General features: G+C 45.6%; 66 protein-coding genes (2 of these 66 cut by a window edge). 20 read left to right on the top strand and 46 right to left on the bottom strand.

Features of this window, described 5'->3' with window-relative positions; genetic code table 11:
• The 7 genes in view from I2H87_RS06000 to I2H87_RS05970 are tightly spaced (at most 23 nt apart) and all read left to right on the top strand, a layout consistent with a single transcriptional unit that may run on beyond the window.
• Positions 1–1,801, top strand: the 3' portion of a protein-coding gene (locus tag I2H87_RS06000; RefSeq protein WP_207746045.1) for a penicillin-binding transpeptidase domain-containing protein. The gene continues 1,064 nt to the left of window position 1, outside the view; 1,801 of the gene's 2,865 nt are visible here — the last part of the coding sequence; the start codon falls outside the window, past its left edge; it ends in the stop codon at positions 1,799–1,801.
• A gap of 15 nt (positions 1,802–1,816) precedes the next feature.
• Positions 1,817–2,473, top strand: a complete 657-nt coding sequence (locus tag I2H87_RS05995; RefSeq protein ID WP_009266244.1) for a septum site-determining protein MinC — start codon at positions 1,817–1,819, stop codon at positions 2,471–2,473.
• A 23-nt stretch (positions 2,474–2,496) separates the two neighbouring features.
• Positions 2,497–3,288: a septum site-determining protein MinD gene (minD, locus tag I2H87_RS05990; RefSeq protein WP_009266245.1), complete on the top strand. Its 792-nt coding sequence runs from the start codon at positions 2,497–2,499 to the stop codon at positions 3,286–3,288.
• 17 nt (positions 3,289–3,305) lie between these two features.
• The gene (locus I2H87_RS05985; RefSeq protein WP_009266246.1) at positions 3,306–3,515 is read left to right on the top strand and encodes a cell division topological specificity factor MinE; all 210 of its coding nucleotides are present in this window, start codon (positions 3,306–3,308) and stop codon (positions 3,513–3,515) included.
• Positions 3,512–4,657, top strand: a complete 1,146-nt coding sequence (locus I2H87_RS05980) for an FtsW/RodA/SpoVE family cell cycle protein (RefSeq protein WP_009266247.1) — start codon at positions 3,512–3,514, stop codon at positions 4,655–4,657. Before I2H87_RS05985 ends, I2H87_RS05980 begins: the two co-directional genes overlap by 4 nt.
• 13 nt (positions 4,658–4,670) lie before the next feature.
• Positions 4,671–5,066: a methylglyoxal synthase gene (locus I2H87_RS05975; protein WP_009266248.1), complete on the top strand. Its 396-nt coding sequence runs from the start codon at positions 4,671–4,673 to the stop codon at positions 5,064–5,066.
• Complete coding sequence (locus I2H87_RS05970; RefSeq protein ID WP_117550133.1) at positions 5,050–6,030, top strand: D-alanyl-D-alanine carboxypeptidase family protein; 981 nt, start codon at positions 5,050–5,052, stop codon at positions 6,028–6,030. Before I2H87_RS05975 ends, I2H87_RS05970 begins: the two co-directional genes overlap by 17 nt.
• 94 nt (positions 6,031–6,124) lie before the next feature.
• Here I2H87_RS05970 and I2H87_RS05965 read toward each other — a convergent pair whose 3' ends face one another.
• Complete coding sequence (locus I2H87_RS05965) at positions 6,125–6,328, bottom strand: DUF378 domain-containing protein (protein WP_009266250.1); 204 nt, start codon at positions 6,326–6,328, stop codon at positions 6,125–6,127.
• A gap of 143 nt (positions 6,329–6,471) precedes the next feature.
• Between I2H87_RS05965 and I2H87_RS05960 the strand changes: the two genes are divergently transcribed.
• The 7 genes from I2H87_RS05960 to I2H87_RS05930 all read left to right on the top strand — a co-directional run bounded on the left by I2H87_RS05960 (position 6,472) and on the right by I2H87_RS05930 (position 12,248).
• Positions 6,472–7,866 (top strand): HlyD family efflux transporter periplasmic adaptor subunit, encoded by a 1,395-nt coding sequence (locus I2H87_RS05960; RefSeq protein ID WP_330611494.1) that lies wholly within the window; start codon positions 6,472–6,474, stop codon positions 7,864–7,866.
• A gap of 44 nt (positions 7,867–7,910) precedes the next feature.
• A complete protein-coding gene (locus tag I2H87_RS05955) occupies positions 7,911–8,603 on the top strand; it encodes a YggS family pyridoxal phosphate-dependent enzyme (RefSeq protein ID WP_044954540.1) in 693 nt (230 codons plus the stop codon).
• Between the two features lie 84 nt (positions 8,604–8,687).
• Entirely contained in the window at positions 8,688–9,236 is a 549-nt protein-coding gene (locus I2H87_RS05950; RefSeq protein WP_009266253.1) for a cell division protein SepF, read from the top strand.
• A gap of 12 nt (positions 9,237–9,248) precedes the next feature.
• Complete coding sequence (locus I2H87_RS05945) at positions 9,249–10,028, top strand: YlmH family RNA-binding protein (RefSeq protein WP_009266254.1); 780 nt, start codon at positions 9,249–9,251, stop codon at positions 10,026–10,028.
• Positions 10,029–10,042: 14 nt separating this feature from the next.
• Positions 10,043–10,579 (top strand): signal peptidase II, encoded by a 537-nt coding sequence (lspA, locus tag I2H87_RS05940; protein WP_195609517.1) that lies wholly within the window; start codon positions 10,043–10,045, stop codon positions 10,577–10,579.
• A gap of 16 nt (positions 10,580–10,595) precedes the next feature.
• Entirely contained in the window at positions 10,596–11,522 is a 927-nt protein-coding gene (locus I2H87_RS05935; RefSeq protein WP_009266256.1) for an RluA family pseudouridine synthase, read from the top strand.
• An 84-nt stretch (positions 11,523–11,606) separates the two neighbouring features.
• Positions 11,607–12,248, top strand: coding sequence for a cytidylate kinase-like family protein (locus I2H87_RS05930; RefSeq protein ID WP_009266257.1), 642 nt, complete (start codon positions 11,607–11,609; stop codon positions 12,246–12,248).
• Between the two features lie 133 nt (positions 12,249–12,381).
• On the opposite strand, the gene I2H87_RS05925 is transcribed toward I2H87_RS05930, so the two are convergent.
• Positions 12,382–13,077 carry a S1 RNA-binding domain-containing protein gene (locus I2H87_RS05925; protein ID WP_054704741.1) on the bottom strand — a complete coding sequence of 232 codons (696 nt, stop codon included), beginning with the start codon at positions 13,075–13,077 and terminating at the stop codon, positions 12,382–12,384.
• A gap of 211 nt (positions 13,078–13,288) precedes the next feature.
• Here I2H87_RS05925 and I2H87_RS05920 point away from each other — a divergent pair, with 211 nt between their 5' ends.
• Together I2H87_RS05920 and I2H87_RS05915 are read left to right on the top strand one after the other, a co-directional pair.
• The gene (locus tag I2H87_RS05920; RefSeq protein ID WP_009266259.1) at positions 13,289–14,944 is read left to right on the top strand and encodes a putative manganese-dependent inorganic diphosphatase; all 1,656 of its coding nucleotides are present in this window, start codon (positions 13,289–13,291) and stop codon (positions 14,942–14,944) included.
• Between the two features lie 66 nt (positions 14,945–15,010).
• On the top strand, positions 15,011–15,658 hold the full coding sequence (locus I2H87_RS05915; protein ID WP_195609516.1) for a flavin reductase family protein: 648 nt from the start codon (positions 15,011–15,013) through the stop codon (positions 15,656–15,658).
• Positions 15,659–15,750: 92 nt separating this feature from the next.
• Here the strand turns inward: I2H87_RS05915 and I2H87_RS05910 are convergent, their stop codons facing one another.
• From I2H87_RS05910 to yneA, 3 genes are all read right to left on the bottom strand, one after another.
• On the bottom strand, positions 15,751–16,485 hold the full coding sequence (locus I2H87_RS05910; protein ID WP_009266261.1) for a tRNA 2-thiocytidine(32) synthetase TtcA: 735 nt from the start codon (positions 16,483–16,485) through the stop codon (positions 15,751–15,753).
• Positions 16,486–16,645: 160 nt separating this feature from the next.
• Positions 16,646–17,713 carry a tyrosine-type recombinase/integrase gene (locus tag I2H87_RS05905; RefSeq protein ID WP_009266262.1) on the bottom strand — a complete coding sequence of 356 codons (1,068 nt, stop codon included), beginning with the start codon at positions 17,711–17,713 and terminating at the stop codon, positions 16,646–16,648.
• Between the two features lie 255 nt (positions 17,714–17,968).
• Complete coding sequence (gene yneA / locus I2H87_RS05900; RefSeq protein WP_009266263.1) at positions 17,969–18,382, bottom strand: cell division suppressor protein YneA; 414 nt, start codon at positions 18,380–18,382, stop codon at positions 17,969–17,971.
• A 303-nt stretch (positions 18,383–18,685) separates the two neighbouring features.
• Here yneA and lexA point away from each other — a divergent pair, with 303 nt between their 5' ends.
• On the top strand, positions 18,686–19,303 hold the full coding sequence (gene lexA, locus I2H87_RS05895) for a transcriptional repressor LexA (protein ID WP_009266264.1): 618 nt from the start codon (positions 18,686–18,688) through the stop codon (positions 19,301–19,303).
• A gap of 47 nt (positions 19,304–19,350) precedes the next feature.
• Here lexA and I2H87_RS05890 read toward each other — a convergent pair whose 3' ends face one another.
• The 6 genes from I2H87_RS05890 to I2H87_RS05865 form a co-directional block, all read right to left on the bottom strand.
• Positions 19,351–20,286, bottom strand: coding sequence for an ROK family protein (locus tag I2H87_RS05890; protein ID WP_009266265.1), 936 nt, complete (start codon positions 20,284–20,286; stop codon positions 19,351–19,353).
• Complete coding sequence (locus I2H87_RS05885; protein ID WP_044954543.1) at positions 20,283–20,972, bottom strand: N-acetylmannosamine-6-phosphate 2-epimerase; 690 nt, start codon at positions 20,970–20,972, stop codon at positions 20,283–20,285. The genes I2H87_RS05890 and I2H87_RS05885 overlap by 4 nt, the downstream gene beginning before the upstream one ends.
• A 2-nt stretch (positions 20,973–20,974) precedes the next feature.
• The gene (locus tag I2H87_RS05880; protein ID WP_009266267.1) at positions 20,975–21,604 is read right to left on the bottom strand and encodes an SGNH/GDSL hydrolase family protein; all 630 of its coding nucleotides are present in this window, start codon (positions 21,602–21,604) and stop codon (positions 20,975–20,977) included.
• Between the two features lie 9 nt (positions 21,605–21,613).
• Positions 21,614–22,486 carry a carbohydrate ABC transporter permease gene (locus I2H87_RS05875; RefSeq protein WP_117550146.1) on the bottom strand — a complete coding sequence of 291 codons (873 nt, stop codon included), beginning with the start codon at positions 22,484–22,486 and terminating at the stop codon, positions 21,614–21,616.
• Positions 22,483–23,397 carry a carbohydrate ABC transporter permease gene (locus I2H87_RS05870; RefSeq protein WP_009266269.1) on the bottom strand — a complete coding sequence of 305 codons (915 nt, stop codon included), beginning with the start codon at positions 23,395–23,397 and terminating at the stop codon, positions 22,483–22,485. Before I2H87_RS05870 ends, I2H87_RS05875 begins: the two co-directional genes overlap by 4 nt.
• Before the next feature lie 81 nt (positions 23,398–23,478).
• A complete protein-coding gene (locus I2H87_RS05865) occupies positions 23,479–24,783 on the bottom strand; it encodes an ABC transporter substrate-binding protein (protein WP_009266270.1) in 1,305 nt (434 codons plus the stop codon).
• Between the two features lie 351 nt (positions 24,784–25,134).
• On the opposite strand from I2H87_RS05865, the gene I2H87_RS05860 reads away from it, so the two are divergent.
• Positions 25,135–25,992: a MurR/RpiR family transcriptional regulator gene (locus I2H87_RS05860; protein ID WP_195609515.1), complete on the top strand. Its 858-nt coding sequence runs from the start codon at positions 25,135–25,137 to the stop codon at positions 25,990–25,992.
• A gap of 117 nt (positions 25,993–26,109) precedes the next feature.
• On the opposite strand, the gene I2H87_RS05855 is transcribed toward I2H87_RS05860, so the two are convergent.
• The 33 genes from I2H87_RS05855 to I2H87_RS05700 form a co-directional block, all read right to left on the bottom strand.
• Entirely contained in the window at positions 26,110–26,556 is a 447-nt protein-coding gene (locus tag I2H87_RS05855; RefSeq protein ID WP_022151594.1) for a MarR family winged helix-turn-helix transcriptional regulator, read from the bottom strand.
• Positions 26,557–26,648: 92 nt separating this feature from the next.
• Positions 26,649–28,403 (bottom strand): acetyl-CoA carboxylase carboxyltransferase subunit alpha, encoded by a 1,755-nt coding sequence (locus I2H87_RS05850; protein ID WP_195609514.1) that lies wholly within the window; start codon positions 28,401–28,403, stop codon positions 26,649–26,651.
• A 4-nt stretch (positions 28,404–28,407) separates the two neighbouring features.
• Positions 28,408–29,742, bottom strand: coding sequence for an acetyl-CoA carboxylase biotin carboxylase subunit (locus tag I2H87_RS05845; protein WP_044954545.1), 1,335 nt, complete (start codon positions 29,740–29,742; stop codon positions 28,408–28,410).
• 8 nt (positions 29,743–29,750) lie between these two features.
• Complete coding sequence (gene fabZ / locus I2H87_RS05840) at positions 29,751–30,209, bottom strand: 3-hydroxyacyl-ACP dehydratase FabZ (RefSeq protein ID WP_009266275.1); 459 nt, start codon at positions 30,207–30,209, stop codon at positions 29,751–29,753.
• Positions 30,210–30,221: 12 nt separating this feature from the next.
• The gene (gene accB / locus I2H87_RS05835; protein ID WP_009266276.1) at positions 30,222–30,650 is read right to left on the bottom strand and encodes an acetyl-CoA carboxylase biotin carboxyl carrier protein; all 429 of its coding nucleotides are present in this window, start codon (positions 30,648–30,650) and stop codon (positions 30,222–30,224) included.
• 12 nt (positions 30,651–30,662) lie between these two features.
• Positions 30,663–31,901, bottom strand: coding sequence for a beta-ketoacyl-ACP synthase II (gene fabF / locus I2H87_RS05830; RefSeq protein WP_195609513.1), 1,239 nt, complete (start codon positions 31,899–31,901; stop codon positions 30,663–30,665).
• 13 nt (positions 31,902–31,914) lie between these two features.
• The gene (gene fabG / locus I2H87_RS05825; RefSeq protein ID WP_195609512.1) at positions 31,915–32,658 is read right to left on the bottom strand and encodes a 3-oxoacyl-[acyl-carrier-protein] reductase; all 744 of its coding nucleotides are present in this window, start codon (positions 32,656–32,658) and stop codon (positions 31,915–31,917) included.
• Positions 32,655–33,575, bottom strand: a complete 921-nt coding sequence (gene fabD, locus I2H87_RS05820) for an ACP S-malonyltransferase (protein ID WP_009266279.1) — start codon at positions 33,573–33,575, stop codon at positions 32,655–32,657. Before fabD ends, fabG begins: the two co-directional genes overlap by 4 nt.
• Positions 33,568–34,518: an enoyl-[acyl-carrier-protein] reductase FabK gene (gene fabK / locus I2H87_RS05815; RefSeq protein ID WP_009266280.1), complete on the bottom strand. Its 951-nt coding sequence runs from the start codon at positions 34,516–34,518 to the stop codon at positions 33,568–33,570. Before fabK ends, fabD begins: the two co-directional genes overlap by 8 nt.
• On the bottom strand, positions 34,515–34,739 hold the full coding sequence (acpP, locus tag I2H87_RS05810; RefSeq protein WP_009266281.1) for an acyl carrier protein: 225 nt from the start codon (positions 34,737–34,739) through the stop codon (positions 34,515–34,517). Before acpP ends, fabK begins: the two co-directional genes overlap by 4 nt.
• A 58-nt stretch (positions 34,740–34,797) precedes the next feature.
• The gene (locus I2H87_RS05805; protein WP_009266282.1) at positions 34,798–35,721 is read right to left on the bottom strand and encodes a beta-ketoacyl-ACP synthase III; all 924 of its coding nucleotides are present in this window, start codon (positions 35,719–35,721) and stop codon (positions 34,798–34,800) included.
• A gap of 213 nt (positions 35,722–35,934) precedes the next feature.
• Complete coding sequence (gene rsfS, locus I2H87_RS05800; RefSeq protein WP_009266283.1) at positions 35,935–36,327, bottom strand: ribosome silencing factor; 393 nt, start codon at positions 36,325–36,327, stop codon at positions 35,935–35,937.
• 1 nt (position 36,328) lies between these two features.
• Entirely contained in the window at positions 36,329–36,901 is a 573-nt protein-coding gene (gene yqeK, locus I2H87_RS05795; protein ID WP_009266284.1) for a bis(5'-nucleosyl)-tetraphosphatase (symmetrical) YqeK, read from the bottom strand.
• 2 nt (positions 36,902–36,903) lie between these two features.
• Positions 36,904–37,515 carry a nicotinate-nucleotide adenylyltransferase gene (gene nadD, locus I2H87_RS05790; protein ID WP_009266285.1) on the bottom strand — a complete coding sequence of 204 codons (612 nt, stop codon included), beginning with the start codon at positions 37,513–37,515 and terminating at the stop codon, positions 36,904–36,906.
• 8 nt (positions 37,516–37,523) lie between these two features.
• On the bottom strand, positions 37,524–37,814 hold the full coding sequence (yhbY, locus tag I2H87_RS05785) for a ribosome assembly RNA-binding protein YhbY (RefSeq protein ID WP_054704715.1): 291 nt from the start codon (positions 37,812–37,814) through the stop codon (positions 37,524–37,526).
• Between the two features lie 15 nt (positions 37,815–37,829).
• A complete protein-coding gene (gene obgE / locus I2H87_RS05780; protein ID WP_009266287.1) occupies positions 37,830–39,113 on the bottom strand; it encodes a GTPase ObgE in 1,284 nt (427 codons plus the stop codon).
• Positions 39,114–39,185: 72 nt separating this feature from the next.
• A complete protein-coding gene (gene rpmA, locus I2H87_RS05775; protein ID WP_009266288.1) occupies positions 39,186–39,470 on the bottom strand; it encodes a 50S ribosomal protein L27 in 285 nt (94 codons plus the stop codon).
• A gap of 5 nt (positions 39,471–39,475) precedes the next feature.
• Complete coding sequence (locus I2H87_RS05770) at positions 39,476–39,808, bottom strand: ribosomal-processing cysteine protease Prp (protein WP_009266289.1); 333 nt, start codon at positions 39,806–39,808, stop codon at positions 39,476–39,478.
• 6 nt (positions 39,809–39,814) lie between these two features.
• Positions 39,815–40,123, bottom strand: a complete 309-nt coding sequence (rplU, locus tag I2H87_RS05765; RefSeq protein ID WP_009266290.1) for a 50S ribosomal protein L21 — start codon at positions 40,121–40,123, stop codon at positions 39,815–39,817.
• A 173-nt stretch (positions 40,124–40,296) separates the two neighbouring features.
• Positions 40,297–40,713: a CBS domain-containing protein gene (locus I2H87_RS05760; protein ID WP_009266291.1), complete on the bottom strand. Its 417-nt coding sequence runs from the start codon at positions 40,711–40,713 to the stop codon at positions 40,297–40,299.
• An 18-nt stretch (positions 40,714–40,731) separates the two neighbouring features.
• A complete protein-coding gene (locus tag I2H87_RS05755; RefSeq protein ID WP_195609511.1) occupies positions 40,732–42,051 on the bottom strand; it encodes an aspartate kinase in 1,320 nt (439 codons plus the stop codon).
• Positions 42,052–42,124: 73 nt separating this feature from the next.
• Complete coding sequence (gene ybaK, locus I2H87_RS05750; RefSeq protein WP_009266293.1) at positions 42,125–42,604, bottom strand: Cys-tRNA(Pro) deacylase; 480 nt, start codon at positions 42,602–42,604, stop codon at positions 42,125–42,127.
• A complete protein-coding gene (locus I2H87_RS05745; RefSeq protein WP_195609510.1) occupies positions 42,597–43,793 on the bottom strand; it encodes a ribonuclease E/G in 1,197 nt (398 codons plus the stop codon). Before I2H87_RS05745 ends, ybaK begins: the two co-directional genes overlap by 8 nt.
• Positions 43,775–44,500 (bottom strand): TIGR03936 family radical SAM-associated protein, encoded by a 726-nt coding sequence (locus tag I2H87_RS05740; RefSeq protein WP_022151727.1) that lies wholly within the window; start codon positions 44,498–44,500, stop codon positions 43,775–43,777. The genes I2H87_RS05745 and I2H87_RS05740 overlap by 19 nt, the downstream gene beginning before the upstream one ends.
• Positions 44,484–46,349: a TIGR03960 family B12-binding radical SAM protein gene (locus I2H87_RS05735; protein ID WP_195609509.1), complete on the bottom strand. Its 1,866-nt coding sequence runs from the start codon at positions 46,347–46,349 to the stop codon at positions 44,484–44,486. Before I2H87_RS05735 ends, I2H87_RS05740 begins: the two co-directional genes overlap by 17 nt.
• Positions 46,350–46,651: 302 nt before the next feature.
• Positions 46,652–47,944 (bottom strand): hypothetical protein, encoded by a 1,293-nt coding sequence (locus I2H87_RS05730; protein ID WP_243273885.1) that lies wholly within the window; start codon positions 47,942–47,944, stop codon positions 46,652–46,654.
• Positions 47,945–47,984: 40 nt separating this feature from the next.
• Positions 47,985–48,656, bottom strand: a complete 672-nt coding sequence (locus I2H87_RS05725; protein WP_330611492.1) for a pirin family protein — start codon at positions 48,654–48,656, stop codon at positions 47,985–47,987.
• Between the two features lie 29 nt (positions 48,657–48,685).
• A complete protein-coding gene (locus tag I2H87_RS13990) occupies positions 48,686–48,826 on the bottom strand; it encodes a hypothetical protein (RefSeq protein WP_009266300.1) in 141 nt (46 codons plus the stop codon).
• A gap of 66 nt (positions 48,827–48,892) precedes the next feature.
• The gene (locus tag I2H87_RS05720) at positions 48,893–49,393 is read right to left on the bottom strand and encodes an immunoglobulin-like domain-containing protein (RefSeq protein WP_207746044.1); all 501 of its coding nucleotides are present in this window, start codon (positions 49,391–49,393) and stop codon (positions 48,893–48,895) included.
• A gap of 243 nt (positions 49,394–49,636) precedes the next feature.
• Positions 49,637–49,966 (bottom strand): hypothetical protein, encoded by a 330-nt coding sequence (locus tag I2H87_RS05715; protein ID WP_009266302.1) that lies wholly within the window; start codon positions 49,964–49,966, stop codon positions 49,637–49,639.
• Entirely contained in the window at positions 49,963–50,355 is a 393-nt protein-coding gene (locus I2H87_RS05710) for a YbaN family protein (RefSeq protein WP_009266303.1), read from the bottom strand. The genes I2H87_RS05715 and I2H87_RS05710 overlap by 4 nt, the downstream gene beginning before the upstream one ends.
• A 66-nt stretch (positions 50,356–50,421) precedes the next feature.
• Entirely contained in the window at positions 50,422–52,062 is a 1,641-nt protein-coding gene (locus I2H87_RS05705; protein ID WP_243273883.1) for an amino acid ABC transporter ATP-binding/permease protein, read from the bottom strand.
• Complete coding sequence (locus I2H87_RS05700) at positions 52,043–53,797, bottom strand: ABC transporter ATP-binding protein/permease (RefSeq protein ID WP_195609508.1); 1,755 nt, start codon at positions 53,795–53,797, stop codon at positions 52,043–52,045. Before I2H87_RS05700 ends, I2H87_RS05705 begins: the two co-directional genes overlap by 20 nt.
• A 306-nt stretch (positions 53,798–54,103) precedes the next feature.
• On the opposite strand from I2H87_RS05700, the gene I2H87_RS05695 reads away from it, so the two are divergent.
• Complete coding sequence (locus I2H87_RS05695; RefSeq protein WP_022150939.1) at positions 54,104–54,304, top strand: CsbD family protein; 201 nt, start codon at positions 54,104–54,106, stop codon at positions 54,302–54,304.
• Between the two features lie 47 nt (positions 54,305–54,351).
• Here the strand turns inward: I2H87_RS05695 and I2H87_RS05690 are convergent, their stop codons facing one another.
• The gene (locus I2H87_RS05690) at positions 54,352–55,263 is read right to left on the bottom strand and encodes an AraC family transcriptional regulator (protein WP_009266307.1); all 912 of its coding nucleotides are present in this window, start codon (positions 55,261–55,263) and stop codon (positions 54,352–54,354) included.
• Positions 55,264–55,402: 139 nt separating this feature from the next.
• On the opposite strand from I2H87_RS05690, the gene I2H87_RS05685 reads away from it, so the two are divergent.
• Entirely contained in the window at positions 55,403–55,570 is a 168-nt protein-coding gene (locus tag I2H87_RS05685) for a hypothetical protein (protein ID WP_156796351.1), read from the top strand.
• Between the two features lie 65 nt (positions 55,571–55,635).
• Here I2H87_RS05685 and I2H87_RS05680 read toward each other — a convergent pair whose 3' ends face one another.
• On the bottom strand, positions 55,636–55,916 hold the 3' portion of the coding sequence (locus I2H87_RS05680) for an NADP-dependent isocitrate dehydrogenase (RefSeq protein ID WP_009266308.1). The gene runs 916 nt beyond the window's last position; 281 of the gene's 1,197 nt are visible here — the last part of the coding sequence; its start codon lies off the right edge, out of view — the gene reads right to left on this strand; the stop codon is at positions 55,636–55,638.

Genomic DNA, 55,916 nt, shown 5'->3' with positions numbered 1-55,916 from the left:
AATTGCAGGTATCGTACTGTCCAAATTACGGAATGTTATGAATTATGACCCAAGTGAAACGTCCGATGCCAGTCAGATCATTATTCCGGCAGATGATGCTTACCATGCCTTTATCGCCAACGAGATCATTGACGAGGCACATTTCAATGCGGAAGGTGCGGGTGTGACCGAACAGGAGGTCTATGCGATCTTTTCCGCAAGAAAAGAGGCTGCGCTTGCAGAGATCATGGCGGAACTGAACGGGACAACGCCTTATAACAGTCTCGGAGCGGAGATGCAGGCTTATCAGGACTACATTTCTATTAATGTACTGCAGGAAGCCACGAATATTCTTATGAGCGATAAGATCGATACTTCCGATGCGACTTATCAGGCTTGGACTACCGATGAATCCATCAGCCTGAATCAGTTTCTGACATATGCGATCTCCAAAAACTGGATCGATACTTCCCAGTTGTCCGAATACATTTCTTCCGAACGATATTCGGATTCCGCGGAAGTTTATCAGGCGATTTTATCATTTTTGCAAGATTATTTGATTTCGGATATGAATTTCGACAAACTTCTCTACAAATATCTTATAAAATCAGGAGGAGTCACCGGTGCACAGATCTGCGCGATCACATATGAGCAGGGTGTTCTTCCGATGGATGAGGGACAATACAATGGTCTGCGTGACGGCAGTGTGGATCCGTTCACATGGCTGACTCAGAAGATTGCGAATCTGGAGATCACTCCGGGACAACTGGCATTGGAGCCTTGTACCGGTTCCGCTGTTGTCAGTGATCCGAATACGGGAGAAGTGCTTGCATGCGTATCCTACCCGGGATACGACAACAACCGGCTTGCAAATACGATGGATTCCACATATTATAATCAGCTTGTGACCGGGTTATCCCGTCCGTTTTATAACAACGCGACGCAGGAAAAAACAGCGCCCGGATCTACCTACAAGATGATCTCCGCTGTGGCAGCCCTGACAGAGGGGATCGTAACAGGAGACACGGCGCTCGTCTGCTCCGGAGAGTTTGACAAAGTAACGCCGAGTCCACGCTGCTGGATCTATCCGGGCGCACATGGCGCGTTGAACGTTGTATCCGCTCTGGACGTGTCCTGCAACAACTACTTCTACGAAGTGGGATATCAGTTGGGACTGGACGAAGAGGGCAATTACGACAGTGATAAGGGTGTCGAAACACTGGCAAAGTATACGGAGATGTTCGGACTCGGTGAGACTACCGGTCTGGAGATCCCGGAATCCGAACCTCAGATTTCGGATGAATATTCCGTACAGAGTGCCATCGGACAGGGAACCAACAACTTTACAGTCAGTCAGCTCAACCGTTATGTTGCCGCTGTCGCCAACAAGGGAACGGTTTACAAGCTTTCGCTTTTGTCGAAGACAACGGATCCGGACGGAAAGATCATCAAGAATTATGAACCGACTGTGGTCAGCACGATCGATGAAGTATCGGATGAAACGTGGAATCTGGTCCATCAGGGTATGATCTCGATGATCAACAGCACCGCAAGTTTTTCCGGACTCGGTATTCAGATGGCAGGTAAGACCGGTACTGCACAGCAAAGTGAGATTCATCCGGATCATGGACTGTTTGTCGGTTTTGCCCCGGCAGATGCACCGGAAATCGCAATCGCAGTCAGGATCGCAAATGGTTATAGTTCGTCGTATGCGGCGGAGATCGGTCGCGATATCGTAAAAGCAAAATATCAGCTTGGCGATATCAATGAGATCATCACCGGAACCGCTTCCGAACTTGGCGCTGCGGTCGCAGGAGATTAAAAAGGATGTGAGAGGATGGACAGGCTGGTTACAGTAAAAGGCAATCGCTATGGTATGGAAATTTATATGGATTCCGAAGTTTCTTTTGATATACTTATGAAAAGTATGGAAGAAAAATTCCGTAATTCCGCAAAATTCTTTCAGGGGGCGCAGATGGCCGTCCGTTTTTTGGGACGCCGTCTGACCTATCTGGAAGAACAGGCGGTACTGGATCTGATCAGTAACACAACCGGAATTGATGTAGTTTGTATCATAGATGGCGACCCAGCCAATGAAACTGCATACAAAAGTGTTGTAGAACGCACGCTTTCCAATGTTCGAAAACGGGATGGGCAGTTCTATAAAGGTACGCTTGGCAAAAAGCAGGTGGTAGAATCCGACACCAGTATTGTGATCCTTGGGGACGTAGAATCCGGAGCCAAGGTCATTTCCAAAGGAAGTGTCGTGATCCTCGGCGCGCTGCACGGCTTTGTACATGCCGGTGCCGCCGGAGACCGCGCGGCATTCATCGCAGCCCTTTCCATGCAGCCCAAACAGCTGCGGATCGCGGATGTAGAAGCGAGAAGACAGCTCATTTATCAGGAAAGTCTTCTGATCAAAGGGGCAAAAGTCGCGACACTGGATGGCAATCGGATCTATCTGGATCCACTTGCGGATTGGTCGAATGAATAAGAAGTTGCAGGAGGAAAGACAACATGGGAGAAGTAATAGTCATCACATCAGGAAAAGGCGGGGTCGGTAAGACGACAACGACAGCAAATATCGGAATCGGACTGGCACAGTCCGGAAAGAAAGTCGTCGTGATTGATACCGATCTCGGGCTTCGGAATCTGGACGTCGTAATGGGATTGGAAAATCGGATCGTATACAATCTGGTTGATGTCATTGAGGGCAGCTGTCGTATGAAACAGGCACTGATCCGTGATAAACGTTTTCCGGATCTATATCTGCTTCCGTCCGCACAGACAAAAGACAAGACGTCCGTATCACCGGAACAGATGCAGAAACTGGTTTCAGAACTCCGGTCGGACTTTGATTACATTTTTCTCGACTGCCCGGCCGGCATCGAACAGGGATTCCAAAATGCGATCGCCGGAGCAGACCGTGCGATCGTCGTAACGACGCCGGAAGTTTCCGCAATCCGGGACGCCGACCGCATCATCGGACTTTTAGAAACCAGAGGGATCAAAAAAAATGAGCTTCTGATCAACCGTCTTCGGATCGATATGGTACGCCGAGGCGATATGATGTCGGTGGAAGATGTATCGGAGATTCTCGCCATTGACCTGCTCGGAGTCATTCCGGATGATGAACAGGTTGTCATCGCAACGAATCAGGGGGAACCGATCGTCGGCAGCGACAGTCTTTCCGGACGCGCATATTCCAACGTCTGCCGAAGAATCTTAGGTGAAGAGATCCCGATCCCGGACTTTACAAAATCCGATGGATTCTTTCATCGGTTCACACAGTTATTCCATAAGAATTAAGGAGGCTGTGAGAGAGTATGAGTACGGCATCGGTTCAGATTGCAAAAGACAGACTGAAGGCTCTGCTGGGCGCAGACCGGATGCAGTGTACCCCCGATATTACTGAAAAACTATCCGCCGATCTCTATCATATCCTTTCCAAATATATGGAGATCAGCCGGGAACATTTTAACATACAGATAACAAGATCAGATATACATATCAAATATACAGGAGAAAACAATTGAAAGAACAATTGAAAGGTTATATTCAAAATCTGAAACAGCGGTATCATCTGAAAGATTACCGGTTCAGCCTGGTCATCCTTGTGACCGCACTTTCCATCATCGGAGTTTTCATTGTGGGAAGCGCGCAGGCTGATCTGCAGTGGCGTCAACTTCAGGGAGTGATCCTTGGACTGATCGCCATGTTTATTATTTCGCTGATCGATTATAATTGGATCTTAAAATTTTATTGGGTGATGTATGCGGTCAATCTTGTGCTGCTCGCGGCTGTTCTTCTGTTTGGTGAAACCGTAAACGGCGCGACCAGATGGCTGAACCTCGGCTTTATCCAGTTTCAGCCGTCCGACTTGACCAAACTGCTCATGATTTTATTTTTTGCAAAATTCCTGATGGACAGGGAACAAAAAATCAACGATAAAAAAACGATCATACAGGGGATCGCTCTGATCCTGCCGTCCCTGATCCTGATCTACAAACAGCCGAATCTTTCCAATACGATCTGTCTGGCGCTTTTGTTCTGTGTCCTGATGTTTATGGGTGGATTAAGCTATAAATTCATTGGGACAGTCTTAGCCATCACGATCCCGACAGCAGTGATCCTGTTTGTAATCGTTATACAGCCGAACCAGCCTCTGATCCATCAATATCAGCAGAATCGTATCCTGGCATGGCTAGAACCGGAAGAGTACGAATCCGAAGAAGCATATCAGCAGCTCAACTCGATCAAAGCGATCGGCTCCGGAAAGCTGACCGGAAAAGGCTATAACAGTGATGCGACGACGTCCGTAAAAAACGGAAATTTCATTTCTGAGCCGCAGACAGACTTTATTTTTGCAATTATCGGGGAAGAATTGGGATTTGTGGGTTGTTGTGTCGTCATAATTTTGATATTATTAATTGTGATAGACTGTATTTTAATTGGCATGAAGGCAAAAGACACCGGAGGCAGGATCATCTGCGCCGGCATAGCCGCACTGATCGGAATCCAGAGTTTTATCAACATCAGTGTGGCGACCATGTTATTCCCGAATACCGGAATTTCTCTTCCGTTTGTCAGTTATGGACTGACTTCCCTTGTCTGTCTGTACATGGGCATCGGATTTGTATTGAATGTCGGTCTTCAGCCAAAGAAATATGAATCATAGAGGAGAGCAGAATATGAATATTGGATTAGTCGCACATGATGCCAAAAAAAAGCTGATGCAGAATTTCTGCATCGCCTATCGCGGGATCCTGAGCAAACATCATTTGTTTGCCACGGAAACTACCGGTCTTCTGATCGAAAGTGTCACCAATTTAAGTATCCACAAATATCTTCCGGGGCATCTCGGCGGAAAGCAGATGCTCGGAGCGCAGATCGAACACAACGATATGGATCTTCTTATTTTCTTCCGGGATCCGCTCGCTCCGAAATCACATGAACCGGACGTCAACGATATTGTGAAGCTTTGTGATATGTACAATATCCCGATGGCGACGAACATTGCAACAGCAGAAGCACTGATACTTGCACTGGACAGAGGAGATTTAGACTGGCGTGAAATGTACAAATAAACTCAAAAAAACAGCAGGGGTCAGCACTCTGATCCTTGCTTCTTTCCTGTTATTCGGCGGATGTGCATCATCACCGACCGCTTATACGGAGGCTTATGAAGCTGGTCAGTATACAAAGGATCTGTATCGTGGAACTCTGTTTGCAGAAGATCTCTGCGTTGCAGCCGAAGACGTTGCTCTGGATGGTTACACCGAAGATCCAACCTTTCATGCAGCGGGATTGTTTGATCTGAAAGAAGAAAAAGTCCTTTATGCAGACCGGATCCATGACCGACTTTATCCGGCGAGTACAACCAAGCTTATGACGGCATATCTTGCGTTAAAATACGGAAATCCGGATGATGTCGTCACGGTTGGAGAGAACGCAACATCATTTGCACCGGACGAACAGGTATGCGGACTTCAGACCGGAGACCAGCTTACACTCGGGGATCTGCTCGCCGGTCTGATGCTTTATTCCGGCAATGACTGTGCCACCGCGATCGCCGAACACATTTCCGGATCCGTGGAGAAATTTGCGGAGCTGATGAATCAGGAAGCATGGAATCTGGGTGCTGTCAATTCCCACTTTGTCAATCCTCACGGACTGCACAGCGAAGATCACTATACAACCGCATATGATCTGTATTTGATTTTTAATGCCTGCGCAAAAGACGAGCGTTTTATCGACTTGATCTCACAGAAAGAGTATACGGTTCACATTACAGGCGCAGACAAAACAGTGAGAACCGACGTCTGGGCAGCAACGAACTACTATTCGTCGGGAGAGGCTGCGATGCCGGCAGGTGTCACTGTATTAGGCGGGAAAACAGGAACAACCAATGAGGCGGGGAACTGTGTTATTTTATATGAGGAAGACGCAGAAAATAATCCTTATATTTCGGTGATCATGGGTGCCGGTGACAAGCCGACACTTTATACTTATATGTCCCAGCTTCTGACTGCCGGAATCCGGGATAAATAAATACAAATGAGGGGAAAAACTTCCCTGACAGAAAAACGCCCAGACTGTGAAGTCTGAGCGTTTTTCTTAATCAGAGACATTTACTTCCTCCTCATCATTCCTCCGGATGGCTGATCCGCCCGTAGAGACTGAGAAGATACAAACCGCACAGCCCTACGATCGTATAAATGATTCTGGAGAGCCAGCTTAAATTTCCAAACAGGTATGCTACAAGATCAAAGCGGAATATTCCGACCAAAAGCCAGTTGACGGCTCCTATGATCACAATTGTCAGTGCAGTATTGTCGAACCATTTCATATGAATTCCTCCTTTTTGCCGCAGAAAAACTCTGTGGCGTTTTTCCGTTCGCTGCTTATATTGTTACCATAAAAACTGGAAATATACCCATAAAAATGTTATACTTAATAAGTTATTGAAAACTTGTCGGAGGAATTACTATTTTGACAAAGCAAAGAAAGAAAACAAAAAATAAAAAACTGGTCAGTATGCGTCGCTTCAAAACAAGGCGCGAGATGAACATCGGAATCTTGATCTTCGCTCTTGTATTCGTCTATCTGATCGTTACGATATGGATGTATGCGACATCCAAAAAGATTTCCGTTTATGAAGTACGGGAGGGAAGTATTGTAAAAGATAATTCCTATACCGGTCTGGTTTTGAGGGAAGAGATGGTCGTCCCTGCGGAAACATCCGGATACGTCAGCTATTTTCAAAACGAGGGAAGCAAAGTAAAAGCCGGAAGCAGCGTGTATGCGCTCTCTCCGGATAAATTGACGCTGGAAAATGAAGAAGAAACTCCGGAAACTGCGTTAAACAATGAAGAACTTCGTTCACTGACACTAAGCATCCAGAATTTTAACGAGAATTTTAATTCACAGAAATTCTCCTCCGTCTACTCATTAAAAAATGAATATAACACCTTGCTGCAGACTGCTTCGAACCGCAGCAAGACTGCCCAGATCAACGAACAGATCACGGCGAGCGGGGGAGGAGCCGCCGCTTATCCGGCACTGAGAGACGGGATCATCGTCCGTACATTTGACGGATACGAAGAAGTTACGGAGGATACGCTGAAAAGTGCCGATTTTGACCGAAGCCACTACGAATCCCACAGTCTCGAAGACCAGATGGAAGTAGCAGCCGGGGAACCGGTCTATAAGCTGGTGACAGACGAGACATGGAATGTCTATGTGGAATTAAGTGATACAACGGCAAAAGAGCTTGCAGATACCGAACAGATCAAGACGCGGATCGATAAAGACAGCGAAACGATCTGGGCTGACTTTTCAATCCTGCAGAAAGACGGAACGTATTTCGGGAAACTGACTTACACAGACTCGATGATCCGATATTGTGAGGACCGATATCTTCACATCGAACTGATCATGGAAGACGAAAGCGGTCTGAAAATCCCCAAAAGCGCCGTCGTGGAAAAGCCTTTTTATATGATTCCAAAAGAATACCTTACATCCAGCGGTTCCGGCTCTTCCACAGGGATCATGATCCAAAAAGACGGAGAGATCACCTATCAGGATATTACGGTTTATGCAGAAAGTGAGGATGGATACGTCTATGTGAATCCAAACGAATTGGATAAGCATACGGTTCTTGTGAAACCGGAATCAACAGAAACATTCCGCCCCAATGAAAAACGGACGCTTCAGGGCGTATACAATATCAATAAAGGATATGCTGTGTTTGAACAGGTTCATATACTTTGTGAAAATGACGATTACTATATCGTAGAAGAAAATACGGCGTATGGTCTGAAAAATTATGATCATATCGTGCAGGATGGCACAACCGTAGAAGAAGATGAAGTTGTATTTCAATAAAATAACACCATTATATGTTACACGGAGAGGAGAGACGAAAAGCAGTGATAAAAGAAAATTTAGAAGAAGTCGAACAGCGGATACAGGCGGCTTGCAGACGTGCCGGAAGAAAACGGGAAGAGGTGACGCTGATTGCAGTCAGCAAGACGAAACCGGTGGAAGATCTCAAGGAGGCATATCAGCTTGGCATCCGGACATTCGGAGAAAACAAAGTACAGGAACTGACCGAAAAATACGAAGTGCTTCCGAAAGATATCCACTGGCATATGATCGGACATCTGCAGACAAACAAAGTCAAATATATCGTTGACAAAGCAGAATTGATCCATTCGGTCGATTCACTCAAACTTGCCGAGACGATCGAGAAAGAAGCTGCAAAAAAGAATTGTATTGTCAGCATTTTGATTGAAGTGAATGTGGCTCAGGAAGAAAGTAAATTCGGTGTACATACTGACGAGGTGCTCCCGCTCATCGAAAAAATCTCCCGGTTTCCGCATGTCCGGATCCAGGGATTGATGACAATTGCACCTTTTGTTCAAAATTCAGAAGAAAATCGAACAATTTTCAGGACTTTACAAAAATTATCTGTTGACATTATGCAGAAAAACATTGATAATGTTAATGTGAGTATACTTTCGATGGGTATGACTAATGATTATGAAGTAGCCATTGAGGAGGGCGCTACGATGGTCCGGGTAGGGACGGGCATTTTCGGCGCGCGGGATTATTCGATCTAACATCGATGAGATTCCATCCGAAAGAGAAAGTGATTCCACTAAAAAAATGTGTATCTCTGAGAGACACGAGATAGGAGTATAATTATGGGTGTGTTTGATAAGTTTCTTGATATTATGAAATTGAATGATGATGATTATGATGATGACGAATTCTACGATGATGACGATGAATTTTATGAAGACGATTATGACGAGAAACCACGTCGTTCTCTTTTTGGAAAGAAAAGCCACACCAAGGACGAATATGATGATTTTGACGTAGAGGAAAATAATCAGTTTGCACCGGCGAACAGCAGCAAAGTGACACCGATGCGGCAGCCTGCATCCAGACGCGGCAACGCCAATATGGAAGTGTGCGTCGTAAAACCGACGTCTGTGGATGATTCCAGAGAGATCACGGAGACACTTCTTGCCGGACGTACTGTGATCCTGAATCTGGAGGGGATGGATTTAGAGATCGCCCAGCGGATCATTGATTTTATTTCCGGTGCGACATTTGCCATAAGCGGAAATCTGCAGAAGATTTCAAATTACATTTTCCTTGTAACTCCGACCAATGTTGATATTTCCGGAGATCTTCAGGATCTGCTCAGCGGTTCCATGGAACAGCCGACTGTACGCGGAAGATTCTAGGCTCAGGTTACAATGCAAAAAGAAGAACAATTACTGGAAAAGCGGCTGTTGGAATTATCACGGCTTGCCTATCACAGAGACATCATCACGTATTCAGATTTTCTGAATCCAAATGAATTACATATTTTACATTCACTGCCCAAAGACTCTCTCTATTCGCAGTACAGAGTCTTTGGCGGATATGAACTCGCAGAGCGTCAGATGGTCGCATTTCTTCCTGATGCTCTTTCTTTGCGTACAGAAAATTTACAGGAACTATTTTTCCCGGATGAAATGTGTGTTTTGCGTATAGAACCGCTGCACAAAAAATACGCGGAAGAACTGACGCATCGGGATTATCTCGGCGCCATGTTAAACCTCGGAATTGACCGCAGCAAGACAGGAGATATTCTCGTAAACGAATCCGGAGCGCTTGTATTTGTCCGTCCGCAGATGAAAGAGTTTTTGAGAGAAGAATTGACCCGGATCCGGCATACAACAGTGCTGGTGACCGAAGAGCAACCGGAGACGTTCCACTATACGCCGCGCTTTGAAGAAATCCGTGGGACCGTAGCTTCCATCCGTCTGGACAGCCTGCTTTCTCTCGCATTTGGCTCATCACGCAATAAATTAAGCGGTCTGATCGAGGGTGCAAAAGTCTTTGTCAACGGAAAACTCGTCACAAGTAACGGATATCAAGTCCACGAAAATGACATCATTTCTGTGCGGGGTATGGGAAAGTTTCGTTTTATCTCGGAACTGGCAGTCACCAAGAAAAAGCGGATTTCTGTTTTGATCCACAAATATATTTAGGAGGACATCCTGTTATGAAGCAAGAAACAACATCTTCAGCAAAACAATACCTGCCGGCACTGATCTGGTGTGCACTTGCAGTTCTTGCCGATCAGTTCACAAAATGGCTGGCAGTTACATTTCTAAAAGATCAAGAACCGTTTGTTCTGATACCGGGCGTTTTTGAATTCCGCTATCTCGAAAATCGCGGCGCAGCATTTGGCATTTTTCAGGGAAAACAATACTTATTTCTGATCGGTGGTGTCCTGGTTCTTTTACTGATCGGTTATATTTACGGGAAAATCCCTGTAAAAAAGCGTTTCGGACTTCTTCGTCTCTGCGCTGTGCTTGTCGCTTCCGGAGCAGTAGGAAATATGATCGACCGGATGGTTCAAAATTATGTTGTCGATTTTTTCTATTTCAGCTTGATCGACTTTCCGATTTTCAATGTCGCGGATTGTTATGTTGTGATCGGCTGCTTTTTGTTTGCTCTCCTGATCTTCTTTTATTACAAAGATGAGGAGCTGGATTTTATCTTCCCGGTAAAAGAAAACAAACAGAAGAAAAACTGATCAACAGGAGGATTTCATGGAAGAATTTGAATTTCAAAACACCGGATCCCCGGAGCGGATCGACAAATTTCTGACTTCATTCCTGCCGGATCTTTCCCGCTCCCATATTCAGAAACTTGTCAAAGACGGTTATGTCACCGTCAATGGAAATACCGTCAAACCGAATTATAAAGTGGGAACCGACGAATCCGTACAGACAAAGATCCCGGAGCCGGAGACACTGCCTGAGATCGTTCCGGAAGCCCTTCCCCTTGACATTCTCTATGAGGATGCGGATATCCTTGTCGTAAACAAACCGAAAGGAATGGTCGTACATCCGGCACCGGGACATTACAGCGGCACGCTGGTCAACGCGGTCATGTTTCACTGCCGGGAAAATCTTTCCGGAATCAACGGTGTACTCCGACCGGGGATCGTTCACAGAATCGATATGGATACGACCGGCTCTCTTTTGATCTGCAAAAATGACCGGGCACATAATTTCCTTGCCGGGCAATTAAAAGAACACTCGATCACCCGAAAGTATCATGCGATCGTCCACGGAAATCTCAAAGAGGATACCGGAACGATCAATGCTCCGATCGGACGCCACCCGGCAGACCGAAAAAAAATGAGCGTCCATGCTCCAAACGGCAGAAGAGCAGTGACACACTATCGTGTATTGGAACGATTTGGAAATTATACCTATGTTGAATGTACATTGGAAACCGGACGTACCCATCAAATCCGTGTACATATGGCAAGTATCGGGCATCCGATCCTCGGAGACAGTGTTTACGGTCCCGCAAAATGTCCGTTTCGTCTGCAGGGGCAGACTCTGCATGCCAAGATCCTCGGTATTGTACATCCGACAACCGGGGAGTATATGGAATTTGATGCGCCTCTTCCGGATTATTTTCAAAAATTACTTCAAAAATTGTATGAAATCCGTTATAATATGTAGTATACTATTTCGCATCACATATGCAGTTTATACCAAATCTGGTATATTGCAATATGAAAGTGCAGAGTAAAGGAGAGGATCGATATGAAAACAAACACGATTATCACGATAGGAAGACAGTACGGAAGTGCAGGACGGGAAATCGGTTATAAAATTGCAGAAGATTTCGGGATCAAGCTATATGATAAAGAGATGCTTGCCCGCGCCGCGAAAGAAAGCGGTATCTGTGAGGAGATTTTTGAATCGCACGATGAGAAACCAACGAACAGTTTTCTCTACTCTTTAGTAATGGATACCTACTCCATGGGATATGCCGGCAATACATATACGGATATGCCGATCAATCATAAAGTATTCCTTGCACAGTTTGACGCGATCAAAAAGATCGCGGATGAAGGTCCGTGTATCCTTGTCGGTCGATGTGCAGACTATGCGCTGGAAGAATATGATAACGTCGTAAGTGTTTTCATCCATGCAGATCTGAATGCGAGAATCCGCCGGATCGCCCGTCTTTATGATCTTCCGGACAATAAAGCAAAAGAAACGATCATCAAGACCGATAAAAAGCGAGCAAGTTACTACAATTATTATACGAACAAACGCTGGGCAGATGCAGAATCTTATGAACTGTGCCTGAGCAGTTCGGAACTTGGAATTAACGGAACAGCGAAAGCGATCGAACAATATGTGCTTTTAAAAGAAAGTATCGAGAACAGTAAGATTTGATAATGTTACAATAAAAATCCCCTCCAAACCGGTAAGTCTGACTTATAGCCGGCTGGAGGGGATTTTTATTTGGCAGAATCCGTGTCGGCATACAAAGAACAGCCATTCCTTGTGTACCGACGCTAAGACCAATTTAGAGTTTTAAGTTCTTAAATAAATCACCGAGATTTGTTCCGATGTCTTCCGCTTTCGGAATCTCTACTTTTTCTTCCGGCTCTTCCTGCACTTCTTCCAGAGCTTTCATACTCAGGCTGATCTTGCCGTCCTTGATCCCGATCACTTTCACCTGAACTTCATCTCCGACATTCAGCACATCTGACGGGAATTTGACACGCTGTCTGGAAATCTGAGAGACATGTACCAATCCGGAAAGACCGTTCTCTAATTTGACAAATGCACCGTAATTCTGCAATGTCTCAACAGTTCCGCTCATCACGGTCCCTACTTTTACACTTGCAATCTGTCTTTCCCGTTCTTCTTTTTCCCGTTCTTTTAAAATCTCACGGGCGGAGAGTACGAGTCGGTTATTCGCCTGATCCACATCGATCACTCTTACCTCGATCTCTTTCAGAAGATAGGTTTCTAAATCTTCGATATAGGATAAAGATAATTTTGATGCCGGAACAAATCCTCTGAGTCCCTCCACCATAACGATCACACCGCCGTTCACAACGCCCTCTACTTTAACCGGGAGAATCGTGTTCTTTTCCATATATTCTGTCACACGGTTCCATGGATTCACATCGTCAAAATGATCTTCATAATCTGCCATTGTCTCTTCTTTTACATTTCCCTGTGTCATGTCGTCAATCTTCATTTCTTCACTCATTGCTGCACCTCGTTCTTATTCTTCTCGTCGTTATCGCAGACGCTAAGACAAAAACATTATAGCGCTGCAATCACATATTCTAAGTATAGCATACATGATACGAAAAATACAGGCAAAATCACCGGAATCTTTAAAATTTGGGTTGACGAATTTCGTAAAAAATGGCAAGCTAATAGAAGAAAAATTACGATCGACAAGAAGGGAAACAGCTATGGAACAGCGTGTAATCAACGATAAAATCTATGTGATCGGACATAAAAATCCGGACACCGACTCGATATGTTCTGCCATCGCATATGCCGACCTCCGCACCAAACTGACCGGAAAGATCCATAATGCAAGAAGAGCGGGACATTTAAATGAAGAAACACAGTACGTTCTGGATTTTTTTGACGTAAAACCGCCGGCATTACTTACCGATCTCCGCGTACAGGTCAAAGACGTTATGATGCGGGAGATCGAGGGCGTAAAAGGATCCGTCTCGATCAAGACAGCCTGGTCGAAAATGAAAGAAGAAAATATTAAGACGCTTCCGGTCACGCGGGACAACAAATTGGAGGGACTGATCACGATCGGAGATATCGCGACCTCTTATATGGATGTATATGACAGCGCGATCTTATCGACAGCCCGTACACAATACCGCAATATTGCCACAACGATCGACGGTACCGTCGTGATCGGAAATGAACACAGTTATCTGTTAAAGGGAAAAGTCGGGATCGCCGCATCCAGCAGAAAATTGATGGCTGACTTTATCGACAAGGATGATCTTGTTATTTTAAGCAATCGGAAAGAGGCACAGCAGCTTGCCGTTGATCTCAATGTCGGATGTATGGTCATCTGCGGAGAGACCGAGATTGCAGACGATATCTTAACACAGGCACAGGAGAAACAGATTGTGATCATTACTTCGCCGCATGATTCTTTTACCGTTGCCCGTCTGATCAACCAAAGCATTCCGGTCCGTCATTTTATGACAAAAAGAGAAAAGCTGATCACATTCCGTATGCGCGATTATGTGGATGATGTAAAAGAAGTAATGATGCGGAAGCGTTTTCGCGATTTCCCGGTGGTTGACAACCGCGGACATTTTCTTGGGTTTATTTCCAGACGCCGATTACTGAACTGCCGAAAAAAACAGGTGATCCTTGTCGACCATAATGAGAAAAATCAGGCAGTAGACGGTATCGAGCAGGCTGATGTTTTGGAGATCATCGATCACCACCGTCTCAGCAGCATTGAAACGCTCGGTCCCGTTTTTTTCAGAAATCAGCCGGTCGGATGTACTGCTACGATCATTTTTCAGATGTATCAGGAAAACAACGTCAAAGTTCCGAAGACCATCGCAGGTCTTCTCTGTTCGGCGATCATCTCCGATACACTGATGTTCCGTTCGCCAACCTGCACACCTTTGGATGAGACGTCGGCGCGCCAGCTTGCGGAAATCGCCGAAGTTGATATTGAAATGCTGGCGCAGGCGATGTTCCGTGCCGGAAGCAACTTGAGCGGAAAAACAGCAGAAGAGATCTGTTTCCTGGATTTCAAACAGTTTACGGTCAATGACACGGTATTCGGCGTCGGTCAGGTCAATTCGATGAGCGCAGAAGAGTTAAAAGAGATCAAAGAAAAAGTGCTGCCGCATCTGGAAAAGGCACGCAAAAATCACAGCCTGAACATGATCTTCTTTATGCTGACCAATATCATCACCGAATCTTCCGAATTGCTCTGTACCGGTCCGGAAGCAAGAGAGAAAGCAATCAGCGCCTTTGACCTGCGCACCGAAATGGACGATCTACATTTAAAAGGTGTTGTTTCAAGGAAGAAGCAGCTGGTTCCTGCATTGGTGGAAGCGCTTCAGCAATAAAAAACAGCTGTACATCAGCCGATGCCAATCGGCAATACCGAGAACAGAACAGGAGTTTTAATCGAAATGGCAAAACAACTATGGAAACCCGGCAACATGCTGTATCCGCTTCCGGCGGTTATGGTCAGTGTCGGAGACAAAAACGGGAATAAGAATATATTGACTGTCGCATGGACCGGAACGATCTGCACCAATCCGGCGATGGTTTATATTTCCGTAAGACCGGAGCGTTACTCCTATGAGATGATCCGGCAGACGAATGAATTTGTGATCAACCTGACTACCGAAAAACTGATCCGCGCAACCGATTACTGCGGCGTGCGTTCCGGAAGAGACGTGGATAAATGGAAAGAAATGCATTTGACTCCGGAAATTGCGACCACGCTTTCTTACGCACCAATGATCGCGGAATCTCCGGTCAATATTGAATGTCAGATTACAGAGATCAAAGAGCTTGGAAGCCATCATATGTTCCTCGCAAAAGTAACTGCGGTTCACGCTGACGAGGCATATCTCAATGAAAAGAACCGATTTGAGCTGAATAAGACAGGGCTGATCGCATATTCCCATGGAGAATATCTGTCGCTCGGAAAACAGCTTGGTACATTTGGATACAGCGTCAGAAAGAAGAGTAAGAGCCCTGCCGGCTCATCCAAAAAGAAAGCGGCTCATCCGTCAAAAAACGCAAAGAAGAAGCCAAAAGTAAAAAAATGATCTGCTTCGAATGAAAACAGAAGAAAGAAAAAGCAGCGGTCACCCCTATCAAAATAGGAACTTATCGCTGCTTTTTCTAAATGCCGAACCATTTATCTCGTCTGTAAAATCCGCTCCGGCCATCCTTTTATATCTCCGTTCAGGATCGCACGGAACATACGTTCTTTTGCTCCGGGATGCTCGGTATTAAGCTGCCGCACCAGTTCTTTTGCATATTGACGTTTGGTATATCCATCTACCGGACATTTACTCTTTACAACCGGAAGATCATATTTATTCTTAAAACCGATCACATCCATCTCATCTACAAACATCATTGGACGGATCACGGTCAGATCCATACGATCCAGATAAGTCCGCGGGGAAAAAGAATGGAAACGACCCTCAAAGAGGAGCGAGAGCAGCATCGTCTCTACTATGTCGTCTTTATGGTGTGCATATGCAACTTTATTGCATCCGGCTGCCTTGATTGCCTCATTCAAAGCCCCTTTTCTCATTTTGGCACAGAGGGAACATGGGTTCGATTCTTTACGGATGTTAAAAAGTATATTATATATGTCAGATTTTACGATCGTATATGGAATTTCCATTTCCTTGCAAAGTTCCCGGATCGGCGTAAGGTCAAAGTCTTCAAAACCAAGATCGACGGTGATGGCGCTGAGTTCAAATTTCTTCGGATAGAAACGTTTCAGACCATGAAGCGCATAGAGCAGTGTCAGGCTGTCTTTTCCGCCCGAAATTCCAACTGCAATGTGATCCCCATCCTCGATCATCTGATATTCATCCACGGCTTTTCTCGTATAGCTCAATAAACGCTGTAACTGCATTGTCGTAAGTCCTTTCTGATATTCTTCTGAATTACATGTTGCTTAATTCGCATGTTTTTATTTGCTTTTCCCATTATAAAAGCTGTTCTTTGAAAATACAATCTATTTTTAAAGTTCTTATATCTATTATTATTCTTTGATATGATCTCGGAATCATGATCTACGGCTCTCGAAGCTTTACAGCTCCGGCGGCGAGCCGTCTTCGGCTCTCATCGATTGCCGCATAATGCTTCTTTGTCGTATTTACATCTTTGTGTCCCAGAACGTCCGCTACCAGATAAATATCTCCGGTTTCTTTATACAGCGTTGTTCCATAAGTGCTGCGCAATTTATGCGGTGTGATCTTTTTATTCGGCGTCACCTGACGGGCATATTTTTTGACCATATTTTCCACTGCCTGAACACCCATGCGCTTTCTCTGCGTGGACAGAAAAAGGGCATTCTCATGTCCTGCCAGCGGAACCGTCGCTTTTCTTGTTGTATACAGATATTGTTTCAGAGCGGTTTCCACTTCCTCACCGAAATAGACAACCATTTCATTGCCGCCTTTCCGGGTCACTTTGATCCCATTATTTTTGAAATCTACATCTTGAATATCAAGCCCGACACATTCTGATACACGGATCCCCGTACCAAGCAGGAGAGTGATGATCGCCAGATCCCGGTTCTTTGTCTTCTCATAATAGACTTTCTTCTGCCCGGTCAACATATCTCCGCCGTGCTCTACAAAATCAAGAAGAGAGGCGACTTCATCTGTATCCAGCCGTATGATCGCTTTTTCATGCAACTTCGGCATATCAACCAAAAGAGTGGGATTTTTTGTAATGATCTGCCGCTTAAAAAAATATCCGTAAAAGCTACGAAGCGCGGACATCTTGCGGGAGAGTCCTTTTTCCGTATTTGTGATTTGTTTTTCATCCTCATTTTTATAGACTTTCAGATATTCCTGATATTCTTCAATATCCACAGGCTCGATCCGTTCCAGATCTGCAGTTGTAAAATCAGAAATATCATAATTCTTATATACCGGATTGCATTCCATCAAAAAATGAAAAAATACCCGGATATCATACGCATAAGAAATCCTTGTTTTTGCGGAAGTTGTCGGTTCCACCGCACGGAAATAATCTTTGGCAAACGCCGGAAGCGTCTTTAAAATCTCCCGAAGCCGTAATGTATTGTCAATGTATGTCTGTTCATGATATGTTTTTGATTGATTTTGTTCCATAGTAAAATAAATCCTCATTTATCATTTTTCTATAATTCTAAAGAAATTCTACCATAATCCGTTCTTTATGTCTATATCTTTTGGAAAAATCAGTATTTGTCGTATAGATGTATTTAAGGAATAATGGCGGTATCTACTCTGCTTCAAGCCGATACCGCCACATAGGGGTGAGTTTGTTTCTCTATATCAATACATAGGGATGTATATTGATACCTCTTTTCTGTTCGTCCGGTTTATTCATGATATCCAGAAGAATCATCCGGCAAGTTCATAAGCAACAATTAAATGCTGTCCGGAAATGATCGTATCATCCGTCAGATGATTCATACGTTTCAAATCCTGCACATACTCCTGAACAGATAGATAATCGTCTGTCATGTATTCTTCAGCAAGTTCCCAGAGTGTGTCTCCTTGTTCGATCTCAATACTTTTATAACAGGTGGATCCAACGGTTTTATTCTCCGGTTCTTCGTGTGCCGAAGCCAGCACACCGTTAAAAATAACACCTCCGAGAATAAATACCGCTGTTAATGCGATAAGAACACCTAGCGAAGATCCAATATTGCGGTTACGTCTGCTTCTTGCGGCTTCCCCGTGATGCCCGCACTGTCTGATCTGCAATCCCGCTGTTCTATGGTCTTTTTCTCCTCTTCTGTATACTTCCCTCATCTCAATATCCTCCTTTGTCTTTACATCTATATTCTTCCTGATTATATATCCGTTCTTATCCGAAACTTCTTTCAAATCGAACATTTGTTTTCTTTACAAGTTTATTATATAACCAGAACAAATGTTTGTCAATAGATGAACACGAATTTTTCGAACATATTTTCGGGTGTCAATATTCAGTTTTGAGCGTATTGAAAGAACATATTTTCGTAAACAAATGTTTGCTTTTTGGAATATGCTATGCTAAAATAAAAAGAAATACAGAAGATATACGACATACATTGTATGAGGAGGATATAGCACATGTCATATGGCAAGATCAGTAAGAAACAGGAAGAGATTTTAAATTATATCAAATCTCAGATATTAGAGCGTGGATTCCCTCCGGCTGTCCGCGAGATTTGTGAAGCAGTCAACTTGAAGTCGACCTCTTCCGTCCATTCACATCTGGAGACACTGGAACGCAACGGTTACATTCATCGCGATCCCACAAAGCCGCGTGCCATTGAGATCCTTGATGATTCTTTTAATCTGACCAGACGTGAGATGACAAACGTTCCGATCCTCGGACATGTGGCTGCCGGAGAGCCTATTCTGGCACAGGAACATATTGAAGACTACTTCCCGATCCCAGTGGAAAAGCTTCCGAACAAACCTACATTCCTTTTGAAAGTCCATGGAGAGAGTATGGTGAATGCCGGTATTTTGAACGGAGACTATGTACTGGTACAGGAACAACCTGTTGCAGATAACGGAGACATGGTTGTCGCATTGATCGAGGACAGTGCGACGGTGAAGACATTTTACAGAGAAGAAGGGATCATCCGCCTGCAGCCGGAGAATGACTATATGGAACCGATCATCGTACATGATGTTATGATCCTCGGAAAAGTGATCGGTGTATTCCGTTTCTTTAGATAAAACATCCGCAGAACACAAGTGGTCTACACATGGGTTCTGCGGATGTTTTATTTATGATGATCTTTCTGGAAGTGATAGAATGCCCCCAGCATCCCGGCATCATTTCCATGTTCGGCAAATGCGATCCGAGTGGTATTTCTAACGATCGGACGCAGGTATTTCTCAAGTTTATCTTTGATCAACGGTTCCATCATCTCCCGCTGTTCCATCACACCTCCGCCTAATACTACAATTTGTGGATTCAATACATAACAGATATTTGCAATTCCCTTTCCGAGGATCTCGGCCATCTCATCGATCACACGGCTGCATTCTGCATCCCCCTGCTTTGCGGCTTCAAAAATCCGGCGTCCGTTCCAGTTTTCGGGGATATCCTGCCTTTGTTCTGCTATCTTTTTACTCATAATGCTGCCGGCTCCCAGTGTCTGAAAATCGCTGCCGTCCATATACATATAACCGACTTCTCCGGCACAGTTTCCATGCCCATGATAAACTTCTCCGTTTAAAATGATACAACCACCGATTCCGGTTCCAACGGTCAGGCATAGAACATTACGGAATCCCTTAGCTGCCCCACTTACCAGTTCGGCAAGTCCTGCACAATTGACATCGTTTTCCACGGAACATGGAACATGAAATTTATTTTCCAATGTCTTTTTGATCTCGGTTCCCGTATAGTCAGGGATCAATTCGCCCGAATATAGGATTTTCCCTTGTTTGCAGTCTACCATGCCTGCTGTAGAGATGCAAATTCCCGAAAGCATTCCTTGTGAATTTATTTCTGCAATACTTTGTCCTGCATTTTCCACGATCTCGATCAACTGGGATAATATCCGCTTTCCGCCCTCTTTTGCTTCCGTCGGGCAGCTCGCTTTTTTGATAAAAGCTCCGCCTTCATCTAAAATCCCATATTTTATCGCAGTTCCGCCGACATCAATACTCACATAAAAACGTAAACCTGATTGCTTAGATGATTGTTTCATTTTTCCAACGCCTTTACAAATTCTCTTGTGATCGCCTGCGGTCTTGTGATCGCCGTTCCTACGACAACACTATATACGCCCATTCCCATCACCTTATGAACTTTTTCCGGCGTATTGATATTCCCCTCGGCAATCACCCGATGAGTTACACGATTTAATATTTCCCGGATCAGTGCAAAATCATTTTGCTCGATCCGGACATCCTTACTTTCTTCCGTATACCCGACCAGTGTTGTTCCTATGAAATCAAATCCAAGCCCATCTGCATAAACCGCCTCTTCCAACGTGGAACAATCTGCCATTAAAAGCTGTTCGGGATATTTTTTTCGCACTGCATTGTAAAATTCTTTCAATGTGACACCGTTCGGACGCAATCTGTTTGTTGCATCCAATGCAATAATCTCCGGCTTTGCTTCCATCAATTGATCGATTTCTTTCATCGTAGGCGTAATATAAATTTCGCTGTCTTCATATACCTGTTTTACAATTCCGATCACCGGAAGATCTACATTTTTCTTAATTTCAATAATATCTTCTTTTGTATTGGCACGAATTCCCGCGGCGCCTCCCATCTTTGCCGCAAAAGCCATTCTTCCCATGATAAAAGAAGAATGAAGCGGCTCTTCCGGGAGCGCCTGGCATGATACTATCAAGTTCCCTTTTATTGTCTCAACTGATTTTCCCATAATCATACCTGCCTTCTCACTATTTTTTCGATTTCCGCACTGAATCGGTCATGGCTTTGGGCATCCAGATGCATAAAATCGATTTCATTCATTGTACAAAACGGCGCTGCATCCAAATAATCGCAGCGATTCTCTTCTGCACATTTCTGATACTCTTCTGCCAGGCATTCTGATTTTTTACTGCATCTTCCCATTTCACCTGCTACCGGTGACTGCTCGCAGCGAATGTCGATCGGCGCCGGAGCCACAATGAGAATCTTCGCGTCTTCTCTCCAGCATGGAACCACCTTTGCTTTCTGGACAAGGCGCTTCATTCCATCTGCAATATTCTTTGCAGTTGCCGAAAAACGTTCTTTGCAGTCATTTGTACCAAGCATGACGACCATATAATCCAACGGCGCATGGGACATCAGACACGGATAAAGATACGGCAGTGCGGACATTCCCTCATTCAGAGGGTCTTCAAATACTGTGGTTCTCCCACTGAGTCCCTCTTCTATTACCGTATAAGAATCACCAAGACGTTCCGACAGCCGTCCGGTCCATCTGACATCATCCGGAAAACGTCCGTTTGTCTCCGCGTCATACCCCCATGTATTGGAATCTCCCAAGCATAATATTCTTTTTTTCATGTTCTTTCCCTATCCTTTCACTGCGCCCATTGCAAGTCCCTGTACAAAATTTTTCTGAAGCGCCCACACAAGAATCAAAACCGGAACAAGTGTGATCACCGCGGTTGCCGCCATCGGTCCCCATTCCAGCCCCCGGTCTGTAATAAATCCTGCGATAACGACCGGAAGTGTCTTGGATTTGTTGATACTTAAGATTACTGCAAACAAAAATTCGTTCCAGGCACCTACGAACGCTAAAATTGCCGATGCGATGATTCCGGGTTTGGTAAGCGGAAAAATGATCAGGAAAAACCGTTTTGTAAATCCGCATCCATCCAACATCGCCGATTCTTCCAATTCCAGTGGGAGCTGTTCAAAAAATCCCATCATCAGCCATATAACGAGCGGCAGATTGAAACTGGTGTTCATAATGATCAACGCCGTTTTTGTATCGATCAGATGAAGACTTCTCATTACAAGATATACAGGGATTGCTGTGGCGATCGCAGGATACATCTTTTGCACCATAAACCAAAGTCCGAAATATTTTCTTGCCCGGTTTCCGATGCTTCCTCTCGCTACTGCATAAGCTGCCATGCTTCCGAAAACAACAGAGATCAGCGTAGATCCGCCCGCAACGATCACGGTATTCATAAAATTCTGCCAGATCTGATCTTTTCCGAAGATGTTCTGGTAGCTTTCTGCCGTAAGCTGACTCGGGACGATCACCGGTGGGTTGGACAAATATTCTCCCTCTATTTTCAAAGAACTTGTTACGAGCCAGTATAATGGAAATATGATCAAGATCAACGCAACGACAATAATGATCACCCGCACCGGTTTTCCGGCAAAATTGCCGATAATATTTTCCGTTGTTGGCGCTTTATGTTTCCTTTTTCTCATATCTCTGCCTCCATTTTATCTCTCATCTTCAGAAATCCTACCGTGATCAAAGTCATCACAAGCACAAATACGATCGCAAGAGCCGCCGAATATCCTGCGTCAAAGAATTTCAATCCTTGCTTATAAATATAGTTCGGAAGCATTTCTGTTGCGTTTCCGGGTCCGCCATTCGTCATAACGTAAACGGTATCAAACACTTTAAATGCGTCCACAAAACGCAGCATAACAACGATCGTCAAAAGCGGGGCCACGGACGGCAATACGATTTTTCGGAAAATCGTGCCATTGGAGGCTCCGTCCACACATGCTGCCTCCAGACTATCCTGCGGCAATGCCTTTAATCCTGCGGCACAGATGATCGTTACCCATGGGGCAAGCTGCCATACATTGACGAGAATGACCGCAAGCATCGCCGTCTTTGTGCTGCTTAACCATGTGATACTCGGAATCCCCAGAAAGCTCAGGAGATAATTGATGATTCCTGTTGTCGAATCCAGCATCATCCGCCATAATGTACCGACAGCAACCGGAGCCATGATCATCGGGATCAAAAAGATCGATGTTGCGAGCCTTGCCCAAAGACGATCCGAGCAAAGCGCCATAGCAACAAATAACCCCACCAATACTTCCAGCGTCACAGACACAACCGCAAACAGTAACGTGTTCAGTGTACTGACATGAAGCGCTTCATCCGTAAACATCCGGATATAATTAGAAAGACCGACGAATTCCGGCACTGCATTCGGAAGATTTAATTTCATCTTAAAAAAGCTCAAATATACAGAATAAAGCAATGGGAGCAATGCGGTAACTCCCAGAAAAAGCATTGTCGGTACGAGAAACAGCCATGATGCGGCTTTATCGCTTTTACTTTTTCTGACATTTTTTCGTACCGTTTTTCTTTTTGCCATAACGTTCTTCCTTTCTTAACAGGACTGCCTGTTTTTCAGACAGTCCTGCTCTTTATAAGGGATGTCCCCGTTTGATTTATTTTACAAATTGTAATTTTTAGTTCCTTCCTCAGGCGGTGCATTCTTAAGGGCAGTTTCAATCCCCTCATCCATCTTCTGAACCGCCTCTTCCAGTTCGATCTGACCGGACATATACTGACTTACTACTGTATTCAGCATGGTGTCCACTTCTGTCGATGCCGGAACTCTCCACCACATATTTGCGGTATCAAGCGCTTCGCGCACGGTGTCCATGTATGTACCTTTGATGCCATCCTGTTCCCAGAAAGATTTTCTCGGCGAAAGGATTCCGTACTCTTCATAAAATCTGTTCTGCATCTCTTCACTTGTATACATCTTTACCCACTCCCAGGCAAGTTCCTGATTCTTGGATGCAGCCGGGATCGATACGTCCCATGCACTTAAGAGTGTTTTTCCGGTCTTGTCATACGGGATCACATCCAACGCCCATTTACCGACTACTTTCGACTGACTTTCATCATCGGCAGCCTGTACAAGTCCCAGCGTCGGCCATGTCTCGCAGATTGCTGCATTTCCATCCAGAAATGCTTTGATGGATTCTTCGGTTCCCCAAGATAAAATAGAAGGATCTGCGTAATCCTGGATTTCTTTCAAATGTTCCAGCGCTGCTCTTGTCTCCGGAGAGTCGATCGTTACATTCCAGTCTTCGTCTGCCCAGGCACCTCCCATCGACCAAAGTATATAATCAAATACACCGCCAAGCTGCCCGGTCGTCGCCGATACGGAAATTCCATACATACCCTCATCCTTATTTGTCAGTGATTTGGCAACTTCACGGTATTCTTCCCATGTGTCCGGAATTCCTTCCGGAAGCAGATCGGTACGGTATGCGAATAACTGAGGTGTGCTGGCATTTGGAATTCCGGTTGTAACATCCTGCCATACTCCGGAATTTTCCATTACATTTTCAATAAATACATCAGTACTGTATCCGTCTTTTTCCATGAACTCTGAAAGATCGGTCATATACGGAGCAAATTCTCCGTCCCACTGACTTGCCACATCGATCACATCATAAGATCCGGTTCCGCTTGTCAGATCCAGAAGTGATTTTTCATGCAATGTCGTATACGGGAAATCGACAACCTCCACAGTCGCTCCAGTTTTCTCTTCAAATTCATCTACCATGCTGTTGGCAGCATCTGCATAAACCCCGGACATATACAGCACGGTCAGTTTTTCACCGGCATAAGGTTTGTCCCCGTCCTTTTTCTGTACTTCTTCTTCGCTTCCGCCACCGCATCCGGCGAGCATCCCCATTGCCAATGATACACACAGAAATACACTCACGAACTTTCTTTTCATGTTACGTTTCCTCCTTTTCTTCACTTTCACACTTCTAAAATACTTTTTGAAAATTTTTTCTTTTTATTTTTTATATTTTCAAAAAATATTTTTCTTGAAATTATCTTATCACTCGATTTTTACTTTGTCAACACGTTTTATGTGCACTTTTCACACTATTTTTTCTTTATGCATAGCCTTTTTACATCATTTTATACCATTTCAAAAAAGAAATTTTTTCTTTTTTATCTCATTTTTTACAATACAATATATTGAAAAAAGAAATAATTTCTCTGATTTTCACTCTGATTGACAATTATTTTTCAAATATGATACAATAAATATAAGAACAAAGAAGCGGGGTGAAATTTTATGGCTACGATAAACCTAATGACCGAAATCACGAGCAGATATTCCAAAATGACAAAAGCTGAAAAAAAAGTGGCAGACTTTGTACTTTCCTCTCCGCAGGAAGCACTAAGTGCCACGATTACCGATTTATCCAAATTATGTGATGTGGGAGAAACCAGCGTGTTTCGTTTCTGCCGCACCCTCTCCCTGAAAGGCTATCAGGATTTCAAATTGTCCCTCGCGCTCAGCACTTCCAATTCCGACATCGGGCAAAAGAAAGAATTGATCGATGTCACTCAGACGTCAAATTGTCAGGAAACTGCCGCACGCGTAAAAGAAGCATATATGCGTGCGTTGGAACAGACGTTTCACACACTGAATTTCCACGCGATCTCCCAGACAGTCGCTTTAATTCTTGGCGCAAGAACGATCAATCTGTTCGGCTTCGGCGGTTCGGGAACCAGTGCGAATGAAGCCAAAAACAAATTTATGAAAATCCTTCCAAACTGCATTTATAATTCGGATGCCCACATCCAGCTGACACAAGCAGCGCTGTTATCACCGGAAGACGTCGCGATCATTTTCTGCAATTCGGGAATCACAAAAGACTGCATTGAAATCGCGCATATCTGTCACACGGCAAAAGTGCCTGTTGTATTTATTACACAATTTGCAAAAACACCGGCCGCACAATATTCGGATATCTTGCTTCTGTGTGGTGCAAATGAGGGACCTATGGAGGGCGGTTCTATCGCCAATAAAACCGCCCAGCTTTTCTTGATCGATATTTTATATGCGGAAGTTTATAAAAAATTGGGGGAACGCGCCTTGGAAAACAAGAAAAAGACTTCGAAAGTCATCACCGAAAAAATGATGTGAGAATGAGATTTTTACTAAGTCATTAAACATAATGCCAGCGTACAAAGGGTATACTCTCCCTTGTACGCTGGCATTATGCATACAAAATAACCATGATAATCCATGATTCTTTTCCGATCATATTTCCTCATGATAATTCCGAAAAAACACCGACAGTGCATTTAACGTCTTCATCAACACCGGCAGTTCATCTTTCTCCAGATTCCGGATCACCGCATCGGTCATCTGGGTATGAAAATCCGCATGATGATGAAATGCCCGTTCTCCTTTTTCTGTCAGGCTGATGTAAACGACACGACGGTCTTTCTCACTGCGGCGGCGCAGCGCATAACCTTTCTTTACGAGACTGTTCATTGAAGTTGTGAGAGTTCCGGCCGTCACGTTCATCTTTTTCGCGATGGCTGACATCGTCTTTCCCTCCCCCAGTCCGATCGCCTCGATTATGTGCATATCATTGTTGGTGATATCTTTATATTCTTCTGTAATGATCGCCTTTTCTTCCAATTCCCAAATTTCATTAAACAAATGGACTAAAACATCGTTGATCGTCTCGTATGTGTTCACAGCGCTCTCCTCTTCCGGATAGGATCATTTTTCAAGCGGACTATGCCGCCGCTTTTATTATACACATTTCAGCATAAAAAGGAAAGGTCATTTTACATTCTCCGAAATCTCTGATACCGCTCTTCGGCAAGTTCTTCCGGCTGTTTTTTCTTCTGAATATCCAAAAATACAGCGATCTGCTTTTCAAGTTCCCTGCACACGACCTCGAGATTTTCTGCGGTTAAATGTTCCGGTTCACGGACGATTTTTTCCGCTGCGTGAAGATCTTTTAAATCGTTTGCCGTAAGCTTCATCATACATGCCGCCTCTTTCGCCCGTTTGCTGTCTTTCCATAAAATCGACGCAAATCCCTCCGGCGACAAGATCGAATAAACCGCGTTTTCCAGCATCCAGACTTCATCTGCCACAGCCAGCGCCAGAGCACCTCCGCTCCCACCCTCGCCTATGATGATCGAGAGGATCGGGACACCCAGACCGGACATTTCATAAAGATTCTTAGCGATCGCTTCTCCCTGCCCCCGCTCTTCCGCTTCAATTCCGCAATAAGCTCCGGGCGTATCGACAAAACACAGAACCGGTCTGTGAAATTTTTCCGCCTGTTTCATAAGCCGAAGTGCTTTTCGATATCCCTCAGGGGAGGGCATTCCGAAATTCCGGGCGATGTTTTCTTTCGTTGTCATACCTTTTTCCTGTGCGATCACGGTAACCGGTATTCCGTGAAAATCCGCAACCCCTCCTATGATCGCCGGATCGTCTCCGAAAGCACGGTCTCCATGAAACTCTATAAAATTCGTAAACAGCCGTTCAATATATTCCGAAGCAACCGGTCGGTCTTTTCTGCGTGAACGTTGTACACGCTCCCACGCGTCTGTGCAAGGGCTCTGTCTCAAAGTTCCCGTACTTTGCCGTTCCGGCTGTCGTTTGAGTTGTTGTTCGTTTTTCTGCCCGTTTTTCTGCTCATTGTTCTCCGCATCCCACGCAGTATCTTTATCCAGCGGATGCATTTTCAAAATCCGATATAAAAGACCGCGCATTTCTTCCCGCTCGACGATCCGGTCGATAAATCCATGTTCCAGAAGAAATTCCGACTTTTGAAATCCTTTCGGAAGCTTCTGCCCGATCGTCTGCTCGATCACCCGTGGTCCCGCAAATCCGATCAGCGCCCCCGGCTCTGCCAGAATCACATCTCCCAGCATCGCAAAACTTGCCGTCACTCCTCCGGTTGTCGGATTGGTCAGCACGGATACATAAAAGCCTCCCGCATCACTGTATCGTTTCAATGCGGCGGAAGTCTTCACCATCTGCATCAGGGAAACGATCCCCTCCTGCATCCTGGCGCCTCCGGAACAGGCGAAAAGTACGATCGGAAGCCGTTCACTCTGTGCACGTTCGATCATTCTTGTGATCTTCTCTCCGACAACCTCTCCCATACTCGCCATGATGAAACGACTGTCACAAACTCCGATCGCCGTCTCGATTCCTCCGATCGATGCTTTTCCGGTCAAAACCGCTTCATCGAGTCCCGTATTTTCTTTCAGAAAAGCAATCTTTTCTTCATATCCTTTATAATCCAGCGGATTTTTTGTGACGAGATGCATATCCCACTGTTCAAAGCTTCCATCGTCCGTAATAAGAGCCAGACGTTCAAACGCATCCATTCGGAAATAGTGCCGGCACTTTGGGCAGATATACTGTCCTTTCTTCACATCCTCAGCGACGATCACAGACTTACATGCATTACATTTTTTCAGCAGTCCATCCGGGATTTCCGGTCGTTTCCGCTTTCCTGCTTCCTCACGTTTTCTGGCGGCGGACGCCGCTTTTTTGAATCGGTTTTCCAACTTCATTTTTTCACATCTTTTCTATAAACTCAATATCAATCTCCCCGGAACAATAATCCGGATGTCCGAGAATCTCATATTGGTAATTGAGATTCGTCTCAATGCCATCGATGATCACTTCTCCGAGAGCACTGCGCATCTTTGCGATCGCTTCTTCTCGCGTATCGGCATGCACGATCAGCTTTGCCAGCATCGAATCATAAAATGCCGGAACCGTATACCCACTGTAAATCGCAGAATCGATCCGGATCCCTTTTCCGCCCGGAAAATGCAGTTCCGTAATCTCTCCCGGCGACGGTCTGAAGTTCTTTTTCGGATCCTCCGCATTGATCCTGCACTCAATTGCATGTCCCGTAAGACAGACGTCTTCCTGTTTGATCCGCAGAGGAAGTCCCGATGCGATTCGGATCTGTTCTTTTATCAGATCCAATCCCGTCACCCATTCCGTCACGGGATGTTCAACTTGTATACGTGTATTCATTTCCATAAAGTAAAATTTTCCGCTTTTCTCCAGCAAAAATTCCACCGTTCCGGCATTGGTGTAGCCGACTGCTTTTGCCGCTTTCACTGCTGCTTTCCCCATCGCTTTACGAAGTTTCGGCGAAATTGCCGCACAGGGTGACTCTTCGATCAGTTTCTGATGATTTCGTTGAACGGAACAGTCCCGCTCTCCAAGGTGGATCACATTTCCAAACATATCCGCAAGGATCTGAAATTCAATATGTCTCGGATGCCGCACAAAATGTTCCAGATACATCGTTCCGTCCCCGAACGCCATCTGCGCTTCCTTTTGAGCGGTACGGAAACAACGTTCAAACTCTTCCGGCGAATCGGATACACGCATTCCTTTTCCGCCGCCTCCGAGTGCCGCTTTGATCATTACCGGATATCCGATCTTTCCCGCCTCTTCCAGCCCGTCTTTTGCGTGATAGACAGGATCTGTAGTTCCCGGAATCACCGGAACGCCTGCCTGGATCATCGTATTACGCGCCTGGGATTTATGCCCCATCTTTTGGATCACCTCGGCTTTCGGACCGATAAATACCAGTCCGCACTGTTCGCAAAGTGCTGCAAACTTACTGTTTTCCGATAAAAAACCGAATCCGGGATGGATGGCATCGGCTCCGCTTGTGATCGCCGCGCTGAGTACCCGTTCCATCGAAAGATAACTGTCCGCGGAAGCCGCCGGTCCGATGCAGATTGCTTCATCTGCCAATTGGGTATGCAGCGATTCCCGGTCTGCTTCCGAATATACCGCCACCGATGCAATCCCCATCTCCCGACACGCACGGATAATGCGTACGGCGATCTCGCCACGGTTTGCAATCAAAATCTTTCGGATCATACCTGTATTCATAACCGCATTTCCTTTTCTTCTTCCGTCTCTCCAACTACAAAAGTCAGTTCGGCACTCACAACCAGTTTTCCGTCCACATAGGCAGCCGCTTCACCGATACCGATCGGTCCTTTTTGTTTGATGATCTTTGTTTCCAGTCTGACTTTATCACCGGGGACAATTTTTCCACGGAATCTGCATTTCTGGATGCCGCCGAAATAGGCGGTTTTTCCATGATTTTCTTCTTTGGACAAGATCGCAACTGCGCCGACTTGCGCCAGCGCTTCTATGGTCAGCACTCCCGGCATGACCGGCTCCTGCGGAAAATGTCCCCGGAAGAACTCTTCCCGGTATGTCACACATTTATAACCAACCGCATATTCTCCCGGCTTGAAATCTTCAATAAAATCAATCAGAAGAAACGGATGGCGATGGGGAATGATTTCCTGAATCTGTTTGATATTCAATCCATTCATAGCACTGCTCCTTTACCGAATGCCGAACAACGGCTGTCCGTATTCCACATTTTCTCCGTTTTTGACATAGATGTTTGTGATGAAACCGTCTTGATCGCACTCGATCTCATTCATCAGTTTCATTGCCTCTACGATTGCAAGCGTCTGCCCCTTTTTCACGGCATCCCCTGCCTGTACATAGGGAGACGCTCCCTCTTCCGGCGCCGCATAAAAGGTTCCGACAAGCGGAGATCTCACCACATGTTCTTCTGTGTCCGGTTTCGGATCGTTTTCTGAAATCTCGGATGTCTCCACCGTTATTTTCCCGGCGTCCGCCGCCTTGCCCGAAGAAGAAATCCCTTTCTTCATCGCGATCTTTATCCCGCTCTCTTCATATTGAAATTCCTGAAGCTTCGATGAGGATACGGCATGGATCAACTGTTTCAATTCTTCTGTTTCCATCTCGTCAATCTCCTATCTCTCATATTTTTTTACAAGAAGCGAGGCGTTATGTCCGCCAAATCCAAGCGAATTACTGAGTGCACAGGTTACGGATCTTTCCACCGGCGCTCCCACGGCATAATCCAGATCACAGGCAGGATCCAAAACATTCGTTCCCATTGTCTGATGTATAAATCCCTCTCGGATCGTTTTCACACATACGATCAATTCCACCGCGCCGGCGGCGCCAAGCAGATGTCCGATCATAGACTTGGTTGAATTCACGATCAGATCATCGGCATGTGTTCCAAATACATTTCGGATCGCACGGGTCTCAAACAAATCATTGTGATGCGTACTCGTACCATGTGCGTTGATGTAACCGATGTCTCGTTTGGAAAGTCCGCTTTCCCGGACTGCCAGCTCCATTGCTTTTGCCGCACCGCTTCCGTCTTCAGCGGGGGACGTGATATGCCATGCATCACAGGTGGCACCGTAACCTGCCAGTTCCGCATAAATGTGTGCGCCTCGCTTTTTTGCATGTTCCAATTCTTCCAGTACAACGATCCCCGCGCCCTCTCCGATCACAAATCCGTTTCGATCCCGGTCGAACGGGATCGAAGCCCGTGTAGGATCTGTACTCGTTGTCAGTGCCGTCAGATTTGTGAATCCGGCAACCGCGGTCGGGCAGATCGCGCTTTCACTGCCGCCGGCAAGCATCACCTCCGCATCCCCATACTGAATGGCACGCAGAGCATCTCCGATAGAATGTGTGCCGGATGCACATGCGGTCGTGACACTGGTACATTTTCCTTTCAGTCCAAGCTGGATCGCAACGTTTCCCGCCGCCATATTGGAAATCATCAACGGAACCGTCAGCGGATTGACTCTCGCCGGTCCGCGCTCCAGTATTTTCCCATATTCCCTTTCTGCCGTCTGCAGACTTCCGATCCCCGAACCGACGATCGTCCCCACGCGGTACGGGTCTTCCTCTTCCATATGCAGTCCCGCATCTTCAAATGCTTCTTTTGCGGCGGCAACTGCATATTGTGAAAACAATTCCATCCGTTTTGCAGATTTAAAATCCATCCGTTCCCTGGCGTCAAATCCTTTTACTTCTGCCGCCAGCTTTACTTGATACGCTTCCGTATCAAATTTGCTGATCTCTCCGATCCCGACGGTTCCGTTTCGGATTCCGTCCCAGAACTCCGGTACCGTATTTCCGATCGGGGTCACCGCCCCCATCCCTGTGATCACCACTCTTCGTTTCATATATCCTCCTCTGCTACATCGCCATTCCGCCGTCCACATGCAAAACCTGCCCGGTAATATATCCGGCTTCTTCCGACGCTAAAAATACCACTGCATGAGCGACATCTTCGGCTTTTCCAAAACTCCCGGCAGGGATTTGCAAAAGTGTCTGTTCTCTGATTTTTTCCGGAAGCCGGGCCGTCATATCGGTTTCAATAAATCCCGGCGCAACCGCATTGACCGTGATCTTCCGTGATGCCAGCTCTTTTGCTGCCGCTTTAGTCAATCCGATCACACCGGCTTTCGATGCCGCATAATTGGTCTGCCCTGCATTTCCGGCAACACCGACAATGGAGGAAAGATTAATGATCCTGCCGCTGCGTTGTTTCATCATCTGTCTTGCGGCAAAACGCATACAATGAAATGTTCCTTTCAAGTTTGTATCGATCACAGAATCGAACGCTTCCTCCGACATCCGCATCAGCAGTCCGTCTCTTGTAATTCCCGCATTATTTACCAGAATATCCAGTCCGGAATGTTCTGCAAAAATATCCCGGAACATCGTTTCGCATGCAGAATAATCCGCTACATCGCATTGATAGAGCTGCGCGTTTTTTCCTAGTCTTTCAATTTCCGCTTTCACTTCCCTGGCTCTGTCAACGGATCCATTATAATTGAGCAGTACGTCCGCCCCCTTTTTCGCCAATTCCAAAGCGATCGCGCGCCCGATCCCACGGGACGCGCCGGTCACAAGCGCCGTCTTTCCCTCTAAATTCATGCCGGTCCCTCCAAACTTTTTTCCAGTGCTTCCCACGTATTTACAGAACAGACTTTCACGTTTCTGTCAATTTTTTTCAAAAAGCCCCGCAATGTATTTCCGGGACCGATCTCGATAAACGTATCTACCCCCTCCGCGATCATCCGTTCCATACTTTGCTGCCAGCGGACCGGTGATGCGACTTGCCGTACAAGAAGTTCCTGTATTTTTTCGGTTTCCAGAACAGGAGCTGCCGTTACATTTGTGATGTACGGGATCCGCAGCTCTTTCCACGAAATCTCTCTCAAAGTTTCTTCGAGCCGATTTCCCGCCTCCCGCAAAAACGGAGAATGAAAAGGTCCGCTTACTTTCAGCGGCAAAACTCTTTTTGCACCGTGGGAAATCAACGCTTCCCCCGCCTGCAAAACCGCGTCCTTTTTTCCGGTGATCACGATCTGCCCCGGGCAGTTATAATTTGCAACGAAAACATCTTCCCGCTCGTTCAGCACATGTTCCACCTGATCGGCAGACAAGCCCAGCACGGCAGCCATCGCCCCCTCGCCACCCGGAACTGCCTGTTCCATCAGGATTCCTCGTTTCCGCACCGCATACACCGCTTCCCGGTCATACATACCGCCGGAAATGGCGATCGCACAGTATTCTCCCAAACTCAATCCGGCTGTCACATCCGCTTTCATTCCTTTGGCTTCCGCGCTCCTCGCCATTGCCAGACAGGTGGTCACAAGTGCAGCCTGCGTATATTCCGTCTGATTTAGTTTTTCATTTTCCGTAAAACACAGCTTTTTCATGTCCATCTGGAGCACTTCGGACGCCATGTCGAAAATCTCTCTCGCAACGGCGCTGTGTTCATAAAAATCTTTCCCCATCCCGGCTTTTTGTACGCCTTGTCCCGGAAACAAGAATGCGGTCTTACTCATCCCACACGACTCCTTTCTGTACCGCCTTGATCCGTTGTTCCGTTTCTGAAATGATTGTTCCTATCAGTTCTTCACAGCTTTTTATTTCATGGATCATTCCTGCGATCTGCCCGGCCATCACACTTCCGTCGGTTACATTTCCATCCACAACCGCTTTTCGCAGTCCGCCAAGTGTCAGACGTTCCAGCTCCTCAAACGAAGCTCCGTCTTTTTCCAGCCGCAGATATTCTTTTGTCATCGGATTACGAAGCGTCCTCACCGGATGTCCCGTGGAACGCCCTGTCACGCGGGAATCAATATCTTTCGCACGCACGATACACGCTTTATACTGTTCATGAACCGCAGCCTCTTTTGTTGCGATAAATGCGGTTCCCATCTGTACTCCCTCTGCTCCCAGCATCAATGCCGCCGCCATCGTACGTCCGTCTGCAATACCTCCGGCAGCAATCACCGGGATCGTCACTGCATCCACGATCTGCGGAACAAGGACCATCGTCGTATTCTCTCCGATATGCCCCCCTGCTTCCGTGCCCTCTGCGACGACGGCGTCTGCGCCAACCCGTTCCATACGTTTTGCCATTGCCACCGATGCGATCACCGGGATCACTTTGATTCCCGCGGCTTTCCATTGTTTCATATATTTTTCCGGGCTGCCGGCTCCGGTCGTCACAACCGGAACCTGCTCTTCCGCAAGGATCTTAGCGATCACATCAGCTTCCGGATTCATCAGCATCAGATTCACTCCAAAGGGACGGTCTGTCCGTTTCTTTACTTCCCGGATCTGCTCCCGCACCCATTCACCGGACGCGCCGCCGGCTCCGATCATCCCAAGACCTCCCGCTTCGGAAACAGCAGCGGCAAGATGGTAATCTGCCACCCATGCCATACCTCCCTGAATGACCGGACAACGGATACCCAGAAGGTTCGTCACTCTCGTTTTCATTTTGCGGCCTCCAGATATTCCACAACTGCGCCGATCGTCGTCAGTTTCTCCAGATCTTCACTCGGGATTTCCTGTCCGAATTCTTCTTCAAACATCATTACCATCTCAAACAGATCCAGCGAATCCGCTCCCAGATCCTCCTTGAAAGAAGTCTCCGCCGTTAATGTCTCTGTTTCCACTCCAAGTGCTTCCGCTGTAATTTCTTTTACTTTCTCTAACATTTCATGATCTCCTTTACATTTCGCTTTGTTTATTTTCTATGTAATCCATAATAGGGAATTACCATTCCGTCAAACTTGCTCCCCACGATAATCCTGCGCCGAATCCGGCAAGAACCAGTTTTTTACCGGATTTCAACATTCCGTTCTGTTTCATCTCATGGAGTAGGATCGGTATACTCGCCGAAGACGTGTTCCCGTATTCTTCTAAATTCATTGGAAATCGCTCCGGCGGTACGTTCAGACGTTTTGCCACCGCTTCCACGATCCTCCGGTTCGCCTGATGCAGAACAAAATAATCAATGTCCTCCGCCAAAAGCTGTTCCCGGTCAAGCAGCTCCCGGATACACTCCGGAACACTCTTCACCGCAAATCGAAATACTTCCTGACCGTCCATCCGGATTTTTCCGTCTGTCCTGCATGTCAGCGCTTCCCCCTTTCTTCCGTCGGAATGTGCCGTCATGTTGTATCTCCCATTTTCCGTTTCTGTCAGCACGACAGCTCCCGCTCCGTCCCCGAATAAAATACAGGTGTTTCGATCGGTCCAGTCCACCAATTGGGAGAGCCGCTCCGTTCCGATCACAAGAACCGTTTTGTACATACCGCTGCGGATATATGCCTGCGCAGTATTGTATGCATACAAAAATCCGGCGCAGGCTGCATTCAGATCGAAACAAACTGCATGAACAGCCCCAAGTTGTTTCTGGACTTCGCACGCCGTGCAGGGAAGAACCCTTTCCGGGGAAATCGTCGATACCAGGATTAGTTCCACCGCTTCCGGATCGATCTCTCCGTCTGCAAGCGCCTGCCTGGCAGCTTCCACCGCCATCGTAACGGCAGTATCCTCCACCGCAATATGCCGCCGCGCAATTCCTGTCCTCTCACGGATCCATGTATCACTCGTATCCACCACATTTTCCAAGTCTTCATTGCTCACAAAAACAGGGGGAGCATACGCTCCCGTCCCGCATATTCTTCCAACCATAACCTCTCCTTATCTTCGCATTTGATCATGATTCCGTGTATATTTTCTCTTTCCACACTCTTTTGAATCTCAAATACTTTGATGTTCAAAGTATACTATAAAAAAATTTTTTGTCAACTGTTTTTTCAAAAAATCATATGAAATAATGCATTAAAAAATGGGACCGCCGATTCCCGACTGCCCCGTTTCACACTCTTTTTTCACAAAAATCCCTCAGGAAAGTTCTGCGATCCCGATATTTTTTCCGTCTCGCCAGATTCTCTCCAGATCATAAAACAAGCGATTTTCCTTATCAAATACATGCACGATCACATCGCCGAAATCCAGAAGCACCCAGTTTCCGCTTCCGTATCCTTCCCGCTGTTTCAGAGAATATCCTGCTTTATGCATCTCCTCTTCTACATTGTCTACCATCGCCTGTACCTGACTTTCACTGGAACCATTTGCAATAATAAAATAATCTGCCAGTACCGAGATTCCCGCAATATCAATGATGCGGATGTCTTCTCCCTTTTTCTCATCTAATGCATGATATGCGATTTTTGCCATTTCTTTCGCCTGCACTGTTTCCACCTCCACGTTGTATGCCGTCTCAGACTGCGGCATCTTATTTTTTCTGTTCGCTGTAATATAAAAACGTTTCTCTTGTCATCGGGTCTATTGATCGCCCGCTTTTTTCCAGATAAGAAAGCGTCTGCTTCGAGCAAAGGCAGACCGCACGATCAATGTTCGTAAATGCCAAACTGCGTACATCGGAAAGTCCGGGAATCATCTTACGCCCCGGTTCGATGTAGTCAGCCAGAAAGACGATTTTTTCCAGCATCGTCATATCCGGACGCCCTGTCGTGTGATACAGGATCGCGTTCAGGATCTCACCGTCACAGACCTTATAAGTCTCTTTCGCAAGATATGCGCCCAGTTTCGCATGGATCAGCGCGGGCATCTCCACTTCGGATTCCTTAAGCGAAAGCCCATACTTTTTGCAGAGACGGATCTGTTCTCCGGCAGGTGCAAATTTCCCACAGTCATGCAGAAGCCCTGCCGTCATCGCTTTCTCTATATCCTCGCCATATCGCATCGCCATGGATGCCGCCGTATACATCACGCCGATCGTATGGATATAACGTTCTTTTTTCAGTTGTTTTTTCAATTCGCACCGGATTTTTTCTAAATCTGCCATCTCTATTCTCCTTTACGATAAAGCGCGTGCTCCTGCATATATTCCTCCACGGCATGGGGAACCATATATGCCACACTTTTTCCCTGTGCCGCACGTTCCCGCAATGTTGTGGACGAGATTTCCAGAAGCGGCGCACGCAGAAGAGAGATCTTTGCGCCATATGTGTCTTCCAAATACGCGATCTGCCGCATCATGTCTTCCACATCTTTATCGTCCCGCATTGCCGCAAGGATCGTGCATGTCGGAAAAATTTCCCGAAAATATTTCCATTCTTCAATCGCAAAAAGCGAGTCTGCTCCCAGAATAAAATAAAATGTATCCTCCGGATAAAGCGCGCATAATTCCCGCATCGTCTTGTATGTGTAGGAATGCTCTTTTTCCTTTGCTTCATGCAGGCAAAGCCGGAAATACGGCACATCACTGATCGCACGGCGCACCATCTCGATCCGGTGTCCAAGCGCCTCTTCCCCCTCTTTTGTCTGCTTATGCGGCGGATTTCCGTTGGGCAGAAACCAGATCTCATCCAATCCGAAATCTTCATATGCAAACATGCCAAGCAGAAGATGTCCGATATGGATCGGATCAAATGTTCCGCCCATGATCCCGATCTTCATATCCTCACCTACGGTAATACGATTTTTTTCTTATTATCTTTTCCCTCTTTGTACAGAACGATCTTCTTTCCGATCACCTGAACAACCTGGGAACGGGTGCGCTCTGCCACAAGCTGCGCCAGCTCGGACGGATCGTCTGCACAGTTTTTCAGCACGCTGATCTTGATCAGCTCCCGCGCTTCCAATGCCTCGGCGATCGCCTGGGTCAATCCCGGCGTCATGCTGGATTTTCCGATTTGAAAGATCGGATCCATCGTCATTGCCAGACTCTTTAAATATGCTCTCTGTTTCGTTGTCATCTCGTGTTCTCCTGTTTATTTATAATAATCGAACTGCAATCCATACATTCTGACGGTATCGCCCTCCTGGATCCCCGCTGCTTCCAGGTCGTCCAGAATCCCCGTTTCTTTTAAGAAACGCTGGAAGAACGCAAAACCTTTTTCGGAATCCAGGTTGGTATATCCGAGCATTTTCTCGATCTTCGGACCTTCGATCACATACATATCGTCTTCTTTTGTCACGGTATACGGCAATTCCTCATAGATCAGTTCATCTTCCGGGAAGTATTCCTGTTCAAATACAACCGGCGTGGAATCCATCTTCTCCAATTCACCGCTCACATAATACAAAAGTTCTGAAATACCCTTTCCGGTTGCGCCTGATATCGGAAAGACTTTGATACCTTTCGGTTCAAATTCTGCTTTCAGTCTCTCAACCGGATCTTCATCCTCTGAATAGATCAGATCCGTCTTATTTGCCGCGATCACCTGCGGACGTGCTGCGATCTCGGGATTGTATTTTTCCAGTTCCTGATTGATCTTGTAAATATCGTCAACCGGATCTCTTCCCTCGACTCCTGCTGCATCTACCACATGGATCATCAGTTTCGTACGCTCGACATGACGTAAAAATTCATGTCCCAGTCCGATTCCCTCCGAAGCGCCTTCGATCAATCCAGGAATATCCGCCATCACAAATCCCTTTCCGTGATCCAGATCTACTACGCCAAGATTCGGATTCAGCGTCGTGAAATGGTAATTGGCAATTTTCGGCTGTGCATTTGTTACACGGGAAAGGAGCGTTGATTTTCCGACATTCGGAAATCCGATCAAACCGACGTCCGCGATCACTTTCAGTTCCAAAGAAACTTCCAGTTCCATCGCCGGCTGTCCCGGCTGCGCATACTTCGGCACCTGCATCGTTGCCGTCGCAAAATGCTGGTTTCCGAGACCGCCTCGTCCGCCCTTTAATACGACCTGACGGCGGTTTTCTCCCGACATATCCGCAATGACTTTACCGCTCTTTGATTCTTTGATGACCGTTCCCTCCGGCACTTTCAGCACAAGATCTTTTCCGTCTTTTCCATGGCAGCGCCGTTTGCCGCCTTCCTCTCCGTCTCCGGCAGCATATTTCCGTTTGTGACGGTAATCTACCAGAGTGTTGAGTCCTTCATCTACTTCAAATATCAAATCTCCGCCGCGTCCTCCGTCGCCGCCGTCCGGTCCGCCGTTGGCAACGTACAGCTCTCTGCGGAAACTACAATGTCCGTCTCCGCCTTTACCGGAACGGATCCATATTTTTGCTCTGTCTGCAAACATATACAGTCTCCTTTTGATTTATCTTAAAAAAAGGCAGGAATGGATATTCCTGCCTTCTTCATTAACGGTCGATTATTCAGCTACCGGATAGATAGAAACCTGTTTCTTATCTCTTCCTTTTCTTTCAAATCTTACAACACCGTCAACCAGTGCGAATAAAGTATCATCACCGCCGCGTCCAACGTTCACGCCCGGATGGATCTTTGTTCCACGCTGTCTGTACAGGATGTTGCCAGCCTTTACAAACTGTCCGTCTGCTCTCTTGGCACCTAATCTCTTTGCTTCGGAGTCACGTCCGTTACGAGTGGAACCAACTCCCTTTTTATGAGCGAAAAACTGAAGGTTCAAATTCATCATGGTAGTTACACCTCCTCGAAAATAATATCAATGTATGGTTCATATTCGCTGTTGTCCGACATGCTCTCAAGTCCGAGTATCATCGTCTTTACCAACAGCTGCGCATCATGCGAGGGTTCCCGGTCGAAACGGAATGAAATCATACCGTTCTCCTCATCCGTCACACAGTTCATCTGATCTTCTGTATACATCTCAACCGCGTTGATCGTATTGATCACAAGAACAGATACCGCCGCACAGACAATGTCCGTGCCTGCTTCTGAATAGCCGGCATGTCCTTCCAGATCGAATCCCATATATGCATGTCTGCTGTTCACATAAATTGTTGCATTAATCATATTCGATTACGCATTGATCTTTTCGATCTTTACTGCAGTGTACTGCTGTCTGTGACCATTTTTCTTATGGTATCCAGATTTTCTCTTATACTTGTAAACGATGACTTTTTTTGCTTTTCCGTCTCCGATTACAGATGCAGTAACAGTTGCTCCGTCAACAGTCGGATTTCCAACAACCAGTTTGTCGTTGTTTACTGCAAGCACCTGATCAAACGTATAAGTCTCTCCAGCTTCCACACCAAGCTTTTCTACTTTAATGATATCGCCTTCGGCTACTTTGTACTGTTTACCACCTGTTGCTATAATCGCGTACATATGGCACCTCCTATTATCATTACTCGCCAATTACGGTGTCTGCTTTTATGCCAGAACTTAGAAACCTCATTGCGCGGCATACCACTATAAATTAGCACAATCGCATATTGAAGTCAATAGTTTTCTTGCATTTTCCGATAAAATTTTCCGATAAAATTTCCGGATTTTCCGGATCACTCGCTCTCCATCTCCTGCATCCGCTCATAACAGTACTCAATGATCGTCTTTCTTGTAATGATCCCGATAAATTTCTTCTGGTCATCGACCACAGGAACGAAATTCTGGTTCATCGCTTTTCTCAGGAGATCTTCCATATCTGCATCTGCGGAAACCGCTTCATAATCTGCTTTTCTCGGGAAATCCTGGATAAAAATGTTTTCGGCTCTTTTCAGATCCATATTCTGATAGCTTTTGATCCCCCACAGCAGATCGCCCTCCGTGATCGTGCCGACATACTCGCCCTCCCGGTTCAGCATTGGGATCGACGCGTATTTGTGGTATTCCATCGTCTCAAGCACCTGACGAAGCGTGCAGTAATCATAAATAAATGCCACTTCGCTTTTCGGCTTCAAAAAGAATAATATATTCATAGCATTTTTCTCCGTCGTTTAAATCTGTGTCACAACAAAAATCTCATACAATGCGCGGATCGCATTTTTGAAATCATCATGCCGTACGCCGATAATGATGTTCAGCTCGCTGGATCCCTGATCGATCATCTTGACATTGATATGAGCATGTGCAAGCGCAGAAAAGATTCTTCCCGCTGTTCCGCGTGTTGCACGCATACCGCGTCCCACGACGGCGATCAGCGCCAGATCGGATTCCAGTTCGATATGATCCGGTTTCACCGTCTTATGGATCGCAGAAAGTACCTGCTGTTCTTTTTCCTCAAATTCATCTTTATGTACAAAAATCGTCATCGTATCGATACCTGACGGCATATGTTCGATCGAAATATCGTGCTCCTCAAATACCTGAAGCACTTTCCGGCAGAATCCGATCTCTGAATTCATCATCGCTTTCTCGATCGTGATCGACGCAAATCCATCGGTTCCTGCAATCCCTGTGATCGTATATTTCGGCTGACGGCAGGTTCCCTCCACGATCAAGGTTCCTTTGTCCTCCGGCGCATTTGTATTGCGGATATTGATCGGAATTCCAGCTTTTCTTACCGGGAAGATCGCATCCTCATGGAGAACGCTTGCTCCCATATAGGACAGCTCCCGCAGTTCTTTATATGTGATCGTCTCGATCGAACGCGGATTTTTGACGATCCGAGGATCTGCGATCAAAAATCCGGACACGTCCGTCCAGTTCTCATAAAGATCCGCTCCCACCGCCAAAGCGACAAGCGAACCGGATACGTCGGAGCCGCCTCTTGAAAATGTCACGATCGTTCCGTCTGCTTTTGCCCCGTAGAACCCCGGGATCACCGCTCCTTTGGAATCTTCCAACCGTTTCGCGAGCAGCTGGTTTGTTGTCTCTTCATCAAAGGAACTGTCTTCGCCAAAGCGGATCACATCCGCCGCGTCGATAAATTCATATCCGAGATATGCCGCCATGATCTTACCGTTCAAATATTCTCCTCTGGACGCCGCATAATCTCTTCCGATCTTCTTCCCGAAATTTTCCCGGATCTTTTCAAAGTCCTGATCCAATGAAAAATCCAGTCCGAGTCCATCTATGATTTCCTGATATCTGCCCCGGATTTCCTGGAGCTGATCCGCAAATTTCTTCTCACGAATTGCCGCACCATAGCAGCTGTACAACATATCGGTTACTTTCGTATCGCCGGAGAACCGTTTTCCGGGTGCGGACGGCACGACAAACTTCCGGGATGCATCCGCGCGGATGATCTTTCCGACTTTTTTAAACTGTTCCGCGCTTGCAAGGGAACTTCCTCCGAACTTTACTACTTTTTTCATCTCTCGTTATCCTCCATTTTCGGTGCATTTCGGTTTTCTATTATAACGCGTCTTTTTTTACTTTTCAAGAAAATTACATCGTAATCTTACCGTATACCGCCCCTGCGGCTCTGCACAGATCATCCGGTTTTAATTTCAGCTGCATCCCCAGTTTTCCGCCGCTTATGTAAATCTGTTCCTTCTCCTCTGCACTTTGATCCACCACGGTAGGGAACTGTTTTTTCATTCCGATGGCAGTGCACCCTCCCCGGACATACCCGGTCACTTTTGTGATCTCTTTGACCGGGAGCATTTCCACCGATTTCTCATTCACGGCACGGGCAGCCTTTTTCAGATCCAGTTCCGCCTCGATCGGAATCACAAAGACGTAATGCGCCCCGGTTTTTCCTGTTGTCACGAGCGTCTTGTACACCAGTTCATGCGGAAGCCCGGTCTGATCGGCGGTAAAAACCCCGCTCACAAACTCTTCACATTCATACGTCTTATATTCATATGGGATCTTTTGTCGTTCCAGCATCCGCATCGCATTTGTTTTTAATTCTTTCTTACTCATTTTTTGCTTCCCAACATTCATACAATGGTTTTCTGACTTTTTTCCTTGTCACTTCCACCAACTGCAGTTCCGTCACATCCACAAGCGTTGCCTGGATCGGATCGCGTGACAACAGTTTGCGGAATTCTTTCAGCAATATCTGCATTTTATCGGGATCGTCCAGATTGATAAAATCGATCACGATGATCCCGGACAGATTCCGAAGCCGGAGCTGCCTTGCAATCTCCTTTGCCGCTTCCAGATTGATCTTTAACGCTGCGTCTTCCTGATTCTTTTTTGAAACACATTTCCCGGAATTAACGTCGATCACAGTCAGCGCTTCTGTTGGCTGGATCACAAGATAGCCTCCGTGTTTGAACCAGACTTTCTCATGCAGCGCGCTTCCGAGCACATGTTTTAAGCTGTACAGTCCCGAAAGGGAAAGCATCGGGTCGTTATAATGTGTCAGAAGTCTGGTATACTCCGGCTGCTCTTTTTCAAAAAAATCATGCACTTCTTTATACAGTTCGTCGTCTTCCACGATGATTTCTTCCAAACCGTCTGTATAAACATTTTTCAGATCGGTCAAATACGGTTTCGCCGCACATTCCAGACAGGAAAAACAGGTCCGGTATGCCGCCGTCTCTTTTAAATGCTGATATTTTTCACGAAGTGCTTCGATCTCCTCGGTAATCTCTTCAAAAGATGCTTCTTTCGCATTGGTCCGGACGATGATCCCATACTCTTCATTTTTCATCGGGGAAAGCTGCTCTTTCAGTTCCTCACGCAGCGCTTTTGGAATCTTCGATGACACGCCGATCCTTGTGTTCCCCGATGTCAGGACGGCAACTCGTCCGGTAAAACTGATATTGCTTGTCACCGTCGGCGCCTTTGTCTTCACTGCTTCACGGCTGATCTGTACAACAAGCTCATCTCCGATGCAGAGCGCTTTTTTTTCACTTTGTTTTCTTGCAAAGATCGCATGCTTTGCCTGACTGATGTCATAATAGCAATTGACACCGCCGATATCGATAAATGCCGCTCCGATATTCGCCGCAATGTTCTGTACTTTTCCGATGTAGACATTTCCGAGGACCGGACCGCTGTGCTCATCCTGTCTGCTGCAGTGAATTTCAGCCGCTTCTCCGTTTTCCAGAAGCCAGGTCCAGACACAGCCCTTTTCTTTTGTCATCAGCACTTTTCGCTGCATATTTCTTCCCCCAATGATTCCAACGTCACAAACCGTTCTGCACTCTCCGCTTTGTTTTCCGATGATTCTGCATACATTTCCAGCCGATGATAAGAAAATACGACCGTCTCTTCCTGTATACCACAGAATTTACAGAACGCTTCCATCACAAGATCCGGTTTCAGATTCTGTACGCTCCCGGCTGCCAGATGGAGATAGATCTGCTCCCCGCGGATTTCCGCCTGATAGATCCACGGACGGATATCCACTTCCTGTTCGCTCCGCTTTGTCTGTTTTACGATACGGATCTCTTTCTGAGAAAGGAATTCCGTAAACTGTTCTTTCCATTGATCCGGCATCGTTCCTTTCCGCACCGACACAAGATAATCCGCCGCTGCAACGATCGCCATCCCGGTTGCTTTCTTTTCTTCCGAAATCTGCCGGAAACTTAAGATCTCAATGCCCTCGGCAGTCACCGCATTCATCCGGCGCACGGCCGTTTCACTGTCGATCAGCTCCGTCAATTCGATGTCTACATACTCGCCGTCGCTGGTCAGCCCGATCCCGAGCGGGCTGGCAAACGACATGATCATATGCGGGCTGTATCCGCCGGTAAATGCGATCGGGATTTCCGCCCGCCGCATCATTTTCTGGAAAAACCGCATCACGTCCAGATGCCCGATAAACTTCAGCACACCGTATTTTCTGAATTTAATTCTTACTTTCATAACAGACACCTCCTCCGAATGTTGCCACTCCGCAGCCGGAACAGCCCTCTCTGCAATTCGGTGTCACGACACCGTCTTTTGCCCGCTGCCATTCGCGTTCCAAAAACTTCTTCGTCACGCCGATCTCGATGAAATCCCACGGCAGCAGTTCCGACGTTTCCCGCTCACGCAATGTATAGAATTCCGGATCGATCCCGGTATTTTCAAACGCCTGCATCCATTTCTCATTGTCAAACGTCTCCGTCCAGGAGTCATACAGGCATCCCAGCCGGTATGCTTCCTCGATCACTTGTCCGATCCGGCGGTCTCCTCTCGCAAATACGCCCTCCAACACAGTCACTTCCGCATCATGCCAGTTGTATTTCAGACTCTTTCTGTTCAGCTGTTCCTGAAATTCATGTTTTACGATCGCCGCTCTTCTGACATACTCTTCCGCCGTGCACATCGGCGCCCACTGGAACGGTGTGAACGGTTTCGGAACAAAGAACGACGAACTTGCGGTGATCTGACATTTGCCATGCCGCTGTTCTTTCGGAATCTCATAATATCTGCGCGCCACCCGGTCGGAAAGCCGCGCGATCTCTTTCATATCCTCTTCCTCTTCCCACGGGAGTCCGAGCATAAAATATAATTTTACTTTGGACCAGCCGCCTTCAAACGCTTCTCCGGCTCCGGTCAGGATGTCTTCCTCGGTTAGACCTTTGTTGATCACATTTCGCATCCGCTGGGAACCGGCTTCCGGTGCAAACGTCAGACTGCTCTTTTTCACATCCTGCACTTTGCTCATCACGTCCAGTGAAAAGGCGTCGATCCGCAGAGACGGCAACGATATATTGACGCCTTTTCCGTGATATTCCTCGATCAAAAATGTCACCAGTTCCTGCAGTTTGGAATAATCGCTGGAACTCAATGAACTCAATGAAATCTCTTCATGCCCGGTATTTTTCAGCATGGTTTTTGCATAACGCTTCAGTTCTTCTACGTCCCGCTCCCGTGTCGGGCGGTACAACATTCCCGCCTGACAGAACCGGCATCCGCGTATACATCCCCTCTGGATCTCAAGCACAACACGATCCTGGGTCGCTTTGATATAAGGTACAACCGGACTCATCGGATATACCGCGTCGGTCACATCCATCACAACCTGTTTTTTTACCGTTTCCGGCGCATGCGGATTGACTGCGCGAAAATCACGAAGCGTTCCGTCCTCTTCATAAGAAGCTTCGTAGAATTGCGGCACATAAATACCCTCCACGCCTGCTGCCATTTCCAGAAATTCCAAACGGCTCTTTTTTTCTTTTTTACACTGCTTATAGAGATCCAAGAGTTCATCGTATACGGTCTCGCCCTCGCCGATATAGAACAGATCGAAAAATTCTGCCAACGGTTCCGGATTGTACGCGCACGGACCGCCACCGATCACGATCGGATCTTCCTCGGTTCTCTCTTTGGCATGCATCGGGATCTGGCTCAATTCCAACACCTGTAAAATATTCGTGTAACACATTTCATACTGGATCGTGATCCCGAGAAAATCAAATGTTTTGATCGGATCCTGAGATTCCAGTGCGAAAAGCGGGATATGCTGTTCCCGCATCACCTTGTCCAAATCCGTCCACGGGGAATACACACGTTCGCACCACACATCCTCCCTGCGGTTGAACATATCATAAAGGATCTGGATACCGAGATGGGACATGCCGATCTCGTATACGTCCGGAAAGCACATCGCGAAACGGATATTCACCTCGCTTTTGTCTTTCATCACCGAGTTGACCTCGCCGCCGATATAACGGGCCGGCTTCTCGATATTTAGTAAAATATCATCACTTAAAGCTAATGTTCTCATTCATTTCTCCTATATTTTGTATGATTCTTGCTAAATTATATGAAAAATAGGAAATTATGTCAATGGATGAGACGTTTCAATCTCATATCTACTTTTTGTATCGAACATGGATACATTCCAAAAATTCATTGACGAACGAACACTATATTATTACATAATACATCAAAAGAATTTTATCGGAGATATCTAAAAGAAAATCCCAGACTTCTGTCCGGGACTTTATCTACAATCTGAGTGGTGCTGAAAATAGCTCTCAGCACCAACTCTGTCTATGGATCTTTCTCTCTGATTCGAATATCTTATTAAATATATTCTTTCAACTCTGATAAATCCGTTTTTCCATTTTTTTCTACTAATACCGCTCTTGATTTTTTTCCATAAACCATTATTTTGCCCTTTAAATACATTGCCTTTACCAAGCCACCGTTTACATGATATGCGACTACATCTTCGCCTTTTGTTACCAGATCACCTAAGATGTTTAATTCTTCAAGAATGCCCCCATCTAATACACTTATTGCATCAGCTTTCAACACTTTTATAATCCCTTTGACTAATGTTTCTCCACTCGATCCCTCTGTTATCACACTTTCTTGAATCGTGATTCTGCCCACCGGTTTAGAAAACTGCATTCCTATTGAACCATCTCCAACTGTTTTTATACTCTTAAAAGTTGCATCTTGTATGGTCCCATCATATTGATTAAATCCTCTTGCCCCCATTCCATATGTTTCAATGCTGTCTTCCGCCTTGAAAGTTTTAACATGACCAAAATTTACAAATCCTATACCACTTGGACCAAAACTCATGATCTTCTTTTTAGTGATCCAATGATCAACTGTTCCCCACACATCTAAGACCATATCATTTGTGCCATATGTTGTAATCGCACCGTTGGAAATTATTTCTTTTGCATAAACTCCATACGCGATAAAAACAGCACCTGTTATGAGATTAGGTTGTCCCGTCGGAATCATGCCATTTGAATAAATCTCATTTGTCGTTAATTTTTCTATGATAATCTTTCCAGCTTCATCGTTAAATCCTGATATAAATATCCCACTGCCTATGACCGGGGCATGTTTTCTGCCCAATGATATATTTTGAGCGTAAACTTTTATTTCGCTGCCTTCTTCAGGATTAAAATTATAGATCGTCAAAGCCCCTTGATATACAATTACCCCATATTTCATAGGTCTTTCCGGATAGTTTCGCGAATCTGCAGATACTATATCCAATCCATTTATATTGACAGTCATCGTTTTATTATTGCCTCGTGTCAGTAACTGAACCATCCCTGTTACCGTCAAATTTTTCAGTGCAATCTCTTTCAAATCTTCCAAATTAGAATCTATATAGATTGCTCTTTTGTCCGGAGATGTTTGAATGGAGATATTCGATATTTCATTGTCACCTGTTAATTCTATTCCGCCTCCATTTATAAAGCTCAACAGGATATTTTTTTTATTTGAAATAAGTTTTTGACCTTCTTTTAATTTTATTGTATTGACGGCATTAATTGAACATACAAGTTCTATTATCTTTTCATCTGAACTTAATGCTTCTTCTAATTGGATATAATTTTTTACTTTCATATTCTTACCTCCCAATTAACATTTAAACATAAATTTCATTTTAATATCTAATATTGTCTTTTATAAAAGTAGCATTATGCAAATCAATATACGCTTCTCTTATCTCTTCCTGAGTATTCATAACTATTGGTCCTGCCCAAGCTACAGGTTCGTTTAATGCTTTCGATTCTATAAACAATACTTGCGCAAATTTGTCTGCATTTTTGATAATTAACTCATTACCGCTTGTTAGTTTTACAGCTGTTTTTTCTTTTATCCTTTCTCCCCCTACATATACATCACCTATGAGGGTAAATATCATAACAGACGTATCTTCTAATGTGTCCAGCGTTATTTCTGCATTCTCATACATATGAATATCGTAGTAATTTAGCGGAAGATGATCACCTTTATAACCTTGATAAGATTTATAATTGCCGGTCAGAATCCTTATTTTCCCTCTATCAAATTCTATTTCTTCAGTATCAGATTTTCTTATGCTATGATAGGTTGGTTTACTCATTTTTGCAGATTTAGGAAGATTTAGCCATAATTGAACCCCTAACAGTCTTTCCGCAGCAGGAATTTTTTCTTCATGTTCAATTCCCGAACCTGAATTCATCCATTGTACTTCCCCATCTGAAATTTCATCTTCATTCCCCAACGTATCTTTGTGTACCATTCTCCCTTTATAGACATAACTTACTGTCTCTATACCTCTATGCGGATGCATTGGGAACCCTGCTATATAATCGTCTGGATTTAAACTGTCAAATGAATATCCAACATCAAGATAGGATCGAATTCTTTCACTGTCTCGTGCCCCAACACTCTTACTAAACTCACCCCTGCCCCATCTTTTGTTCGAACCCCTTTTACTTTAATCTTTACTTTTCTTTCCATCCGATCTTCCTCCTTTTTAAGAATTCATCATACAAAACTGGTTCTTTTTAAATCCCGTTACAGTATCTAGTGCTCATTTCTTTTCCGTTTTTTCCAAACCAAAGCGACAAATATACCTACTGTACCTAATAGTATAAAAAGAGTTTCTTCTATCTGGGTCAGATCGCCTGTTTTTGGAGGTAATGGCTGCTTAGGAGTTTCCGCAGTATGAGCAGGTTGGTTCGGCGTCTGTGGTTCTGCCGGTTTCTGTGGTGCTCCTGGCGTGTGTGGCGCTTCCGGTGTTTGTGGTGATTCTGGCGTTTGCGGCGATTCTGGTGTATGCGGCTTTTCCGGTGTTTGTGGTGATTCTGGTTGATCCACAGCCTTTTCTTTGATCGTAACCGTAATTGTCTTTTGTGTAGAGGCTCCATTTTGGTCTGTAACTCGATATGTCACATGGTAAGTACCCGCCTTGGCAATGTCTACATCATTGTCAATGATATTTTTCTCTGTCAGCGTGATTTCTCCGTCTTCTGCGTCCTGCGCTGTCACTCCCGCTAACGGATCAAATCGCTCGCCAATCTCCAACGTACGGTCCACGGCATGAATAGAGATGCTATTTGAGATTTAAAATGTTTTGAGATCGTTTCGAAATATTTTAAAAGGCAGAGCCTTTTTTCAGGTTCTGCCTTTCTTTGTACAGGCGACGAGCCAAAGTCCGGGCTTGCCCGAGACCTTGGCGACTGCTTACAATCCCGGAATGTGACTTTTTGCACTTCCGGTGATTCATATTTAGTGCTTTTTTGTATTGCTTTGAGAGATGTTCGGTATCTACTTACTTGGCATACATTTTTTATGAAACACAAAAATATGGATTGCCAGAAAAAATACCAATACAATCGAAATCCCCCGGTGGATCTTAAGTATGATCGGACAACGATCCAAAACCATACCGCACACTCCGCTCCCGAAAGAAACCAGAATCACAACAAACAACAGCCACCGTTTTCCGCTCATCTTTTTCCGACAGGTCATCATGTGAAAACAACTCAGTAAAAGAAAGGCTGTCGCAGCCAGTTTGTGGACATGGATTCCGGTAACCGGAACCATGATCGTAATCATAAAGCTAAGAAATAATGCCATATTCAGCGCTTTTTTCATACCTCATGCTCCTCCATTGCCGGAATCGTCCTCACCAGAAAAAGGAAATATATCAAATGAAAGATCCACACGCCGCCCAGCACAACGCAGCCGAAAACGATCCCTTTCAATCCCATCATAATAAAACCGACACTCATCAGCAACGTTACACTCGTCATGATCCGGCATTTTGTTTTCTTTGTCATCCCTCTGCCTGCCGCAAAATCTGCCAGATTCTCTTTGTATAATTTTGTGTTCTTAAACCAGCGATCCAGTTTTTTTGAAGATCCGGCAAAACAAAAAGCGGCAAACATCAAAAACGGAACGGTGGGCAGTACCGGAATCACAACGCCTGCCGCTCCCAGACCGACACTGATACAGCCTAAAATCATATACAGGATTTTTTTCATTTATAAACCTCCATCTGTTTTTTACATTCGACCAGTTTTTTCATTCTCTTTTTACTTTATAACCCGTCAGCTCATTCGCCCATGTTCTACCGAATACACAGTGTCAGCGATCCCCATCGTGGATTTCCGGTGAGACACAAGCACAACCGATTTATCGGCACACGCTTCATGGAGCGATTTCAAGATGACCGCTTCGTTCAGACTGTCCAGATTTGACGTCGGCTCATCCAACAACAGAAATGGCGCATCGTGGAGAAATGCCCTTGCAAGACCTAACCGCTGGCGTTCCCCGCCGGAAAGCGTGTCGCCCAGTTCGCCGACTTCGGTATCGTAGCCCTCAGGCAGACTCATGATAAAATCATGGACAGAAGCTTTCCTGCATGCAGTTATGATTTCTTCGTCAGATGCATTTAACTTTGCTATGCGAAGATTATTTCGGATCGAATCATGGAATAAATGTGTTTCCTGCGTTACAAAACTTTCCATATCGCGCAGATTCGACGTATTGATCTCCTCCACATTTTTGCCGGAAACTTTTACCGCTCCCTGCCGCACCTGCCAGAATCGCATCAGCAGTTTGAGCAATGTAGATTTACCGGATCCGGAGCGTCCGTTAATGCCGATAATTTTATTTTCAGGAATTGTCACGGAAACGTCTTCTAGAATCGTCTCCTCCCCATAAGCAAATGTCACATTTTTCACTTCTGCTCCATGAAAATCGACTTCTTCTTTTCCCGTTATTTCCTCCACTACAGGGCATTCATCCAGAATATCCAGAACACGGCCTCCTGCCGCAAATGTATTTTGCAGCGTTGCTCCCAAAGAAGCCAGCGCAACCACAGGACCGAAAGAACTCATCAGCGCGAAAGTTACGATCAGACATCCCTCAAACCCTACAAGTTTTGCAGACAAAAACAACATTGCGAGGTCAAACATCAGGATCACAGTATTGGTCACCGCAGTATTTCGCCCAACGATCCGTTTCATATGCTCCTCATCTTTTGAAAGCTGTTCGGTCCGGCGATCTATTTCTTCCATACGCCGCTTGCCCTGTCCATACTGGATCGTTTCCGACAGACCGCGCAGACTGTCAAGCACAAATCCGGAAAGCTGCCCGGATTTTGTGCGAAAACGCACGCCATCATCCCCGCTGAGTCTGGAAGTAACAAACGGGATCAGAGCTCCAACCGTCACATAAGCGATCAGTGCCACCCCGCCAAGCGCCGCATGATAGCTGCCGATAAAAGAAATCATCACAAAACTGAATAGAACGGCAATACAGATCGGTGAGATCGTATGTGCGTAAAACACTTCCAGTAATTCAATATCCGATGTAATGATCGAGATCAGGTTGCCCTTATCTTTTCCGTCCAGCTTCGCAGGACATAAACGGCGCAGCGCTCCGAACACTTTATCCCGGATCAACGCAAGCAATTTGAATGCGATAAAATGATTGCACGCCTGTTCTGCATAGCGTAAAAACCCACGAAGCAGCGCGAACATCAGCACAGCCACAAAGAGAGCGGTTAAGTTCCAAGACCATTCCGGGTGCAGGACATGCAGGATCGCATAACCGCCGAATACCGTAATAAAAGAAGCACACAAATGTCCGATCAGCCCCATTGCAACAGCCAGGATCATATATCCCGTCAAAGGTTTGACCAGGCCGATCAGCCGTATCATAATATTAAATCCACTTCTCTTCATCCCAAGTTTCCCCTTTCGTATAACATTCCAGTTTCTGCTGGGCATTCCAAAGCTTTGTATAGGTTCCGTTCTGTGAAAGCAACGTTTTGTGATCCCCATGTTCCATGATCGTTCCCTTATTCAGAACATAGATATTGTCTGCGCCAGCCACATTCGCGAGCCGGTGAGAAATCAAGATCACCGTCTTCGTTTCTGCAAGTTCATAAATCTGCTTCATAATATCGTTTTCACTCTCCACATCAATATTCGAAGTCGCTTCATCGAAAATATACACCGGGCTGTCATGGAGCAATGCTCTTGCAAGAGCAAGGCGCTGACACTGTCCTCCGGAAAGATTCGAAGCCTTTTCGTTCAGAACGGTGTCCAGTCCGTTTTCTCCCCGCAGGAAGTCCGCAAGATTCACCCGCTCTAACGCATTCCAAAGAGCCGCTTCTCCGGCATCCGGCTGCGCCATCAGCAGATTCTCCCGGACAGTGCCTTTGAACAGATAACTCTGATGAGAAATATAGGTGAATTTTTTCATCAGACTGGCTTCATTGATCTCCGAAAGCTGTGTTTTACCAACGGTAACGTCACCGTCATACTCTTTATTCCGCCCCATAAGAATGGATGCGATCGTAGACTTACCACATCCGGATTCTCCCACGATCGCCGTAAAGCTCCCCTTTGGAAACTTCATATCGACACCGTGAAGAATTTCCCTGCCTGCTTCATAAGAAAACCGGAGATTCCGACATTCGATCGAACAGTCATCCTGGACAGCCTCCGTTTTTTGATCCGGTTCCGGAAGATCCAGCAGGCGAAATATTTTGTCGGATGCAGCCATCCCGTTCATTGCAATATGGAAAAATGATCCCAAAAGCCGCATTGGCAGGAAAAAATCCGCCGCCAGCAAAATGATCATCATGCATCCGAACAAGTCTGCTTTTCCATTCTGAAACTGTGTCACAGCCAGGATCACACCAAGCGCCGCACCGCCATAAGCGATCAAGTCCATGATCGTGATGGAATTTAACTGCATCGTCAGCACTTTCATCGTGATTTTTCGGAAATGCTCGCTCTGCTCATTCATTTCTTTATGCTTAAACGCATCCGCCTGATAAATCTTTGTCGTCGTCAATCCCTGAAGATTCTCAAGAAACGTATCGCCAAGCGCCGTGTACTGTCCCCAGTATTTCGCCAGAAGCTTCTTTGCCCATCTCTGGATCATGATGATCGTTACCGGGATCATCGGGACGCATACAAACAGCACAAGCGCGCTTGGAAAATTCACAAAACTCAAAACAAAAAATAATGTCAAAGGAGCCAGCATTGCATAAAAAAGCTGCGGCAGATACGAGCCGAAATAAGTTTCCAACTGATCCACCCCCTCCACTGCAACCTGCACGACTTCCGAAGTATTTGCCTGTTCTTTATACGAAGAACCAAGCCGCAGAAGTTTCTTATAAATCATCCGTCGAAGCGTTTTCTTTACCTCTCTGGATGAAAGATATCCCATTCTTGCTGAAACAACAGCACATAGAAAACGCAGCCCGATCGCCCCCGCAGCGATTCCCGCAGTCAAAGCAATCTGTCTTTCTCCGATCCCTCCCTCATATAAATGTTGGAGCATTTGAGCGATCGCTCCCATCATACAGATATTTGCTGCCAACGAAATCCACTGGCTGATCACATTTCCTGCAATATATTTTTTACTGTCTGCAACTGTGCCGATCAGTCTCTTATCGATCATCATATCTCTCACCCGTCCAATCTGAATTTTATTATTAGTTTAAACTAACCTATGTGCAAAAGAAAAACCTCTTTTTCAAGAGGTTAGTCTCATCTAATTCCTTGAGTAGGATAACAGATACCGCTTTTTTTGTCAATAAAAACTTTGGATTTTTTCAGTGATTTCTTAGTGATCTTCCGGTTTTATCTTCTGTCTGCCATCCGGTATATTTCTGCTTTTGCTTGTATAAATCATCTGATATCCTGTCAGATAATTTTCTTCTTTCGCTGAAACTGTTATGATAAGCACATCAGATGGGAGGTGAAACAAATGACAGATAAAGGCTTTACAGATCAGGTAAAAGGAAAAGTAAAAGAAACGGTTGGAAATATAACCGGCGATTCCTCCACAAAAGCAGAGGGGATCATCGATCAGAGCGTCGGAAAAGCAAAAGAAATCGCTTCAGATGTCAAAGATGTTGCCCGTGAAGTTATTGATAAGTCCAAAGATGCAATGAACAATGACAAATAAGTTCTCCCATCTGCATGTCCTCCATGTTTCGTTCTGCCTGTTTTCTGTTAGATTGATTTTTGTTTTCTGTATTCCTGCGGAGTACATCCCATCTCGCGGTGAAATACTTTTCCGAAATAACTTGCCGAACTAAATCCGCACTGCAGGGCAATATCGACAATTTTCAATTCACTGTTTTTCAGCCGATTACTTGCCGCCTGTATCCGGTATTCCTGCAGATACCGAAACGGAGACGTATGCAACGTCTTCTGAAAACATCGAAGACACTCCCGCTCACCGATATTTGCGGCTTTTGCCAAATCTGCAAGCGACAGATGTTCCCCATAATATTCCTGGATGTACAGTAGCATCTTTCGCAGACGCATTTCATTTTCCATCTCTCTTCCTACCGTTTCCCGACTCTCATTTTTCGTTTCATTTCGTTTTCGATCTAAAAGATACAGCAGGATCTCTGATAAAAGATTTCTTGAATAGAGTTCATATCCATATGATCTTTTTTGCTCCAACTCAGAAAGTTGTTCCAGGCATTTCAAAACCTTCCAATGATCCGCTTCTCCATTTTTTAACAAGATCCATTTTGCAGTCTGCATCTGCTGAAGAGGGCGCACATAGTTTTTCTCGATCAGACTGTCCGGATCTGCGATCAGCGATCCTCGAAACATATGAACATCATAGCGGATATGCTTTCCCGCATCGGAAGCATACACCTGATGTAGCGTATTGCTGTTCACGAACAGAACGTCCCCCTTTTTCAGCATCAAACATTCTCCCATCATATCATAGTTCAGTCCGTCCGCCTTTACCAAAAGAAGTTCCATTTCCTCATGCCAATGCCACGGTGCAATCATCGTTCCCGAAAGATCCACATCAAACCTACGAACTGCATATGGATAATCCGGGCGCATCTCATAGATTTCTTCTCTTTTATTCTCTGCAAATAATAATTCTTCCGGGCGCATTATCCATCCCCCTTTCTCTTTGTCGTTATTTTACCATAAAAACGGCGCTATCTAAATATATTTCCACTCAGATTATCGTTAAAATACAATTGCAAGTATTTATGTCACCTTGCCGTCATTTCAGAAAAGGGGGATTTCTATGCAAAATATACTATTTGATATGCTTTGCTTTATCAGTGCACATACCCAAGATCAGTCTGTATTTCAGGAACAGCTTCCCCATATGACAGAAAAAGAAGTTCGCGATACTTACCGCCGATTGTTTCTGTCCGAATCTCACAGCAATCAATCCCAAAAAATCTCCTGATAGAAAAGCAGCAATAAAACAGGACTGTCACTTTGTATGTAACAGTCCCCAAAATACAATACTTTCTATAATCTTTTTGCGATCGCTTTAATGAAGTCCTCGCTGTTCAATACCGTCGGGTTCTCGATCGTAGTAATCAATGCCAGATCTTTTGTCATTTCCCCGGATTCGATCGTATCGATGGTCGCTTTTTCCAGTCTGTCCGCAAATTCCATCAATTCCTGATTGCCATCCAGTTCTCCCCGTTTTCTGAGTGCCCCTGTCCATGCAAAGATCGTTGCGACAGAGTTTGTGGAAGTCTCTTCCCCTTTCAGATGCTTATAATAATGACGCTGTACCGTTCCAT

The sequence above is a fragment of the Mediterraneibacter glycyrrhizinilyticus genome, assembly GCF_015560805.1.
GTDB classification, from domain to species: domain Bacteria; phylum Bacillota; class Clostridia; order Lachnospirales; family Lachnospiraceae; genus Schaedlerella; species Schaedlerella glycyrrhizinilytica_A.
The sequence above is the reverse complement of the archived record's forward strand: the minus strand, read 5'-3'. Positions and strand labels throughout refer to the sequence as shown.

What these genes read in the sequence shown, in the direction of transcription:
- I2H87_RS05995 (WP_009266244.1), top strand. Translation starts at nt 1,817, where the DNA reads ATGGACAGGCTGGTTACAGTAAAAGGCAATCGCTATGGTATGGAAATT.
- minD (WP_009266245.1), top strand. Translation starts at nt 2,497, where the DNA reads ATGGGAGAAGTAATAGTCATCACATCAGGAAAAGGCGGGGTCGGTAAG.
- I2H87_RS05985 (WP_009266246.1), top strand. Translation starts at nt 3,306, where the DNA reads ATGAGTACGGCATCGGTTCAGATTGCAAAAGACAGACTGAAGGCTCTG.
- I2H87_RS05975 (WP_009266248.1), top strand. Translation starts at nt 4,671, where the DNA reads ATGAATATTGGATTAGTCGCACATGATGCCAAAAAAAAGCTGATGCAG.
- I2H87_RS05965 (WP_009266250.1), bottom strand. Translation starts at nt 6,328, where the DNA reads ATGAAATGGTTCGACAATACTGCACTGACAATTGTGATCATAGGAGCC.
- I2H87_RS05950 (WP_009266253.1), top strand. Translation starts at nt 8,688, where the DNA reads ATGGGTGTGTTTGATAAGTTTCTTGATATTATGAAATTGAATGATGAT.
- I2H87_RS05945 (WP_009266254.1), top strand. Translation starts at nt 9,249, where the DNA reads ATGCAAAAAGAAGAACAATTACTGGAAAAGCGGCTGTTGGAATTATCA.
- lspA (WP_195609517.1), top strand. Translation starts at nt 10,043, where the DNA reads ATGAAGCAAGAAACAACATCTTCAGCAAAACAATACCTGCCGGCACTG.
- I2H87_RS05935 (WP_009266256.1), top strand. Translation starts at nt 10,596, where the DNA reads ATGGAAGAATTTGAATTTCAAAACACCGGATCCCCGGAGCGGATCGAC.
- I2H87_RS05930 (WP_009266257.1), top strand. Translation starts at nt 11,607, where the DNA reads ATGAAAACAAACACGATTATCACGATAGGAAGACAGTACGGAAGTGCA.
- I2H87_RS05925 (WP_054704741.1), bottom strand. Translation starts at nt 13,077, where the DNA reads ATGAGTGAAGAAATGAAGATTGACGACATGACACAGGGAAATGTAAAA.
- I2H87_RS05920 (WP_009266259.1), top strand. Translation starts at nt 13,289, where the DNA reads ATGGAACAGCGTGTAATCAACGATAAAATCTATGTGATCGGACATAAA.
- I2H87_RS05915 (WP_195609516.1), top strand. Translation starts at nt 15,011, where the DNA reads ATGGCAAAACAACTATGGAAACCCGGCAACATGCTGTATCCGCTTCCG.
- I2H87_RS05910 (WP_009266261.1), bottom strand. Translation starts at nt 16,485, where the DNA reads ATGCAGTTACAGCGTTTATTGAGCTATACGAGAAAAGCCGTGGATGAA.
- I2H87_RS05905 (WP_009266262.1), bottom strand. Translation starts at nt 17,713, where the DNA reads ATGGAACAAAATCAATCAAAAACATATCATGAACAGACATACATTGAC.
- yneA (WP_009266263.1), bottom strand. Translation starts at nt 18,382, where the DNA reads ATGAGGGAAGTATACAGAAGAGGAGAAAAAGACCATAGAACAGCGGGA.
- lexA (WP_009266264.1), top strand. Translation starts at nt 18,686, where the DNA reads ATGTCATATGGCAAGATCAGTAAGAAACAGGAAGAGATTTTAAATTAT.
- I2H87_RS05890 (WP_009266265.1), bottom strand. Translation starts at nt 20,286, where the DNA reads ATGAAACAATCATCTAAGCAATCAGGTTTACGTTTTTATGTGAGTATT.
- I2H87_RS05885 (WP_044954543.1), bottom strand. Translation starts at nt 20,972, where the DNA reads ATGGGAAAATCAGTTGAGACAATAAAAGGGAACTTGATAGTATCATGC.
- I2H87_RS05880 (WP_009266267.1), bottom strand. Translation starts at nt 21,604, where the DNA reads ATGAAAAAAAGAATATTATGCTTGGGAGATTCCAATACATGGGGGTAT.
- I2H87_RS05875 (WP_117550146.1), bottom strand. Translation starts at nt 22,486, where the DNA reads ATGAGAAAAAGGAAACATAAAGCGCCAACAACGGAAAATATTATCGGC.
- I2H87_RS05870 (WP_009266269.1), bottom strand. Translation starts at nt 23,397, where the DNA reads ATGGCAAAAAGAAAAACGGTACGAAAAAATGTCAGAAAAAGTAAAAGC.
- I2H87_RS05865 (WP_009266270.1), bottom strand. Translation starts at nt 24,783, where the DNA reads ATGAAAAGAAAGTTCGTGAGTGTATTTCTGTGTGTATCATTGGCAATG.
- I2H87_RS05860 (WP_195609515.1), top strand. Translation starts at nt 25,135, where the DNA reads ATGGCTACGATAAACCTAATGACCGAAATCACGAGCAGATATTCCAAA.
- I2H87_RS05850 (WP_195609514.1), bottom strand. Translation starts at nt 28,403, where the DNA reads ATGAAGTTGGAAAACCGATTCAAAAAAGCGGCGTCCGCCGCCAGAAAA.
- I2H87_RS05845 (WP_044954545.1), bottom strand. Translation starts at nt 29,742, where the DNA reads ATGATCCGAAAGATTTTGATTGCAAACCGTGGCGAGATCGCCGTACGC.
- fabZ (WP_009266275.1), bottom strand. Translation starts at nt 30,209, where the DNA reads ATGAATGGATTGAATATCAAACAGATTCAGGAAATCATTCCCCATCGC.
- accB (WP_009266276.1), bottom strand. Translation starts at nt 30,650, where the DNA reads ATGGAAACAGAAGAATTGAAACAGTTGATCCATGCCGTATCCTCATCG.
- fabF (WP_195609513.1), bottom strand. Translation starts at nt 31,901, where the DNA reads ATGAAACGAAGAGTGGTGATCACAGGGATGGGGGCGGTGACCCCGATC.
- fabG (WP_195609512.1), bottom strand. Translation starts at nt 32,658, where the DNA reads ATGAATTTAGAGGGAAAGACGGCGCTTGTGACCGGCGCGTCCCGTGGG.
- fabD (WP_009266279.1), bottom strand. Translation starts at nt 33,575, where the DNA reads ATGAGTAAGACCGCATTCTTGTTTCCGGGACAAGGCGTACAAAAAGCC.
- fabK (WP_009266280.1), bottom strand. Translation starts at nt 34,518, where the DNA reads ATGAAAACGAGAGTGACGAACCTTCTGGGTATCCGTTGTCCGGTCATT.
- acpP (WP_009266281.1), bottom strand. Translation starts at nt 34,739, where the DNA reads ATGTTAGAGAAAGTAAAAGAAATTACAGCGGAAGCACTTGGAGTGGAA.
- I2H87_RS05805 (WP_009266282.1), bottom strand. Translation starts at nt 35,721, where the DNA reads ATGGTTGGAAGAATATGCGGGACGGGAGCGTATGCTCCCCCTGTTTTT.
- rsfS (WP_009266283.1), bottom strand. Translation starts at nt 36,327, where the DNA reads ATGCCGCAGTCTGAGACGGCATACAACGTGGAGGTGGAAACAGTGCAG.
- yqeK (WP_009266284.1), bottom strand. Translation starts at nt 36,901, where the DNA reads ATGGCAGATTTAGAAAAAATCCGGTGCGAATTGAAAAAACAACTGAAA.
- nadD (WP_009266285.1), bottom strand. Translation starts at nt 37,515, where the DNA reads ATGAAGATCGGGATCATGGGCGGAACATTTGATCCGATCCATATCGGA.
- yhbY (WP_054704715.1), bottom strand. Translation starts at nt 37,814, where the DNA reads ATGACAACGAAACAGAGAGCATATTTAAAGAGTCTGGCAATGACGATG.
- obgE (WP_009266287.1), bottom strand. Translation starts at nt 39,113, where the DNA reads ATGTTTGCAGACAGAGCAAAAATATGGATCCGTTCCGGTAAAGGCGGA.
- rpmA (WP_009266288.1), bottom strand. Translation starts at nt 39,470, where the DNA reads ATGATGAATTTGAACCTTCAGTTTTTCGCTCATAAAAAGGGAGTTGGT.
- I2H87_RS05770 (WP_009266289.1), bottom strand. Translation starts at nt 39,808, where the DNA reads ATGATTAATGCAACAATTTATGTGAACAGCAGACATGCATATATGGGA.
- rplU (WP_009266290.1), bottom strand. Translation starts at nt 40,123, where the DNA reads ATGTACGCGATTATAGCAACAGGTGGTAAACAGTACAAAGTAGCCGAA.
- I2H87_RS05760 (WP_009266291.1), bottom strand. Translation starts at nt 40,713, where the DNA reads ATGAATATATTATTCTTTTTGAAGCCGAAAAGCGAAGTGGCATTTATT.
- I2H87_RS05755 (WP_195609511.1), bottom strand. Translation starts at nt 42,051, where the DNA reads ATGAAAAAAGTAGTAAAGTTCGGAGGAAGTTCCCTTGCAAGCGCGGAA.
- ybaK (WP_009266293.1), bottom strand. Translation starts at nt 42,604, where the DNA reads ATGAGTAAGAAAGAATTAAAAACAAATGCGATGCGGATGCTGGAACGA.
- I2H87_RS05745 (WP_195609510.1), bottom strand. Translation starts at nt 43,793, where the DNA reads ATGCAGCGAAAAGTGCTGATGACAAAAGAAAAGGGCTGTGTCTGGACC.
- I2H87_RS05740 (WP_022151727.1), bottom strand. Translation starts at nt 44,500, where the DNA reads ATGAAAGTAAGAATTAAATTCAGAAAATACGGTGTGCTGAAGTTTATC.
- I2H87_RS05735 (WP_195609509.1), bottom strand. Translation starts at nt 46,349, where the DNA reads ATGAGAACATTAGCTTTAAGTGATGATATTTTACTAAATATCGAGAAG.
- I2H87_RS05730 (WP_243273885.1), bottom strand. Translation starts at nt 47,944, where the DNA reads ATGAAAGTAAAAAATTATATCCAATTAGAAGAAGCATTAAGTTCAGAT.
- I2H87_RS05725 (WP_330611492.1), bottom strand. Translation starts at nt 48,656, where the DNA reads ATGCATCCGCATAGAGGTATAGAGACAGTAAGTTATGTCTATAAAGGG.
- I2H87_RS13990 (WP_009266300.1), bottom strand. Translation starts at nt 48,826, where the DNA reads ATGGAAAGAAAAGTAAAGATTAAAGTAAAAGGGGTTCGAACAAAAGAT.
- I2H87_RS05715 (WP_009266302.1), bottom strand. Translation starts at nt 49,966, where the DNA reads ATGAAAAAAGCGCTGAATATGGCATTATTTCTTAGCTTTATGATTACG.
- I2H87_RS05710 (WP_009266303.1), bottom strand. Translation starts at nt 50,355, where the DNA reads ATGAAAAAAATCCTGTATATGATTTTAGGCTGTATCAGTGTCGGTCTG.
- I2H87_RS05705 (WP_243273883.1), bottom strand. Translation starts at nt 52,062, where the DNA reads ATGAAGAGAAGTGGATTTAATATTATGATACGGCTGATCGGCCTGGTC.
- I2H87_RS05700 (WP_195609508.1), bottom strand. Translation starts at nt 53,797, where the DNA reads ATGATGATCGATAAGAGACTGATCGGCACAGTTGCAGACAGTAAAAAA.
- I2H87_RS05695 (WP_022150939.1), top strand. Translation starts at nt 54,104, where the DNA reads ATGACAGATAAAGGCTTTACAGATCAGGTAAAAGGAAAAGTAAAAGAA.
- I2H87_RS05690 (WP_009266307.1), bottom strand. Translation starts at nt 55,263, where the DNA reads ATGCGCCCGGAAGAATTATTATTTGCAGAGAATAAAAGAGAAGAAATC.
- I2H87_RS05685 (WP_156796351.1), top strand. Translation starts at nt 55,403, where the DNA reads ATGCAAAATATACTATTTGATATGCTTTGCTTTATCAGTGCACATACC.